The sequence below is a fragment of the Gaoshiqia sediminis genome (assembly GCF_025907915.1).
GTDB classification, from domain to species: Bacteria; Bacteroidota; Bacteroidia; order Bacteroidales; family Prolixibacteraceae; genus Gaoshiqia; species Gaoshiqia sediminis.
Genome location: NZ_JAPAAF010000001.1, coordinates 115,344 through 172,619 on the forward strand (window position 1 = coordinate 115,344; position 57,276 = coordinate 172,619).

Annotated in this window: 57 protein-coding genes and 1 tRNA gene (2 of these 58 running past the window's edge); 15 read left to right on the forward strand and 43 right to left on the reverse strand. The window is 46.2% G+C overall.

The window, feature by feature from the left end; translation table 11 throughout:
* The 6 genes from porU to N2K84_RS00480 form a co-directional block, all read left to right on the forward strand.
* A protein-coding gene (gene porU, locus N2K84_RS00455; RefSeq protein ID WP_282589785.1) for a type IX secretion system sortase PorU crosses the window boundary here: on the forward strand, positions 1-3,449 show its 3' portion. The gene continues 271 nt to the left of window position 1, outside the view; 3,449 of the gene's 3,720 nt are visible here — the last part of the coding sequence; its start codon lies beyond the left edge, outside the window; the stop codon is at positions 3,447-3,449.
* A gap of 116 nt (positions 3,450-3,565) precedes the next feature.
* Positions 3,566-4,738, forward strand: coding sequence for a type IX secretion system outer membrane channel protein PorV (porV, locus tag N2K84_RS00460; protein ID WP_282589786.1), 1,173 nt, complete (start codon positions 3,566-3,568; stop codon positions 4,736-4,738).
* Positions 4,738-5,220 (forward strand): 2-C-methyl-D-erythritol 2,4-cyclodiphosphate synthase, encoded by a 483-nt coding sequence (gene ispF, locus N2K84_RS00465; RefSeq protein WP_282589787.1) that lies wholly within the window; start codon positions 4,738-4,740, stop codon positions 5,218-5,220. Before porV ends, ispF begins: the two co-directional genes overlap by 1 nt.
* 47 nt (positions 5,221-5,267) lie before the next feature.
* Positions 5,268-5,627 carry a CoA-binding protein gene (locus N2K84_RS00470; RefSeq protein ID WP_282589788.1) on the forward strand — a complete coding sequence of 120 codons (360 nt, stop codon included), beginning with the start codon at positions 5,268-5,270 and terminating at the stop codon, positions 5,625-5,627.
* Positions 5,627-5,959 carry a thioredoxin family protein gene (locus tag N2K84_RS00475; RefSeq protein WP_282589789.1) on the forward strand — a complete coding sequence of 111 codons (333 nt, stop codon included), beginning with the start codon at positions 5,627-5,629 and terminating at the stop codon, positions 5,957-5,959. The genes N2K84_RS00470 and N2K84_RS00475 overlap by 1 nt, the downstream gene beginning before the upstream one ends.
* A 153-nt stretch (positions 5,960-6,112) precedes the next feature.
* Entirely contained in the window at positions 6,113-8,188 is a 2,076-nt protein-coding gene (locus N2K84_RS00480; protein ID WP_282589790.1) for a tetratricopeptide repeat-containing sensor histidine kinase, read from the forward strand.
* A 1-nt stretch (position 8,189) separates the two neighbouring features.
* Here the strand turns inward: N2K84_RS00480 and hutU are convergent, their stop codons facing one another.
* On the reverse strand, positions 8,190-10,190 hold the full coding sequence (hutU, locus tag N2K84_RS00485; RefSeq protein WP_282589791.1) for a urocanate hydratase: 2,001 nt from the start codon (positions 10,188-10,190) through the stop codon (positions 8,190-8,192).
* A gap of 139 nt (positions 10,191-10,329) precedes the next feature.
* Here hutU and N2K84_RS00490 point away from each other — a divergent pair, with 139 nt between their 5' ends.
* The 4 genes from N2K84_RS00490 to N2K84_RS00505 all read left to right on the forward strand — a co-directional run bounded on the left by N2K84_RS00490 (position 10,330) and on the right by N2K84_RS00505 (position 13,627).
* Positions 10,330-10,923, forward strand: a complete 594-nt coding sequence (locus N2K84_RS00490) for a LemA family protein (RefSeq protein WP_282589792.1) — start codon at positions 10,330-10,332, stop codon at positions 10,921-10,923.
* 10 nt (positions 10,924-10,933) lie between these two features.
* The gene (locus tag N2K84_RS00495; RefSeq protein WP_282589793.1) at positions 10,934-11,374 is read left to right on the forward strand and encodes a TPM domain-containing protein; all 441 of its coding nucleotides are present in this window, start codon (positions 10,934-10,936) and stop codon (positions 11,372-11,374) included.
* Positions 11,375-11,379: 5 nt separating this feature from the next.
* A complete protein-coding gene (locus N2K84_RS00500; protein ID WP_282589794.1) occupies positions 11,380-12,174 on the forward strand; it encodes a TPM domain-containing protein in 795 nt (264 codons plus the stop codon).
* Between the two features lie 244 nt (positions 12,175-12,418).
* The gene (locus N2K84_RS00505) at positions 12,419-13,627 is read left to right on the forward strand and encodes a site-specific integrase (RefSeq protein ID WP_282589795.1); all 1,209 of its coding nucleotides are present in this window, start codon (positions 12,419-12,421) and stop codon (positions 13,625-13,627) included.
* 333 nt (positions 13,628-13,960) lie between these two features.
* Here the strand turns inward: N2K84_RS00505 and N2K84_RS00510 are convergent, their stop codons facing one another.
* On the reverse strand, positions 13,961-14,929 hold the full coding sequence (locus N2K84_RS00510; RefSeq protein ID WP_282589796.1) for a nucleotidyl transferase AbiEii/AbiGii toxin family protein: 969 nt from the start codon (positions 14,927-14,929) through the stop codon (positions 13,961-13,963).
* Positions 14,914-15,639: a DUF6088 family protein gene (locus N2K84_RS00515; RefSeq protein WP_282589797.1), complete on the reverse strand. Its 726-nt coding sequence runs from the start codon at positions 15,637-15,639 to the stop codon at positions 14,914-14,916. The genes N2K84_RS00510 and N2K84_RS00515 overlap by 16 nt, the downstream gene beginning before the upstream one ends.
* Positions 15,640-15,808: 169 nt before the next feature.
* Between N2K84_RS00515 and N2K84_RS00520 the strand changes: the two genes are divergently transcribed.
* A complete protein-coding gene (locus tag N2K84_RS00520; RefSeq protein ID WP_282589798.1) occupies positions 15,809-16,210 on the forward strand; it encodes a Fic family protein in 402 nt (133 codons plus the stop codon).
* 7 nt (positions 16,211-16,217) lie between these two features.
* Here N2K84_RS00520 and N2K84_RS00525 read toward each other — a convergent pair whose 3' ends face one another.
* From N2K84_RS00525 to N2K84_RS00580, 12 genes are all read right to left on the reverse strand, one after another.
* A complete protein-coding gene (locus N2K84_RS00525) occupies positions 16,218-16,514 on the reverse strand; it encodes a hypothetical protein (RefSeq protein ID WP_282589799.1) in 297 nt (98 codons plus the stop codon).
* A gap of 5 nt (positions 16,515-16,519) precedes the next feature.
* Positions 16,520-17,257, reverse strand: coding sequence for a relaxase/mobilization nuclease domain-containing protein (locus tag N2K84_RS00530; RefSeq protein WP_282589800.1), 738 nt, complete (start codon positions 17,255-17,257; stop codon positions 16,520-16,522).
* A complete protein-coding gene (locus N2K84_RS00535) occupies positions 17,254-17,562 on the reverse strand; it encodes a plasmid mobilization protein (protein ID WP_282589801.1) in 309 nt (102 codons plus the stop codon). The genes N2K84_RS00530 and N2K84_RS00535 overlap by 4 nt, the downstream gene beginning before the upstream one ends.
* A gap of 108 nt (positions 17,563-17,670) precedes the next feature.
* The gene (locus tag N2K84_RS00540; RefSeq protein ID WP_282589802.1) at positions 17,671-18,555 is read right to left on the reverse strand and encodes a toprim domain-containing protein; all 885 of its coding nucleotides are present in this window, start codon (positions 18,553-18,555) and stop codon (positions 17,671-17,673) included.
* Between the two features lie 223 nt (positions 18,556-18,778).
* Positions 18,779-19,984, reverse strand: a complete 1,206-nt coding sequence (locus N2K84_RS00545) for a primase-helicase family protein (RefSeq protein WP_282589803.1) — start codon at positions 19,982-19,984, stop codon at positions 18,779-18,781.
* 3 nt (positions 19,985-19,987) lie between these two features.
* Positions 19,988-20,299 (reverse strand): helix-turn-helix transcriptional regulator, encoded by a 312-nt coding sequence (locus N2K84_RS00550; protein ID WP_282589804.1) that lies wholly within the window; start codon positions 20,297-20,299, stop codon positions 19,988-19,990.
* A 129-nt stretch (positions 20,300-20,428) separates the two neighbouring features.
* Positions 20,429-21,097, reverse strand: a complete 669-nt coding sequence (locus N2K84_RS00555) for a hypothetical protein (protein ID WP_282589805.1) — start codon at positions 21,095-21,097, stop codon at positions 20,429-20,431.
* Positions 21,098-21,475: 378 nt separating this feature from the next.
* Positions 21,476-21,548: transfer RNA gene (locus N2K84_RS00560), tRNA-Lys, on the reverse strand.
* 170 nt (positions 21,549-21,718) lie between these two features.
* The gene (locus tag N2K84_RS00565; RefSeq protein ID WP_282589806.1) at positions 21,719-22,495 is read right to left on the reverse strand and encodes a zinc ribbon domain-containing protein; all 777 of its coding nucleotides are present in this window, start codon (positions 22,493-22,495) and stop codon (positions 21,719-21,721) included.
* 23 nt (positions 22,496-22,518) lie between these two features.
* Entirely contained in the window at positions 22,519-23,616 is a 1,098-nt protein-coding gene (locus N2K84_RS00570; protein ID WP_282589807.1) for a Nif3-like dinuclear metal center hexameric protein, read from the reverse strand.
* A 117-nt stretch (positions 23,617-23,733) separates the two neighbouring features.
* Entirely contained in the window at positions 23,734-24,072 is a 339-nt protein-coding gene (locus tag N2K84_RS00575; protein WP_282589808.1) for a MerR family transcriptional regulator, read from the reverse strand.
* 18 nt (positions 24,073-24,090) lie between these two features.
* Complete coding sequence (locus N2K84_RS00580) at positions 24,091-25,062, reverse strand: M23 family metallopeptidase (protein ID WP_282589809.1); 972 nt, start codon at positions 25,060-25,062, stop codon at positions 24,091-24,093.
* A 177-nt stretch (positions 25,063-25,239) separates the two neighbouring features.
* Here N2K84_RS00580 and alaS point away from each other — a divergent pair, with 177 nt between their 5' ends.
* On the forward strand, positions 25,240-27,864 hold the full coding sequence (gene alaS, locus N2K84_RS00585) for an alanine--tRNA ligase (RefSeq protein ID WP_282589810.1): 2,625 nt from the start codon (positions 25,240-25,242) through the stop codon (positions 27,862-27,864).
* A 65-nt stretch (positions 27,865-27,929) separates the two neighbouring features.
* On the opposite strand, the gene N2K84_RS00590 is transcribed toward alaS, so the two are convergent.
* The 5 genes from N2K84_RS00590 to N2K84_RS00610 all read right to left on the reverse strand — a co-directional run bounded on the left by N2K84_RS00590 (position 27,930) and on the right by N2K84_RS00610 (position 32,332).
* Entirely contained in the window at positions 27,930-28,172 is a 243-nt protein-coding gene (locus N2K84_RS00590; RefSeq protein ID WP_282589811.1) for a putative signal transducing protein, read from the reverse strand.
* Between the two features lie 46 nt (positions 28,173-28,218).
* The gene (locus N2K84_RS00595) at positions 28,219-29,199 is read right to left on the reverse strand and encodes a c-type cytochrome (RefSeq protein ID WP_282589812.1); all 981 of its coding nucleotides are present in this window, start codon (positions 29,197-29,199) and stop codon (positions 28,219-28,221) included.
* A 242-nt stretch (positions 29,200-29,441) separates the two neighbouring features.
* Entirely contained in the window at positions 29,442-30,881 is a 1,440-nt protein-coding gene (locus N2K84_RS00600; protein WP_282589813.1) for an NAD(P)(+) transhydrogenase (Re/Si-specific) subunit beta, read from the reverse strand.
* Between the two features lie 9 nt (positions 30,882-30,890).
* The gene (locus N2K84_RS00605; protein WP_282589814.1) at positions 30,891-31,205 is read right to left on the reverse strand and encodes an NAD(P) transhydrogenase subunit alpha part 2; all 315 of its coding nucleotides are present in this window, start codon (positions 31,203-31,205) and stop codon (positions 30,891-30,893) included.
* A gap of 2 nt (positions 31,206-31,207) precedes the next feature.
* Entirely contained in the window at positions 31,208-32,332 is a 1,125-nt protein-coding gene (locus N2K84_RS00610) for an NAD(P) transhydrogenase subunit alpha (protein WP_282589815.1), read from the reverse strand.
* A 277-nt stretch (positions 32,333-32,609) separates the two neighbouring features.
* Between N2K84_RS00610 and N2K84_RS00615 the strand changes: the two genes are divergently transcribed.
* Complete coding sequence (locus N2K84_RS00615) at positions 32,610-33,224, forward strand: DUF4494 domain-containing protein (protein ID WP_282589816.1); 615 nt, start codon at positions 32,610-32,612, stop codon at positions 33,222-33,224.
* A gap of 191 nt (positions 33,225-33,415) precedes the next feature.
* Here N2K84_RS00615 and N2K84_RS00620 read toward each other — a convergent pair whose 3' ends face one another.
* From N2K84_RS00620 to N2K84_RS00630, 3 genes are all read right to left on the reverse strand, one after another.
* Positions 33,416-34,126 (reverse strand): hypothetical protein, encoded by a 711-nt coding sequence (locus N2K84_RS00620; protein WP_282589817.1) that lies wholly within the window; start codon positions 34,124-34,126, stop codon positions 33,416-33,418.
* A 280-nt stretch (positions 34,127-34,406) separates the two neighbouring features.
* Positions 34,407-36,212 (reverse strand): translational GTPase TypA, encoded by a 1,806-nt coding sequence (gene typA, locus N2K84_RS00625; RefSeq protein ID WP_282589818.1) that lies wholly within the window; start codon positions 36,210-36,212, stop codon positions 34,407-34,409.
* 235 nt (positions 36,213-36,447) lie between these two features.
* Entirely contained in the window at positions 36,448-37,656 is a 1,209-nt protein-coding gene (locus N2K84_RS00630; protein ID WP_282589819.1) for a hypothetical protein, read from the reverse strand.
* A gap of 328 nt (positions 37,657-37,984) precedes the next feature.
* Between N2K84_RS00630 and N2K84_RS00635 the strand changes: the two genes are divergently transcribed.
* Together N2K84_RS00635 and N2K84_RS00640 are read left to right on the forward strand one after the other, a co-directional pair.
* Entirely contained in the window at positions 37,985-39,655 is a 1,671-nt protein-coding gene (locus N2K84_RS00635) for a BCCT family transporter (RefSeq protein WP_282589820.1), read from the forward strand.
* Positions 39,656-39,666: 11 nt separating this feature from the next.
* Complete coding sequence (locus N2K84_RS00640) at positions 39,667-40,596, forward strand: universal stress protein (RefSeq protein WP_282589821.1); 930 nt, start codon at positions 39,667-39,669, stop codon at positions 40,594-40,596.
* 5 nt (positions 40,597-40,601) lie between these two features.
* Here the strand turns inward: N2K84_RS00640 and N2K84_RS00645 are convergent, their stop codons facing one another.
* The 20 genes from N2K84_RS00645 to N2K84_RS00740 all read right to left on the reverse strand — a co-directional run.
* Entirely contained in the window at positions 40,602-41,489 is an 888-nt protein-coding gene (locus N2K84_RS00645) for a diacylglycerol/lipid kinase family protein (RefSeq protein WP_282589822.1), read from the reverse strand.
* 118 nt (positions 41,490-41,607) lie between these two features.
* Positions 41,608-42,426: a carboxylesterase family protein gene (locus N2K84_RS00650; protein ID WP_282589823.1), complete on the reverse strand. Its 819-nt coding sequence runs from the start codon at positions 42,424-42,426 to the stop codon at positions 41,608-41,610.
* Positions 42,427-42,591: 165 nt separating this feature from the next.
* Positions 42,592-43,194, reverse strand: coding sequence for a bifunctional phosphoribosyl-AMP cyclohydrolase/phosphoribosyl-ATP diphosphatase HisIE (gene hisIE / locus N2K84_RS00655; RefSeq protein WP_282589824.1), 603 nt, complete (start codon positions 43,192-43,194; stop codon positions 42,592-42,594).
* Positions 43,195-43,301: 107 nt separating this feature from the next.
* A complete protein-coding gene (gene hisF, locus N2K84_RS00660) occupies positions 43,302-44,057 on the reverse strand; it encodes an imidazole glycerol phosphate synthase subunit HisF (protein WP_282589825.1) in 756 nt (251 codons plus the stop codon).
* A gap of 103 nt (positions 44,058-44,160) precedes the next feature.
* Complete coding sequence (gene hisA / locus N2K84_RS00665; RefSeq protein WP_282589826.1) at positions 44,161-44,886, reverse strand: 1-(5-phosphoribosyl)-5-[(5-phosphoribosylamino)methylideneamino]imidazole-4-carboxamide isomerase; 726 nt, start codon at positions 44,884-44,886, stop codon at positions 44,161-44,163.
* Between the two features lie 32 nt (positions 44,887-44,918).
* Positions 44,919-45,290 (reverse strand): four helix bundle protein, encoded by a 372-nt coding sequence (locus tag N2K84_RS00670; protein ID WP_282589827.1) that lies wholly within the window; start codon positions 45,288-45,290, stop codon positions 44,919-44,921.
* A 49-nt stretch (positions 45,291-45,339) separates the two neighbouring features.
* Positions 45,340-45,939, reverse strand: coding sequence for an imidazole glycerol phosphate synthase subunit HisH (gene hisH, locus N2K84_RS00675; RefSeq protein WP_282589828.1), 600 nt, complete (start codon positions 45,937-45,939; stop codon positions 45,340-45,342).
* Between the two features lie 70 nt (positions 45,940-46,009).
* A complete protein-coding gene (locus N2K84_RS00680; protein ID WP_282589829.1) occupies positions 46,010-46,363 on the reverse strand; it encodes a four helix bundle protein in 354 nt (117 codons plus the stop codon).
* Positions 46,364-46,437: 74 nt separating this feature from the next.
* Positions 46,438-46,971, reverse strand: coding sequence for a TlpA family protein disulfide reductase (locus N2K84_RS00685; protein ID WP_282589830.1), 534 nt, complete (start codon positions 46,969-46,971; stop codon positions 46,438-46,440).
* Between the two features lie 32 nt (positions 46,972-47,003).
* Entirely contained in the window at positions 47,004-47,888 is an 885-nt protein-coding gene (gene purU / locus N2K84_RS00690) for a formyltetrahydrofolate deformylase (RefSeq protein ID WP_282589831.1), read from the reverse strand.
* A gap of 122 nt (positions 47,889-48,010) precedes the next feature.
* Positions 48,011-49,162, reverse strand: a complete 1,152-nt coding sequence (gene hisB / locus N2K84_RS00695; protein ID WP_282589832.1) for a bifunctional histidinol-phosphatase/imidazoleglycerol-phosphate dehydratase HisB — start codon at positions 49,160-49,162, stop codon at positions 48,011-48,013.
* Between the two features lie 93 nt (positions 49,163-49,255).
* Positions 49,256-50,287 carry a histidinol-phosphate transaminase gene (gene hisC, locus N2K84_RS00700; RefSeq protein WP_345894123.1) on the reverse strand — a complete coding sequence of 344 codons (1,032 nt, stop codon included), beginning with the start codon at positions 50,285-50,287 and terminating at the stop codon, positions 49,256-49,258.
* A gap of 159 nt (positions 50,288-50,446) precedes the next feature.
* Positions 50,447-50,770: a four helix bundle protein gene (locus N2K84_RS00705; protein WP_282589833.1), complete on the reverse strand. Its 324-nt coding sequence runs from the start codon at positions 50,768-50,770 to the stop codon at positions 50,447-50,449.
* Between the two features lie 60 nt (positions 50,771-50,830).
* Positions 50,831-52,129: a histidinol dehydrogenase gene (gene hisD, locus N2K84_RS00710; RefSeq protein ID WP_282589834.1), complete on the reverse strand. Its 1,299-nt coding sequence runs from the start codon at positions 52,127-52,129 to the stop codon at positions 50,831-50,833.
* A gap of 74 nt (positions 52,130-52,203) precedes the next feature.
* Positions 52,204-53,064 carry an ATP phosphoribosyltransferase gene (gene hisG / locus N2K84_RS00715; RefSeq protein ID WP_282589835.1) on the reverse strand — a complete coding sequence of 287 codons (861 nt, stop codon included), beginning with the start codon at positions 53,062-53,064 and terminating at the stop codon, positions 52,204-52,206.
* Positions 53,065-53,301: 237 nt separating this feature from the next.
* On the reverse strand, positions 53,302-54,339 hold the full coding sequence (locus N2K84_RS00720) for a family 20 glycosylhydrolase (protein WP_282589836.1): 1,038 nt from the start codon (positions 54,337-54,339) through the stop codon (positions 53,302-53,304).
* Positions 54,305-54,868: a glycoside hydrolase family 20 zincin-like fold domain-containing protein gene (locus N2K84_RS00725; protein ID WP_282589837.1), complete on the reverse strand. Its 564-nt coding sequence runs from the start codon at positions 54,866-54,868 to the stop codon at positions 54,305-54,307. Before N2K84_RS00725 ends, N2K84_RS00720 begins: the two co-directional genes overlap by 35 nt.
* 118 nt (positions 54,869-54,986) lie before the next feature.
* Complete coding sequence (locus N2K84_RS00730; protein ID WP_282589838.1) at positions 54,987-55,676, reverse strand: TIGR02117 family protein; 690 nt, start codon at positions 55,674-55,676, stop codon at positions 54,987-54,989.
* Positions 55,677-55,765: 89 nt separating this feature from the next.
* On the reverse strand, positions 55,766-56,821 hold the full coding sequence (locus N2K84_RS00735; RefSeq protein ID WP_282589839.1) for an NAD(P)/FAD-dependent oxidoreductase: 1,056 nt from the start codon (positions 56,819-56,821) through the stop codon (positions 55,766-55,768).
* A 117-nt stretch (positions 56,822-56,938) separates the two neighbouring features.
* Positions 56,939-57,276, reverse strand: partial view of an endonuclease/exonuclease/phosphatase family protein gene (locus N2K84_RS00740; protein ID WP_282589840.1) — the end only. The gene runs 493 nt beyond the window's last position; the window shows 338 of its 831 coding nt (coding positions 494-831); its start codon lies off the right edge, out of view; it ends in the stop codon at positions 56,939-56,941.

Here is a 57,276-nt window from a genome sequence, read left to right on the forward strand (position 1 = left end):
AAGAGCTAAATGTTAAGATCAACTACACACTTTCCCAACATCAACCGCAAGCTTGGATTGAAGTCGTGCCCTTTATTGCTGAAAACGGTCAACTGCAAAAATTGGTATCGTTTGAGTTGGAGTATTATGAGGAACGTCAGTTAGTCGAAAAAAAACAAAAGAATTGGCAAGCGTCATCTGTATTGGCCACCGGGAAGTGGATCAAGTTGAAGGCCGTAGAGCGGGGTATTTATAAAGTCACGTACAGTCAGCTCCGGAATTGGGGGTTAGAGCCGGCGCAAGTTTGCTTGTACGGAAATGGCGGCTTTATGCTCCCAAAAATGAATGATGAAGATTTTTATGACGACCTGGTGCAGAACCCGGTTTGGCACGGAAAAGATAAAAACAACAATGATTGCCTGTTTTTCTATGCCACAGGTACAATAAGGTGGACTTTTTATAAATCGAACAACGTGTTTAAACATCAGCGAAATGAGTATGCTGATTATGCCTGCTATTACCTGAGTGATCAGGGCACACCGAGGTATGTTGACAGTTCGCCTGCCGAAACGGCTGAGTTTACGCATGAAGTCGTCAATTTCCTGGATTACAGGCTGTATGAAGAAGAAAAAGAAAATCTGATACATTCCGGAAATCGCTGGTTTGGAGATCGTTTCCAGGATGGACAAACGAGGGATTATAGTTTTGTACTCGAGAATGTGGATAATAGCCGGCCGGTGAATGTTTATATGGAAGGGGCCGGGCGCTCGGCTGGAAGTTCCTCGTTAGCTGTTTATTATGATCAGGTATTACGTGCCCAGATGAACTTTCAGTCAGTGCAAACAGGCGATCCGATTGGTCCGTACGCTTCAATTAATCAAACGCGCTTTCAGCTAGATGGTGACACGCGCGACTTGTCGCTCAACTTGCGTTATCAGGCTGCCGGCAATTCAGCGAGCGGTTGGCTCGATTATATCGAGGTGAATTTTTTCCGGGCATTGACGGTGGGCCATTCTCCGCTCTTTTTTCGGGATGCCGAACGAATTGGCCCCGGGAATGTGGCACTCTTTAAGATAAACTCGCCCGGGAATAATTTGCAGGTATGGGAGGTGACGGATTTCGTTGACCCGAAATCGGTGCCGTATGAACAGACGGGGAGTTTGGTGCAGTTCTCGGCAACTGCGGACATGCTGCGGGAGTATGTCGCGTTTTATCCGGATGGCGAAATTCCAGAGCCGGAGATCGTAGGGGAGGTGCCCAACCAAAACCTGCACCAGGACATCGTTCCGGATATGATCATCATCACCCATCCCGATTTCCTGTCAGGTGCGCATGAACTGGCCAATTTTCACCGGCAATCCGATCAGTTGCGTGTTGCGGTTGTTACCCCCGATCTTATTTATAATGAATTCTCCGGTGGCTTGCCTGATGCGGCAGGTATCCGGAATTACCTGCGCATGTGTTACGACCGTTCCAATGCCGGTAGCGGAAACCTGAAATATGTGCTTTTGCTGGGCGATGGTAGTTACGATAACCGAAATTTGCTGGGCAAGGGCTACAATTTTATCCCGACCTATCAATCGGAGAATTCATTGTTGCCAACGGCCTCTTTTGTGACGGATGATTTTTTTGTGCTGCTCGATCCGGGTGAAGGCGACTATATTGGCGCTATTGATTTGGGTATCGGCCGGATACCGGCCCGGACAATGGATGAAGTTTCGGCTGTAGTGCAGAAAATCAAAAATTACTCGTCTGTCAATTCGTTGGGTAACTGGCGGAATGTAGTCTGCTTTATTGGTGATGACGAGGATGCCAATACCCACATGGTTCAGTCCGAAAGTCTGGCTGATGCTGTCAATCTGACCAATCCTGCTTTGTTTGCCGATAAAATCTACTTTGATGCCTGGCCGGAAAAGTCAACGCCGGCCGGCGACCAGTACCCGGGCGTGAATGAAGTAATTAACAATCGGGTAAAAGAAGGGGCGCTGATCCTGAATTATATTGGCCATGCCAACGAATTGGCCCTGGCACACGAGAAGGTGCTGGGGATTAATGATATCGACCAATGGCAAAATTTCAACCGGTTGCCCGTTTTCGTAACAGCCACTTGCGAAATTAGCCGGTTTGATGGCGATGAAAATTCAGGAGGTGAGCACATTCTTTTTAACCCGTATGGCGGTGGCATTGGCTTGTTCAGCACCACCCGTGTGGTTTATTCGAACCCCAATTTCATTTTGAACAGTGAATTTTACAAGCATATTTTTAGCCGTGGCGAAGGAGGCAAAATCTTGGCGCTGGGCGAGGTGATGAAACGGACCAAAAATGGCATCAACACCGGCACCAATAAACGAAACTTTACCTTGCTGGGCGATCCGGCCCTCCGGCTGGCCCTACCCAATTACCAGGTTGTCACCAAAACCATAAACGGACACCCACCCGGTGAAATGACAGAGCCTATCGGCCCTCTTTCCAACGTAACGGTAACCGGCGAAATCATCGATCAGGCCGGAAATTTGCTCCCTGATTTTAATGGCGAAATCATCCCGGTAGTTTACGACAAGCAGGATACCGTGAAAACACTTGGAAATGGGGGCAATGATCCCTTCACGTATAAAGTCAGAAATAACATCATTTTTAAGGGGATGGCCACGGTGACCAACGGAAGGTTCAGTTTTAGTTTTGTTGTCCCCAAAGATGTTTCGTACGCTGTGTCGCCAGGGAAGATCAACTACTACGCTCATAATGGGCTAGTCGATGCCAATGGCTATTCGGACAGTTTTTTATTTGGTGGTCCGTCGGCAAATGTTGTGAATGACGTTGCCGGTCCCGACATCCGTCTTTATCTAAATGATGAGCGTTTTCGTTCGGGAGATGAGGTTGGCACCAATCCTGTTTTGTATGCGCGTTTGGAAGATGAAACCGGCATCAATACCGTGGGTACCGGCATCGGACACGACATCACCGCGGTTATTGATGGTGACGATAGCCATGTTTTGGTGCTGAACGACTATTTTTTATCAGATATGGATAGCCATACTTCGGGTTCCCTCGTATATCCATTAACCGGCTTGAGTGCCGGCGAACATACCCTAAGGCTGAAAGTGTGGGATGTACTCAATAATTCTGCTGAAGTAGAAATTACATTCCGGATTACCGATGCGCTTGAAATTGAAGAGGTTATTTGTTACCCGAACCCATTGTCCGATTTCACAAACTTTAAATTTAAGCACAACCGTCCGGATGAGACGCTGGATGCCCGGGTGGAGATCTATGATTATTCGGGAAGTATGCTGGATGTCATTCAAGAGCGGTTACGTTCAGCTGGCAACGAAAGCCTCCCGATGGTATGGCAGGTGAGTGACAGCCAGGTGCTGGTGCGGAGCGGCGCCTATTTGTACCGGATTGTGGTGGTCGCGCTCGATGGAGCTACCACCTCAAAAACCGGCAGAATGATCATTTTACGACAATAGCAGCGGGGTGAAATACTAATTCTCCATCTCGTGCGTTCTCAAAATTAGTTTTCCCGCCTTGGGAACTCGCCAACAATGGTTTATATTTGCAACTTTTTACAAATCAAATGAATAAAATGAAACAACGATTAGCGGTTATCGCAGCAATTATCGGGTTTGGCTGTTTGGCGCAACAGGCCGTTGCACAAACATCAACGTCGGGGGCAAACACAATTTCGACAGCTGTTCCCTTTTTGTCCATCGCTCCCGATTCCCGGGCAGGCGCCATGGGGGACGCCGGTGTGGCCACTTCGCCTGATATGAATTCTCAGCACTGGAACCCGGCTAAATATGCTTTTATTGAAAGTGAATTGGGTGTGGGGCTTTCTTATACCCCCTGGTTGCGTAACCTGGTGGACGATATTAACCTGGCCTATTTGTCGGGATACAAGAAACTGGATGACATGCAGACACTGAGCGCCTCCTTGCTCTATTTTTCGTTGGGTGAAATCACTTTTATGGATAATTTTGGCAACTATCAGGGCTTGCAAAATCCCAACGAATTTGCCGTTGATGTGGCTTATACCCGTTTGTTGTCCGATCAGTTTTCCGGTTCGGTGGCTTTGCGGTACATCCGTTCCGACCTTACCGGTGGCCAATTAATTAACGGTGTGGAATCGCATGCAGGAACCTCCTTTGCTGCGGATATCGCATTTTACTACCGCAACGAAATACGTGTCAACCGGAAAGAATCTGTTTTTTCAGTCGGGGTCAATATTTCCAATGTCGGGAACAAAATTTCATACACCGATGGCATGACAAAGGACTTCATCCCCACGAACTTGCGACTGGGGGTTGCCTACGAAACCGAGCTGGATCAATACAATACGCTGACTTTTGCCGTGGATTTGAACAAGTTGCTTGTGCCAACTCCTACTCCGGCTTCCATAGATGCAGATGGCGTGATTGTTGGCGGTGGCTTCAGCCAGGACAAATCAGTGGTGGGTGGTATGTTCAGCTCGTTTAGCGATGCCCCGGGCGGTTTCAAGGAAGAGCTTCAGGAAGTAAATATTTCGATGGGTCTCGAATATTGGTACAACCGCCAGTTTGCCCTTCGTGCAGGTTACTTTTACGAGCACGAAAACAAGGGCAACCGTAAATTTTTAACGGCTGGTGCCGGGTTGAAACTGAACGTGTTTACGCTCGATTTTTCGTACCTGTTGCCCACCGAGCGGAACCATCCGTTGGAGAACACATTGCGGTTTTCTCTTTCGTTCGATTTCGAAGCATTCAGTAACCAGCGTCGCTAATGGCATTTCGGGTAGGATTTGGTTACGACGTGCATAGTCTGGCCGAGGGGGAAAGCCTTTGGCTGGGCGGAATTTTGGTCCCGCACACAAAAGGGACAGTTGCCCATTCAGATGGCGATGTGTTAATCCATGCCATTTGCGATGCCCTGCTGGGAGCTGTCAAAATGCGGGACATCGGTTTTCATTTCCCGGATACCTCTTCCGATTTTAAAAATGTTGACAGCAAAATCCTGCTGGCTAAAGTGTATGATTTGATTCGGGGGAAAGGCTATTCCGTTGGGAATATTGATGCGACAATAGCAGCCCAGAAACCCAAGTTGAAAGATTTTATTCCGCTGATGGAAGAAACGCTGGCAGAAGTGCTGGGCGTTGATGCCGAGGCCGTTTCTGTGAAGGCGACAACCACCGAGCGGCTTGGTTTTGAAGGTCGGGAAGAAGGAATTTCGGCTTATGCGGTAGTTTTAATACAAAAAGAAAGCTAAAAAGGGCTTTCTTCTTTTTTTTACGATAGTTGAAAATTTTAAATAGTATGAAGAGAACTTTGGTGATTGGCGCCAGTGAGAAGCCTGAGCGCTATTCTTTTAAAGCGATCCGTGCTTTGCGTTCGCACGGGCACGATGTGGTAGCCCTGGCGCCCCGTGCTGGGAAAGTTGAAGATGTGGCCTTTGAAACCGAAGCCAAAACATTTGAGGGCATCGATACAGTAACCTTGTATGTTGGCTCGCAAAACCAGCAGCAATACATGGAGTATGTAGTGCAACTGAAACCCCGCCGGGTAATTTTCAATCCGGGTACTGAAAATGATGCTTTCGCCGAAAAACTGGATGAGGCCGGTATTCGCCCGGAGATTGCGTGTACCTTGGTTTTGCTAAGCACGGGGCAATACTGATGTTTGCCGAAATTGCCACTTTGGATGAATTTCGTGAGTTGGTGGAGCTGGAGCCGGCTGTTTTGGCCTATTTCTCAACCGGTGAATGTCAGATCTGCCAGGTTTTGAAGCCAAAAGTTGAGGGGATGATGGCGGATTGTTTTCCCAAAATACGAACCATTTATGTCGATTCGGGAGAAGCTCCGGAAGTGGCTGCCCAAAACCGGATTTTTGCTGCTCCAACCATTCTCGTGTTTTTTGAAGGGAAGGAATATTTGCGCAAAAGCCGCAGTTTTGGGATCGATGAGTTGAAAAATGAAATAAACAGGGCCTACAGCTTGTTGTTTTCCTGATTCTTTTTTGAAAAGCAAACAAATAAAAGTTATTTTAGCACGAATGTTAATATAAACCCATTGAAGCGTTTCCATTATTCATTTGTTTGTTTAATTGTCTTTCTCTTCTTTGCCGCAACCGTCAAGGCGCAGTCCCCTGCAATTGACAGCCTTGTGCAAGTGTTACCCGGACAGAAAGGAGAAGGATTGGCGCGTGTTTACCTCGAACTTTCCAAAGAATATTCCTACATCGATCCTGCCAGAACAGTTGAGTATGCGAAACTGGCCATGCCCATCATCCTCGAAAATCAAAACAAAGAACAAGAAACGTATGCCAATCTGTTGCTTGGTGCCGGCTATTTGTTTTTGGGCGACTTCGAAGCCGGTAAGAAATATACGGAAGTGGGATTGGAGCTGGCCAATGAAATCCGTCATATTGAATACACCTGCATCGGGCAGAACTCGTTGGCAGCCTATTATATGAATGTCGGGGAATATGATATGGCCGTGCAATTGTTTCATGAAACGGTGGAAAAAGCAAAGGATGCCGGATTGGAGGACCGGGCCGCTACAGCTCAGCTTAACCTTGGGTCGATCCTTACGAACAGGGGTGAACGCACCAAAGGATTACGGCATCTGTTGGAGGCATTAGCTTATTTCGAAAAGGAGGGAAACCCGCAAATAATTGCCCGCATCCTGAATAATGTTGCCGTAAATTATCATGCCTGGAAGGACTATGACAAGGCCCTGGAATTTTATGAAAGAACGCTGGTAACGTATCGTGAGTTGGGCGATTTCGTGGGGCAGGCTATTGTGATCAATAACATCGGCGAAATTTATAAAGACAAGAAGGAATATCAAAAGGCTTTATCATATTATCAATTGACCTTGCAGATTGCCCAAACCGCAGAGGTTGGTGATTATTACAGCGCTTATGGCTGGATTGGTTTGGCTGAAACATACCTGTTGCTGGGCGAATACCAACTTAGCCGGGAGAATGTAAATCTGGCCTTTGCCGTATTTGAACGCTTGAAAATGCAGGAAGGAATTGCCAATGCCAAGCTGATTCTTTCAAAAATAAATTTGGCTGAGAATAGGCTCCCGGAGGCTTTACTGGATGTGGATGAATCGTTGGCCCTATCTGTGAAAATCGGGATTATTGATTTGGAAAAGGAAGGATATTCCGTAAAATCAGCAGTTCTGGAAAAACAAAAGCGGTACAAAGAAGCTTTTGACATGCTAAAAATGTATGCCCAAAAGTCGGATACGTTGTACAACGAAGAGCGCACCAACGATTTTGCCCAATTGCGGTCGGAACTGGAGATGTCTGAAAAACAAAATGAAATTGAGCTTCTGCAAAAAAATAATCAAATCAAGGATCTGCAAATTAACCGCCAAAAAACGCAAACGCAATTTTTGTTTCTGACGGTTGGTCTGCTGGTTGTTGTCTCTCTGGTTATGTTTAGTTACATGAAGTCGCGCAAAAATGCCAGCGATTTGTTGCAGGAGAAAAACCGGCAAATTAACGAACAGCATGATGAATTGGTCCGGGTGAACGAGACAAAAGACAAGTTCATGTCGATCATTGGGCACGACCTGCGCAATCCGATTGGCGCGTTCAAGGATGTGCTGGATCAGTTGGCAGATTTCCCTGAAATGTTTTCGGATGAATTGCGGCAACAGATTATTCACGAACTTCGGGATGAAGCCGAGAGTACTTATTTTTTACTGGATAACCTGTTGTCGTGGGCCAAAAGTCAAAAGAACAGTATTGCCTATAAGCCTGAGCGGTTGGAATTAAGCACCTTGGTGAGCAACACCTTTTTGCTGAATTCCAGGCTTTCGGAAAGCAAGCAAATCCGTTTACGGTCGGATGTAAATGGAGATCATGTGGCGTATGCTGACCAGAATATGACCAGCCTTATTTTGCGCAACCTGATTTCGAATGCCATCAAGTTTACCCGCGAAGGCGGAGAGGTGGCAATCACGGCAAAGGAATCCGGCGATTGGGTGACGGTTTCGGTTGCCGACACGGGTATTGGCATTTCCAGAGAACAACAGTCGCGCTTATTCAACGAAAATAATCCGATCTCCACGTACGGCACCAACCACGAGAAAGGATCCGGCCTGGGCTTGCTCTTGTGCAAAGAGTTTGTTGATATTCACGGGGGCACCCTGGCGGTTCATTCCGAACCTGGCAAAGGAAGTACATTCACCTTCACCCTGAAAAAATACAAGGACACCATTTGAGTTAAAACAGGCCGTCAATCAGTTGACGGTCGGCGTGTACCGGGATGGTTACCTGCAAGGCTGGGTTTTCGGCCATCGCGCGTTTTATGGTTAAAGTGGCTGCGTTGTTTCCGGCCCAGTTTCTGCGTGCCAGGCCATTGTTTACGTCCCAGTTAAGCATTTGGCAAAGCCGTCGTTCAGCTTCCACGCTACCATCGATCGTCAGGCCGAACCCGCCGTTGATCGATTCGCCCCAGCCAACCCCGCCACCGTTGTGAATGGACACCCAGGTGGCCCCTCGGAACGAATCGCCGATGACGTTCTGGATGGCCATATCTGCTGTAAAGGCTGATCCGTCATAAATGTTGGAGGTTTCCCGATAAGGCGAATCTGTACCTGATACGTCGTGATGATCGCGCCCCAGGACTATTGGAGCGCTGATTTCGCCTGTTCGGATAGCCTGGTTGAACGCGGTGGCAATTTTAATCCGCCCTTCAGCATCGGCATAGAGAATGCGTGCCTGGGAGCCTACGACCAATTGATTTTTGCCGGCCTCTTCAATCCAGTGAATGTTGTCTTTTAGTTGAGTTTGGATTTCGTGTGGCGCGTGTTGACTGATTTCCATCAGGACACGGGCAGCAATCCGGTCGGTTATCTCCAGGTCTGCCGGATTACACGATGTGCAAACCCAGCGGAATGGTCCAAATCCGTAATCAAAAAACAGTGGCCCCATGATGTCCTGCACGTAGGATGGGTACCTGAATTGCTTATTTTTTGTGAAAATGTTGGCGCCGGCTCGTCCAGCTTCCAGTAGGAAAGCGTTTCCGTAATCCCAGAAATACATGCCTCTTTCGGTCATTTTATTGATGGCGGCCACCTGACGGCACAAACTTTTATAGACTTCCGCTTTAAATTCATCCGGTTTTTCGGCCATCAGTAGGTTGGCTTCGTCAAATGTTAATCCTGCCGGATAATAACCTCCCGAGAAGGGATTGTGAAGCGACGTTTGGTCAGAGCCCAGATCAATTTGAATATGTTCGGCTGCAAGCTTCTCCCACAAGTCAATCACATTGCCCTGGTACGCTATTGAAACGGCTTCTTTCTTTTGCTTCGCCCGGTCAATCCGTTGAATGAGCGTATCGAGGTCGGCATAAACTTCATCCACCCAGCCTTGTTCGTGGCGGGTTTGCACGGCTTTCGGATTTACCTCGGCAACTACTCCGATCATGCCGGCAATTTTGGCCGCTTTGGGTTGGGCGCCCGACATGCCCCCCAATCCCGATGACACAAATACTTTTCCGGCCATATTCGTTGCGCCCTTCAGCCGGGCGGCATTCATTACGGTAATGGTGGTGCCGTGTACAATTCCCTGCGGTCCGATATACATAAACGATCCGGCGGTCATTTGTCCGTATTGGGTCACGCCCAAGGCATTCATCCGTTCGTAATCGTCGCGACCCGAATAGTTTGGAATGACCATGCCGTTGGTAATTACTACGCGCGGCGCATCGGGATGGGAAGGGAATAGTCCCATCGGGTGCCCGGAGTACAACACAAGTGTTTGGTTGTCGGTCATTTCCGATAGGTATTTCATGCACAGGCGATATTGCGCCCAATTTTGGAAAACAGCTCCGTTCCCGCCATACGTAATAAGTTCGTGCGGATGTTGCGCAACGGTTTGGTCCAGGTTATTTTGAATCATTAGCATGATGCTGGCAGCCTGCTGCGATTTGGAAGGATAATCTCCGATTGGCCTTGCCTTCATTTCATGCCTCGGACGGAAGCGGTGCATATAGATGTGTCCGTGGGTTTTTAATTCTTCCAGAAATTCAGGTGCCAAAATGGCATGTTGGTCAGCCGGAAAATAGCGCAAGGCGTTTCTCAGCGCTTGTTTTTTTTCATCCAACGAAAGTATGTCTTTCCTCTTGGGCGCATGGTTGATGTGTGGTGCATAGAGCTGTGGCTCGGGCAAAACAGTCGGGATGCCTTTTTGTAGCTGGAGCTGAAATTCTTCTTTTGTCATGACCTGGAAGTTTTGGTTCGCCTTTTGAAGAAGATAGTCTAGCGACAAAATTGCGACATTCCCCGAAAAAATGGGGTATCTTTAAGGCAGTTTTGCAACATTTACAGCACGAATAAAAATCATTGAAAAAGTTAAAAACATGAAAAAAACATGGATTATTTTGGCCGTTATCGTGGTCGTGGCTTTGGTGATCTACTCATCGGTGAAAGGAACTTACAACACGATGGTTACCATGGATGAAGGAGTTTCAGCCAGCTGGGCACAAGTGGAGAATGTTTATCAGCGCCGGGCCGACCTGATTCCAAACCTGGTCAATACAGTAAAAGGATATGCATCGCACGAACGGGAAACGCTGGAAGGTGTTATTGAAGCCCGGTCAAAAGCAACTTCGGTCAATATTAACCCCGAGAATCTGACTCCGGAATCGTTGCAACAGTTTCAAGATGCGCAATCCGGCCTTACATCTGCCCTGAGCCGTTTGATGGTGGTGGTGGAGCAATACCCCGATCTGAAAGCCAACCAGAATTTTCTGGATTTGCAGGCTCAGCTGGAGGGAACCGAAAACCGCATAGCCGTTGAACGCCGTAAGTTTAATGAAAGCGCTCAATCATTCAATACCTTCATCCGCACCTTCCCCAAAAATATTTATGCCAATATTTTTGGATTTGAGAAGAAATCCTACTTCGAAGCAGAGCAGGGGGCAGAAAAAGCGCCTCAGGTAAGTTTCGACTAAAAAGAAGATCATGTCAGTACAAAGTTTTTTTTCGGAACAACAAAAGAAACAAATCACGGATGCCATTAAGGCTGCCGAGCTGAACACTTCGGGCGAGGTGCGTTTGCATGTGGAAGGCTCCTGCAAGGGCGATGTGCTGGATTGTGCGGCGTATTGGTTCGAAAAACTGAAGATGCACAAGACGGAACAACGCAACGGCGTTTTGTTTTATCTGGCGGTTAACGATCACAAATTTGCTATTCTGGGCGATGCCGGGATAAATGCAAAAGTGCCGGACGACTTTTGGGAGAACATCAAGGAGCACATGGTTGGGAGATTCAAGATGGGCCAGTTTTCAGAAGGTTTGGCTGAAGGAATATTGATGGCCGGGGAGCAGCTCAAAAAGCACTTTCCGTATCAAAAAGATGATATGAATGAACTATCGGATGAAATCTCATTCGGGGAAAAATGAAAAGAATGATCAAGCAATTTCTGTACATATTAGCCCTATTTATCGGATTTTCAGTTTCAGCTCAGGATATTCCGGAGAAGCCAAATCCACCCAGGTTGGTGAACGACTTTGCCAATGTACTCAATCCGCAGCAAGTTACTCAGCTGGAGGGGGAGTTAACTGAATTTGCACGACAAACTTCCACGCAAATTGTAGTTGTCACCGTACCCACGCTGGATGGTTACGATGTTTCCGACTATGCTTTTCGTTTAGGTGAAAAATGGGGTGTCGGGACAGGAGACCGCGACAACGGCGTGGTGGTTTTGTTTAAGCCCAAAACAGCCAATGAAAAAGGGCAGGTGTTTGTTGCAGTGGGTTACGGTTTGGAAGGAATCATCCCGGATGCCACAGCTAACCGCGATATTGTGAACAACGAAATGATTCCGCGTTTTCAAGTTGGCGATATTTTTGGCGGTTTGTATAACGGGACCAAGGTGATTATGGCCCTTGCGGCTCAGGAATATTCGGCCGGGGAATACCACGAGAAAGTAAGTGGTGGCGGAGGTGGCGCAGGCATCATTGTCGTTATATTTGCTATTATTTTTATCCTCTCCTTGTTTAGGCGAAGGCGCAGTTATTATACTGGAGGTAGTAACCTGCCACTCTGGTTGCTCATGGGCAGTATGATGAGTTCAGGCCACAATCGCGGCGGCTCTTTTGGAAATTTCTCAGGTGGTGGTGGCAGCTTTGGTGGTGGTGGCAGCTTTGGCGGCTTCGGCGGCGGTAGCTTTGGCGGCGGTGGTGCCGGTGGAAGCTGGTGATTTTAAAAATGAAAGAGTTGTAACTGATTGTTGCAACTCTTTCATTTTCCGGTCGGTCTGCAGGGATTCGAACCCTGGGCCCGCTGATTAAGAGCAAGTGTATTTTGTTTTTCATTTAACGTCATTATTTCTCATTTAACTGATTATGAGTCTTTTATGAAATTTCACTTTGTCAGTAATTCTTATTTAGCTACCTTTATTTGCTGATTTGTTGTACCTATGTTGTACCCAAACGACAATTAAAATGATTAGTATTAAGACAGTTCTGAGAAAGAAGAAATTATCTACAGGCAAATATCCTGTTTATTTAAGAATTACGAAAGACCGGAAGTCGATATTTTTCCGTACTCCTTATACTTCTTTAGAGAAAGAATGGGATGAATCGCAAGGCAAGTTCAATAAGCACTCACCTGACTATTTAAAGAAAAACAGGTTGCTCCTTAAGTTCATTGATAGGGCAACAAGTATTATCACGGATTTGGAGCAAGAAAAATCTGATTACACTTTATCCGATGTCGAAGTTGTATTACGCCTTAAAACCAACCCTGCTAATCGATCAATATTTCCATTCTGGGAAGAAATCATTTCAGAACAAAAAATGGCTGGTAGAACTGGGAATGCCCGGATTCACTCTGATACGCTTAAATCCGTTAAGAAATTTTCCAAAATAAAAGAACTAACCTTTCATCAAATCACGCCGGAGTTTTTAGAAAAATATGAATCCTGGCTACGCTCAAGAGGTGGTACAGATGGTGGAGTTGGGGTGAAAATGAGGTCAATCCGATCTGTTTTTAATACGGCGATCATAAGAGGTCGTATTAAAGGAGATATTTATCCGTTCAAAGCGTATAAAATATCAAAGCTTAAGGGCAAGGGAATCAAGAAAGCGTTGAGACTGGAAGATATCCAAAAAGTTGCACAACTGGACTTAAGTCAGCATCCGACTTTGATCGATATACGAAATTATTTTATCTTCAGTTTTTATACACGGGGGATGAATTTTGCAGATATGGCTACTCTCAAGTGGAGTAATATTTCAGATGGCCGGATCTATTATACCCGCTCCAAAACGAAAGGAAACTTTCAGATTAAGATACTTCCGCCTGTGCAGGAAATCCTGGATTATTACAAACCAAAACGAAATCAAACGGATTATGTTTTTCCAATACTACTGGAAAAGGATATGGCATTCTCCCACCTGGAGAATCGGAAATTCAAAACATTAAAGAGATACAACAAGCGGTTGAAAGAAATTGCGGCTTTATGCGATATCGACAAGCCTTTGTCGAGTTATGTTGCCCGTCATAGTTATGCTAACAGCTTGAAGCAAAAAGGTATCTCGACCGATATCATCAGCGAGTCAATGGGACACCAGAATATTGCGGTAACACAAGCTTATCTGAAAGAGCTGGACAACTCCCTGATTGACGACGCTATGGAAGTACTTTTGTAAACCGTTTTCGAAATGGATCATCCCGGAATTCTCAAACCTGTAAACACCGGCCTTTCATTTTCGGAAGATTTTCAAAAGGAAAAGGAATAAAAAATGAATGGGAAAATTGGGGGTGTTGATGCGGGGTTGCAAAAAGTTTTAACAGGAGCCTGCGCAGGTTAAGTCTTTTTGAAATTGGCCTGTGAAAAGGGAAAATCAACTCTTCCAATTTAGGAATGAATGGCTTTATGCCGGAAGCTTTTGAAAACCCGGAGAGCCTGTCTTTCGAAAATGGAAGCATCTTTGTGACAAGGTTTGAGGAGAATTTCCTTTGACAACCCGTACAATTATGTATCATTCAAACGCTTTTATGATCTTCCCAAAGTTTTGTGAAATCTCTCTTTCATCTGGTATTTCTGTAAATGCCAATAAAGACAACTCTTTTGTATACTGGGACTTTAAGATTTCCCAAATTTTATCAAAGTTGTTAAATATTGGGGACTCATTCATTTTCCTGGTATTCCATCCTTTAGGTTCGTCAAAAGCTCCTTGGTCATGGGTCAAAACGGTTTTGAAATCATGCATGAATTGCGATGATTCAAAATATCTGTAGCAATCTTTGTCATTCAATAAAAAGTATAGATCATAGAAATGGCGGATCTTTCCGGATAATTCTTCCAAATAATTTTCGGCAAAAGAGAAACGGATTAATGAAACCAGTTTTTCAATGAAAGTTTGATTGATATCTAATATGTTCACTTTGAATGGCTCAAGGCTATACTTCTTGATAAAATCTGTCTGGTTGTTTTTATGAAAGTACTCGCCAATCAGGCTTTGTATTTCCAATTTAGAATAGGGATAAGGATTTGCAAATGAATTAATTTCAACGATTAATGTATTGAGATAAGTTACCTGCTTCTTTGTCTTTTGTATTTCTGGATATTGATAAACAGATTTACGGAATCTGGAACCTTTGCTTGTTATTCCTTCAACTGTAGATTCAACAAGGTCCTGTGCAATTTCTTTTTCGACAGTTCTGATTAAGGTTTTTAATTGATTTCCCGAAGAATCAGCTAAGTCGATAACGGCAATATCCACATCTTCCGAGAATCGGTTAATCAATCTATATCCTTTTGATAAAGAAGTCCCTCCTTTGAACACAACTGAATCCACGTATCTACTTTCGGAAAGGCGTCTCAATACCAACGAGATCCAGTAGTCCTTTTCAATGAAAAAATCCCTGATGTTCAGGTTGTCAGCTGTTTCTTTTATGGCGCTTCTAAATAACTCAGGATGTTGGTGCAACATTAATGAATCCTCCATTTTTGTTTATTTGGTATGAGGTCGTTTGATGTGTTTATGTTAAAATAAGTTGTCGCCTTGAGGCTTTTATATAACATATCAGCCAGATCATTATAATTTAACTTTTCCAGCAGTGCTCCGGTTAGTGCACGGGCCTGGGAAGGATAGTTTAGTGACAAGTTGGTAAATGTCCTGACATCTTTTGGCGAAAGTTCCTTTATCAAAAACGTTAAACGTGTAAGTGACTGGTTGACTGTTGTGTCTGGAATATTTTTGATATACCGGATACAGTCCAGCAATTGCAACAAGTAAATATTATTGTTTGTAATAGTGTTCCATTGTCTGACAAATTTGATCTTATATCTTCCTCGTTGAATCTGCTTTTTGTCAAAATTTGTACCTATTTGAATTACATTTGATAGCTGTGTCGTCAATCCAAACCGATTGAAAATTCCATAACCGGTGATGTACCCAATGGGTTTTTGATTTTCGAATAAAAGGTCTTTGACAATTTCATACTCATCAGGGTTTAAATTTCCAACTATTCCCTTTTGAGGCTTATAAAAGCGACCTTTTGATAGTCGGTCAATTGTCCCTGCTTTAACAAGACGAAAAAGGGCCACTTTCAATGCACTTTCTTCATTTTGTTCAATGTTGAAGTCATCGTACCCGAACACATAGCCTTCTGGTAATTTCTCAATCTTGTTTCTAACTTTATCAACTACTTTCATATAACTAATATTCCTCATCAAAGACGACAAAAGTAACGTTTTTGCAGGTAAAAACGTTACATTTTGCGAGCTTATTTTTGAGCCATGCTTTTCATCTGCAGTAAAAAAATCCTAGGTTGTCTTTATCGAGTGCTTAATAATTAAGTATTGGTGAGCAAATGGCAAAGGCTTGGGCAGAGTACATATCCCTCTTGCAACTCTGCCAGCTAGCACAAGCAGTAATGACCAAGTTGATGACCATGATAAAATATTTGTAATTAATGAAATAAAGGACGTTGTGGCGTTGTCCGATAGTGTTAGTGACGTAGTAAATACAACTATTCATAACAAAGTCCCTGATGTTCTAGGTTTATTTTTAACTGCCCAAAAAAGAACCGAGCTTTTCGGGAAACTGGGAATAACAAACCATTCCAGTAACAGAAAAAGATACCTGGACCCGCTGTTAGACTATGCCTGGGTTGAAATGTTATATCCTGACAGAAAAGCAAGCCCAAAACAAATGTACCAAACAACAACATCAGGAAAGAGACTGTTAAAATTATTGACGGTCAGCAAGAAAAACCGGGATTAAATTAAATTTATACAATAAGCAGCCACACCACCTCCAACAATAAAAATACAATCACCATCCCAATCAAGATTAAAAACCATCTTGGCATGACGACTCTTTTCTGTAATGCGTTTTCATGATCTTTCATGATTTGCTCCAGCCTGCCGGTATTCAGGTCAACCTGTAGTTTGTTTTTTTTAAGTTCCTTGAGCTGTTTGTCAATTTCCGGGGCCACCGCTTTTATGTTTTCGGTGGTTTTATTAAGCTGTTCAATTTCACTGGTGAGAATGTCCAGTAGTTTCCGCTGTGATAAATTATCCCTCATGTTTTTCAGATTTTAATTCGGTTACGGTTTGTCCTGCTGTTTTGCCTGATCAGTTTCTGAAGGTTGGCAGCGCTCAATCCGCGGTGAACCGAGCTGGCTTTGATGGATTCTTCCCCGACCTGGAACTTCATGCCAACCACTTTGCCGTTCGAGGCTTGTTTCAGATGAGTTGTAACGCCTTCCTGCTGCATAAGCCGGGCATATTCAAAAATGTTACCCGGCTTTTGTTGCCAGATTTTTTCATGGGCCATGTCGATGGCCCGCCTCAACCTGTTTTCTTTTGCCAATTGTACTTCCCGGGCGACTGTCAGGTTCATTTCCCGGGCGATCCGTTCGGCAACACGCTGGGCTTTTTTGCCGATGTAGTTATCTTTAGTGGCCTTCCCTTCTGTATTGATCCGGTTCACATAAATATGCAGGTGCGTGTGCTGCCTGTCCTTGTGCAGGAACGAAATGCTCTGGTTGTCCGAAAGGTTCATATAACCAAGAAACGTTTCAGCGATGTTTATGAAGTCTGATTTTGTCAATCGGTTCCCGTCTTCACGCGAGGGGCTGAGGACGAACGAAAATGCATTCCGCTGGCACCGTGCATTCAGGTTCTGGAATACCCGGAATTCTTTGGCGATTTCAGTCCCGGTTTCACCAACAAGCCGGTAACGGCAGATCTCTTCTGCTTTGATCTTGTTCCTTGCATAATTGATTGCGTTGGAAATGTGCGATATGCTTTTGGCTTTCCCGATCATTGTTCAAATTTTTGAAGGTGCTGTCTGATCAGGGTGATGACTTCCTGCAGTTCATGCAGGATCATCTCGTTCTTGTAATAGTGCGGGCTTTTGATCAGGTTCGAGATCAATTTAAAGTTTCGGTGATAGGCGTGAAGGTTTTTATAAACCTCGAGTTCCTGCGGCGAAAAACGCAGGGTTACTTTTTGGTTCAGGGCGGCACGCCTGGCAAATTCACTGGTGCTCAACCCGGTCTCTCTGGCGGCCATGGCAACCGCTTTTTTTTCAATGTAGCTTACCCTGAAAGAAATGTATTGTGTTCTCATCTTATTACAAGTTTTTGTCATTAGGAAAAATCGTAGATTTTTCTCCCTTTGCGAGTTTAGGAGCAAAGCGAGATGGTCTTGTGCAACAAAGACACATCTCGAAATAGCTTACCGCAGATGTGTACAAAACCGCCTGGGACCGGTCACCAAAAGTTCGTTCATATCTTTTTTTGATGCATAAACCCCGGACAGATCCACGCTGCCCTTCACCTCTTCCAAAAGTTTTTGGGTTGCTTTTTTTCCGGCCATGTCGTTATCCAGGTACAGGCAGGTTTTGGAGTAACTTTCTGCTACCGGTTTGATCCGGTGGGCAAAAGAGAGGGAATTCAGGATCAGAAAATCAGACTTCAGCGGCAAGCCGGGATATAAGGTCAGCAGGCTGAAAAAGTCAAACATTCCTTCGGTAACCGAAAGCATGGTTTTCGATTTTGAAAACAAAGAATAGTTTTTCGGTGAGCTGGAATTTTTATAGTACGGGTTTCGGAGTTCCCAGCCGCCGGAAACATTTTGCAGGCCGATGGCAAAATAAGTCGAACCTTTCAACGAATAATACACCTGCCGGGCATATCTGGCAGCCCGGGATGGATCAACTTTCCGGCTGCGGAGATAGCTGATCAGCTCAGGGTGTTTTAAGGGAATTACGTTTTCGATTTTGATTTCATCTTTCGGTTTCAACACGGCAAAAGGATTTTGCTGTTGAAAAGAGAAAGATGGAATCATGCCATTTAAAATGTTCAGCGCCTCCCGGACACTGCAGTTGTTATTCAGCCTGATCACCAAATCGATTATATTACCACCAACCCCGGCTCCGTGATCATACCACCGGTTAAGTAGTTTCGATACTTTAAATGAAGGGTGGGTTTCGCTTCTGAGCGGGCTGAGATACCAGGCTTCTTTGTGGTTTTCCTTTGCTGGGGCGAACCCGCTTTTTCCCAGAAATTCAATAATTGATATTTTCCTGGCTGTTTCACATGCTGATTTTTCTGTTCTCATTTCTGCAAACTTTTTCAATTGGATAAATTTTCTGAAATTTTTGATGAAATGATGAGACACAGGCCGAAAGCCTTTCCCTGCAAGGGATTCAGTCCTCATCATTTTTTCATCATTTCATCATTTTGTTCCCGGTAATTTTTCGTTTTCTCATCATTTTTCATTTTGATGAGCCTTTGATGAGTTATTGATGATGAATTATCTTTCTTATTTTCAATAGCATATACTATTCTCTCATCAATTCATCAAAATTTTCAAGTAAAAAGTCCCTTTTCACGGTATAGAAGCGCCCGGTGCCGGTTTCGCGGCTGATCTCCCCTTTACCCCAGAGGATAAATTTTTCATAGGAGAGTGAGTTTTCCCTGGGCGTCAGTTGCCAGTCTTTTTTGAGGATCCTGCGGATTTGGGTCAGGTCTGTCTTCACCTTGGTCTGGTTGACAGCATACATGGCATCCAGCGGGCAAAAATCGATTTCATCCAAATCGTATTGGTCCATCACTACCAGCAGGATATTGGCCAGCTCCTTTTCAACCCGGCTGCGGTTATGTTTGATAAGGTTCAGCAGTGCTGTTGTCCTGATTTGCTGCGGGAGAAACCACATCCGGCTGCTTTCTTCGGTACTGAGCTTCCTACTGCTCAGATAAAACAGGAATGCCGGAATTTCTTTGACCAGTTTGCCTAAAAGTTGCGTATCCTCCGTCTTCAGTTTTGGAATTTTTCGTACCCAAAACCGTTCTTCCGCAGCATCGATTTTAATGAAATTGTCCTCGTTGTTGCTGCAGAGAATGAACTTTCCGAAAAATTCAATTTCGACTTTATCCCTTCCTTTGGCTTCCAGCTTGTTGTAATTGGTTGTGCTCAGGTACTTGATCCGTTCGGTCAGTTCTTCCTTGTTGAAAAGGACTTCATCGATACAGATCAGCAGTTTATTGGTCCAGTCCGAATTGAACTGGCTGCCAAAATTGTCGTTGGTCAGGTAGGTGAGGTTATTTTCAAAGATGGCTTTAAGCCATTTCAGAAAAGTACTTTTCCCAGTTGACCGTTCCCTGGACACCAGGCAAAGGATAGGCAGGATATGCACCGGTTTTTGGTAAAGTAGCTGCAGGTAATCCAGCCCCAGTTCGTACTGGCTTCCGAAAATGTGCTTCACAAAGAACAGGGAAACGGGTGTTTTTCCTTCTTGCAGCAAGTGGCTCAGCGGGGAATAGCGGTTATAGAAACCGGAATAAACCTGCCGGTAAGCCAGATGCCCGGGGATGCAGGTAAACCCGTCGTACCGGGGAATCCGCCCGATAAAGTCCTTGCCATAGTCCTGCTTGATGGTATCAATATTCCAGGGGACCAGGATTTCGTTGAAGTCACCGGCAATGGTCGGCGCATTGACTTTCTTGAAATAGCAGGTCCCGACCCGGATGTACTGCATCTTGTCCATGACCTAAAAACATTGGCCCGGTTTCCTGTTGCGGGAAAGGGAGTGGTTAAATGCTTCTTCCGTTTCCAAATCTTCCTGGGAAAACCCCATCAGCCATTCATCGATGTCTTTTTTATAGAAAAACTTCTGGCGGATGTTGGCATTATTCCCGGTTGGAATCTGGTTTTTGCTGAGCAGCTTGTAAATCTTGCTTTTCGAAAGCCCGGTGTACTGCGACAGGTCTTCAACATTAAAAACCGCTTTGTTTTGAAACAAAAGGCTTTTGATCTGTCTGAGTTCGACCAGTACCTCTTTTGAAAGAATTTCATTTTCCATGATTGATACTTTTGATGATTACTGATGTTGCCAGGTGCAACAAATTGTCATCAGCGAAGATAGGATCGCATTTAATTGATCATCAAGAAGGTATCTGGAGTTACGGGAAGATTACGGGAGAAATACCGTCTATTTTCGAAGTGTTTTCTGAAAAGGCTCCAGGTTGTTTTGGAATTCCTCTTCTTTTTCATTGACCAGTTCCGAAAAACGGGAGTTAAAACTGGCCCGGTTTACCGGTGATCCATTCAAAGTAAAGTTGGCTTCAATGAACTGAAAGAGCATTTCTTTTTGTTCTTTTTTGAAATCTTTGATCCCGCCAATAATCAGTAAATGAAGGATTCTTAGCAGCTTTTTGTAGTCGGCAGCAATCCGGTTATCGGAAATCAGTTTGAAGTCAATTTTACTTTTGGGCTGAAGGTTATTGAGCACAAGGTTCATGTTCTCACGGTCCGTTTCTGAAAAGCCCAACTCCGAAATTAAGATGCCGTTCATATTGGAGCGGGTGAAATGAAAGCAGGAATTTGGCTCATTCCCCTGCAAACGTTTTGCTTCGTGGTGAGCGCCAATCAAAAACAGCAGGATAAACAGCACCAAAACCGTGGCGGCTGAATAAATAACTACGCTTTGGACGGCAAAACCAAAACCGAAAAATACAGCCAACGCGATCACCAGGAAGAACACCAAAAGAGACACAATAACAGAGGTGTGGTTTCGGAAAATCCGGTAATAAAGCAGTCTCCTGACCCTTAGTTTCAGTAGGTACAAAATTTGGCCGGTTTTACGTATCAACGTTTCCATTTCCTGTTTCTTTGTTTTCAGCAGCGTGTTCTGACGGATTAAACTTAATAAATAAAGCAGATGCAATCAAAAGAAAATTGTACAGGGGGTGCAGTTTGGTGCAATTTGGGTTGAATTGGGTGGGAGAAAATTTGGGAATGATCGGAAATAAAAGAAAGGGTCCAAATCATATGTAAATCTTTTTAACCGATGACGGAGGAAATGGAAATTATAAAGAATATTCTACAAGCAATTAGTTTAAAATAATTTATCAGAGAAAAATGCAATCACTTTTTGTCCACTCTTGTATTCTTTTGGAACGTTCTTTTGTTGTACCTATGTTGTACCCGCTCTAAAAATAAAAAGCCTTTCATCTCTGGAAGGCTTGATTTTATTGGGTCGGTCTGCAGGGATTCGAACCCTGGGCCCGCTGATTAAGAGTCAGCTGCTCTACCAACTGAGCTACAGACCGGTTTTTGTGCTTCCAAAATTAAGGTTTTACCAATGCACGGTCAAATAAAACCCGGCTAAAATAAGGACACAAACCCAAGATATGTTGTCATAAACGAGTTTCGACGACTGGAAAAAGAAAAAGGCCATCTGTAGGAGACGACCTTTTCGATGTATTTTGTGGATTTGAATTTAATCTTCGGCGCCAACTTCCACTTCCATGATGTCCTTGTCCACCAGGATGCGGCCACAGTATTCGCAAACAATAATTTTCTTGCGGTTGGCAATGTCCATCTGGCGTTGTGGCGGGATTTTATTGAAGCAACCACCGCAGGCATCACGCTGAACCGTTACAACGGCTAAGCCATTGCGGGCGTTCTTACGGATCCGTTTGAAGGCTGTCAGCAAGCGCGATTCGATCATATCTTCGATTTTTTCGGCTTTGCTTTTCAGTTTTTCTTCTTCAATTTTCGTTTCGGCGGTAATTTCATCCAGCTCTTTTTTCTTGCGGTCGAGATCCTCTTCGCGTTCTTTCAGCTGGGTTTTCGACGAGTCGATCGCTTCTTTTTTAGTGAACAATTCAGCGGTGAATTCACGGATCCTCTTTTCGGAAAGTTCCATTTCCAATCGTTGAAATTCAATTTCCTTGTTCAGCGAATCGTATTCACGGTTGTTACGCACATTGTTTTGCTGTTCGGTATATTTGGCAATCAGGGCTTCCGATTCCTTGATGGCCGCTTTGCGGTTGGCAATCGATGTGTCCAGGTTTTTGATATCGTCTTCGTAATTGCTGATCCTGGTTTTCAAGCCGGTAATGTCGTCTTCCAGATCTTGTACTTCCAGCGGAAGCTCACCACGGAGCGTTTTAATTTTGTCAATTTCCGAAGCAACAGTCTGTAATTCGTAAAGCGCTTTTAGTTTCTCACTAATAGGCACGGTTTTGTCTTCTTCGCGATACTGTGTATTCATATTTGAATGCTGTTATTTCTGTTTCAAATCAAGTAGTTAATCGGGTTGGTATTGATGGCCGATAAACGGATGGCAAATTTAGGGAATTTTTTTGTAAGTAATTCATAAAAAACTTCTTTAGTGAATTGCTCACTCTCGAAGTGACCGATGTCTGCCAATACAATTTTTCCTTCCGCTTCGAAAAATTGATGGTACTTCAGGTCGCCGGTAATAAAAACAGTTGCCTTTGAGCCAATGGCCTGTCGGATCAGAAAACTGCCCGAGCCACCACATACAGCTACTTTTTTAACTTTTTTATGGAGTAGCGGACTGTGCCTGATTACGGACGACTGAAATTCGTTTTTTGTAAATTGAAGGAATTCCATTTCATCCATCGGCTCCGCTAATTCGCCGATCATGCCCATGCCCGCCAGCGGAGATTCATTGTCGAGCGGATGAATGTCGTATGCGACTTCTTCATACGGATGATTGGCCAGAAGCGCCTGAATGATCTTTCCCTGCAAATGTGCCGGAAAGATGGTTTCGAACCGGGTTTCTTTTTCTGTGTGAAAGTTGCCTTTCTCACCCACAAACGGCTTGCTGTTTTCGTTTCCTCGAAAACTGCCAATGCCTTCGAGCGTGTATCCGCAGGAGTCATAGTTGCCCACGTGTCCGGCACCGGCCTCAAATACTGCTTGCTGCACCTTTTCAGCCTGATCGGTTGGGATGTATGTGACCAATTTTTTTAGTTGACCTTTTATGGGTGACAGAATCTTGCAATTGATCAGGCCCAGCTTTTCGCAGATTTTGCTGTTCACTCCGCCCATTACGCTGTCGAGGTTGGTATGGGCTGCATAAATCGCTACGTCGTTTTTGATAGCTTTGATGAGGCAGCGTTCCAGCTCGGTTTTGCCGTTGAGTTTTTTTATTCCACCAAAAATTAACGGATGGTGGGCGATAATCAGCTTGAACCCACCGGCAATTGCTTCATCAACAACAGCCTCGGTTACATCGAGTGTAATCAGTGCGCTGTCCGCTTCGTCGGTTGGCGCTCCTACCAGTAAGCCGGCATTGTCATACGATTCCTGATATGCCAGAGGCGCTATCGATTCGATAAAGGAGGTAATTTCGCTTATTTGCATGATTTCGTTCCGGGTTTCAGGTTCCAATGATCAAAAAATGATCATCATGACAATGATTGACTAAATAATCAATAATCATTCACCAATCATTGATAACGAATGACTAATCACTAATAATCAGTCGATTTCATTTTTTATGTCAATCAATTGTTGGCGGATTCTTTTCAGACGGTCAACCAATTCGTGGTTTTCAATCGTATCGTCTTTGTTATCTTTCAACTTTTGCTTGACTCCTTTCAGTGTCATTCCGCGTTCCTTCACCAAATGGTAAATCAACTTAATGTGTTCAATGTCATCCTGGGTAAACAGCCGGTTGCCTTTTTTGTTTTTTTGCGGCTTCAGTACATCAAATTCTTTCTCCCAAAAACGAATGTGCGACGTGTTTACCTGAAACATATCGGCCACTTCGCCAATGGTGTAAAATACCTTTTCTATTGTAGGTTTCTTGTAAGGCACAAGCTTCGGATTGGGTGGTTAGTCGTAAGACTGGCCCATGTTGGAAGACAAGGCGATCATTGTATCGTATTCCTGCGGGCTAAGATCTTTGAAGTAATAGTATTGCGGGTTAACAGCTTTCCCGTTTTTGTGAACTTCGTAATGCAGGTGAGGGCCCGACGAGGTCCCGGCGTTTCCTACATAGCCAATTACGCTGCCCCTTTTAACTGCTTGTCCAACTTTTACGTTGAATTCGTTCATGTGGCCGTAAAGCGTTTCGTAACCAAAGCCGTGGTCAATAACGACCCAGCGCCCGTAACCGGTTCGCGAGGTTTGTACATCTTTTACGATGCCGTCACCTGTTGCATAAATTTCGGTGCCGATAGGTGCTGTAAAATCCATTCCGTAATGAAAACGGCGGATTTTGTATATCGGGTGAATACGGAATCCCCAACCTGAGGCAGTACGTTTCAGATCTTTGTTTGAAACCGGCATAATGGCCGGTATACTGGCCAGCATTTTTTCCTTGTCGAGGGCCAGGTTCAGCACATCATCATATGACTTGGACTGGATGTACGCTTGTTTGGAAATTATGTCCAGTTTGCGGGCGGTTTTGATGACCAACTCCGAGTTGTCGAGGCTTTCGAGTTGCGCGTATTTGTTGATACCTCCAAAGCCAGCTTTGCGGATGGAGTTCGGAATCGGGTCTGCCTCAAAAATGACCCGGTACAGATTGTCATCGCGTTGTTGCAGGTCGGCCAATACTTTTTCAACGTTCTCCAGGTTTTTGAACATCAATTCGTATTGGGTCAGCAGTCGTTGATTTTCGCGCTTCAGGCTCCGGGTTTTCGGCGTTTCGTAAAACTGAAGAAAAACCACTGTTATGATGATGCTCATCATTAAGCTGGCGGAAAAAAGAAGCAGCAGGCGGGGAAGTTTAGCTTTAAAGTTGTGTTCAACCTTGGTGTAGCTTAGGGTTTCGGGGTTGAATTTGTACTTTGCTTTTGCCATAAAAAACCAATTTCTTTTTTTCAGATGTAACAAATTTAAGTAATTAATCTAACTTTGCAAGTCTTAAAATCAGACTGGTTAGCACTGTTTGCAAAAGTAATTTAATTATCCGGTTAACTAGTCTGCATCAACAGCATGTAAACGCTTTTTAACAAATTTTAAAACTTATCAGGAACGATGGAGATGAATTCCAAAGCGATTCGGAAAGCCTTTCTGGATTTTTTTATTTCTAAGCAACATACAATTGTAGATTCTGCCCCGATGGTGGTGAAAAACGACCCGACACTGATGTTTACCAACGCGGGAATGAACCAGTTTAAAGATATCTTTCTGGGAAACCAGCCAGCTAAGTCAGTTCGGATTGCCGATACGCAAAAATGTCTGCGTGTGTCGGGTAAACACAACGATTTGGAAGAAGTGGGACATGATACCTATCACCACACCATGTTCGAAATGCTGGGCAATTGGTCGTTTGGCGACTATTTCAAACAGGAGGCTATTGATTGGGCCTGGGAATTCCTGCACGACCAGATGGGGATTCCGGCAGAACGCATGTATGCCACGGTTTTTGAAGGAAGTAAAGATGATAACCTGGCCTTGGATGAAGAAGCCAAATCGCTATGGTTGAAACATCTTCCTGCCGAACGCGTTTTGCACGGGAATAAAAAAGATAATTTCTGGGAAATGGGAGATACCGGTCCCTGTGGCCCTTGCTCCGAAATTCATGTGGACCTGCGTGATGATGCCGACCGGGCAAAAATACCCGGTAGCCAGCTTGTAAATAAGGACAATCCACTGGTTATTGAAATCTGGAACCTTGTTTTCATTCAGTTTAACCGAAAAGCTGATGGAAGTTTGGAAGAACTTCCGGCCAAACATGTGGATACCGGCATGGGCTTCGAGCGCCTTTGCATGGTGTTGCAAGGGAAGAAATCAAATTATGATACGGACGTTTTTCAAACGATAATTGCAGAAATCGCCCGGTTGAGCGGTAAAAAATACGGCGAAAACGAAAAAGAAAGCATTGCCATGCGGGTTATTGCCGACCACCTTCGTGCCATTTCGTTTGCCATCGCTGACGGGCAATTACCTTCTAATAATAAGGCAGGCTACGTTATCCGTCGTATTTTGCGTCGGGCAGTGCGTTACGGTTACACCTTCCTGGGGTTCCGCGAGCCTTTTATGTGCAATTTGGTTGATGAACTGAAAAATAATATGGGCGACGCTTTCCCCGAGCTAAAAGCACAGCAGGTGCTGATTGAAAAGGTCATCCATGAAGAAGAGGAAAGCTTTTTACGCACCCTCGAAACCGGTATCCGATTGTTGGAAGACGAAATGACTCAGGCGAAAAGTGCTGGAGAAACGGAGGTTTCGGGTAAAAATGCATTTGAACTGTACGATACTTTTGGCTTCCCGCTTGATCTCACTGAATTGATCTTGCGTGAAAACGGCCTGACGGTAAACCGTGCTGAGTTTGACGCGGAGATGGAAAAGCAAAAAAACCGCTCGCGCAATGCTGCAGCCCAGGAAACCGGCGATTGGGTTGAACTGAAAAAGATTGATGAGGTGGAATTCCTGGGATATGCCACCTTGGAAGCGAATGTTCACATTACCCGCTACCGGAAGGTGAAACAAAAAGACAAAGAGTTTTATCAACTGGTGTTTGACCGGACTCCATTTTACGGAGAGTCGGGCGGGCAGGTCGGTGATACGGGGTTTATTGAGGCCCATGGGGTGAAAACAAGCATTCTGGATACGCTGAAGGAGAATAACCTGACAGTACATATTGCCAAGGATTTGCCTGCCGATCCGTCGGCCACTTTCCGCGCAGTGGTCAACCATCATAAACGTACACTTACGGCCAATAATCATACGGCTACCCACTTGCTTGATCAGGCATTGCGCGAGATCCTGGGAACCCATGTCGAACAGAAAGGTTCGTTGGTAAATGCCAACCACCTGCGTTTCGACTTTTCTCATTTTCAGAAGGTGAGCAAAGAAGAGCTTGAAAAAATTCAGAACCGGGTGAATGAGCTTATCCGTCAGAATTACGCACAGGAGGAAAAGAATCATATTCCTTTTGCTGAAGCACAAGCGATGGGAGCCATTGCTCTGTTTGGTGAAAAATATGATGATACGGTCCGTGTCATCAAATTTGGCGATTCGATTGAGCTTTGCGGCGGAACTCACGTGCCGGCCACCGGACAAATCGGACAGTTTATCATTACGTCAGAGAGCGCTATTTCCGCCGGTATTCGACGTATCGAAGCCATTACGGCTGATAGGGCCGAAGAGTTCATCAGCAAAAATTTGGAAGAGCTATACGAAGCACGAGTCTTATTCAATAATACCAAAGATCTGAAAAAGTCGGTAGAAGACCTGATGGCTGAAAACGCACGTTTGCAAAAACAGCTGGAAGCGTACGAAAAACAAGCTGCCGCCGGGGTGAAAGATGAATTGAAAAAGAAAGTGCAGACAGTAAACGGCATTAATGTTATTGCAGAAAAAGTAGCATTGGACTCGGCCCAGTCGGTGAAAGATTTAGCGTTTCAGCTGAAAGGGGAGATTGAAAATCTCTTCCTGGTGCTGGGCGCCGAAATTGATGGCAAACCAAGTTTGAGTATCATGATTTCGGACAGCCTGGTAAAAGAAAAAGGGTTGAATGCCGGACAAATAATACGCGAAGCGGCCAAGGAGATGAAGGGTGGCGGCGGTGGCCAGCCATTTTATGCTACAGCAGGCGGCAAGGATCTAAACGGTATTCAGGCTGCTATAGACAAAGCACGGTCGTTTGCTGATTAGTTACGGAGAGAATAATTTCGCATAGATGAAAGATTCCAACTGGCCAGTCAGTTGGAATCTTTTTTTTATCTAGACGAATTAAAAGCCGAAATAACTGATTGGGCATGTTCTTCGTCTTTACTTAAAACGAAGATTTCGACGGGTTCGTAACCTCCGCTCGCAACTTGCCACGGCGCTAAGGTTCCCATCAGTTCATTTTTGATGTGCGTCAATATTCCGTTCTCGTTCAGTAATTGGTTAACCATGACTGCATTTACCGGGTTTCCCGCATAAATAAGCACTAATTCATCTTTATTTACTTGCGACATGTAGTTAATTTTTTCCACAAGTTAAACAAAAATGCCGGGTTATTTATCATTCAGAAACCGTAAATAGGGCAACTTGCTTCTCAACGGGTGACAAGGACTTCAAATAGGCAAATATGGCTTTCAGGTCTTCGGTTTCCATTTTCCCGTAGAAAGTCCACGGCATGACTGTTTTGAAGTCGTCGGGGCCAATTTTAGGGGCCACGAAAGCCGAATCGGCGTAAGCCTTAAACCGGGCAATAAATTGATCTTCGGTCCAATTTCCGATACCTGTTTTTTCGCAAGGGGTAATGTTTGCCGACCGAACGACCGACCCATCCGGAAAGCGAAACTCAGCGCCACCGGAAAAGGGTTCGGCCACAGGTCCGTTGCTTCCCATTATGGTGTGGCAGTCGGTACACGAGGCAGCAGTGGCCATGTATCTTCCGTAATTTATCCGGTCCGACTTGGGAGGTTTGGCCTTTAGGTTAGCTGGCTTGGGCATAGTATTAATGAGCAAGTTAACCGGAAAATCGGGGCGCGATTTTTCGACCTCGTGCTCAATGGGTTTTAAGGTCCTAATATAAGCGATAACCGATTTTATATCTTCTTCATCCAACTGGCTGTAATTCGGGTAAGGCATAATCGGAAACAAGGCGTGGCCATCTTTGGATACCCCGGTGGTGATGGCCCGGAAAATTTCGCCATCGGTCCAATCCGATAGTTCTGCCGGAGTAATGTTTGGGGCAACAAATCGTCCGGGAAGGCCCATGTTCTGGTCGAATACTTCGCCACCTTTGCCCAATGTATTCGGTATCAGCGGTGCCGTCAGGCGCGAATAATCACGTTCCGAGTGGCAGTCCATGCACAGCATTACGTGTTGGGCAAGATAATGGCCCCGTTCAATCCGTTCCGGGGTCAGTTCAACTTTCAGATCGGGAGGGTTGCCAACATTGGGCAAAATTGCGGTCAGGTAAATGATAAGTGCGATAAGCATAAGGATCACAAGACCAATGAGGCCGGACAGGATTTTTCCAAATTTCTTTTTCATAGCTGATTATTTTAATGAGTAAAATTGATGCAGCAGGCTGAAAAAAGGTAGGCTGAAAATAAAATACTAATTGGTCTTTTATTTAATGTTTGAATACGGTTTCCTGATCGTTCATGTTTCAATCGGTGGCCACTGATTATGAAATGGTTTAAAACCGATATTTCCCGCGATCAGGATAATTACAAAAAGCACCCGAACGGATGCTTTTGTGCCTGCGCTGAGATAATCAGATATTGGATTTATTACAAACTTTTGATTTCGGTAACCAGTTTTTGGAGGGTGTCTTTCGCATTGCCAAAGAGCAGCCGGGTCTTTTCATTAAAAAATAGCTCGTTTTCGATGCCGGCGTAACCTTTGCCACGGCCGCGTTTCATCACAATCACATGCTTGGCTTCGTGTGCCTGGATGATCGGCATTCCGGCAATGGGGCTTCCCGGGTCGGTAATGGCTGCCGGGTTAACCACATCATTGGCGCCAATCACCACCACCACATCGGTGTTGGGCATGTCGGGGTTGATAGATTCCATCTCCACCAGTTGCTCGTACGGAACATCGGCTTCGGCCAGCAACACGTTCATGTGTCCAGGCATCCGTCCGGCTACCGGGTGAATGGCATAGCGTACGTTTACACCTTTGGTGGCCAGTAGTTCATCCAGTTCGTGGCACACGTGTTGCGCCTGTGCCACTGCCAGTCCGTAACCGGGTACGATCACCACATTGCGGGAATAGCTCATCAGGATGGCGGCATCGCTCATGGTGATTTCTTTCATCTCTCCCTGTTCTTTACCTTCTGAAGCTGTTCCACCACCAAAAGCGCCGACAATCACGTTCAGCAACGAACGGTTCATGGCTCTGCACATCAAAACGGTGAGAATGGTACCGGCAGCGCCAACCAGGATGCCGCCCAGGATCATGGCTTGGTTGTGATAAATGAACCCGGCCATGGCGGCTGCAATCCCTGTGAAACTGTTGAGCAATGAAATAACTACAGGCATGTCGGCCCCGCCAATTGGCATTACAAACATGACCCCGTAAACAAGAGAAAGCACCATTAGCAGGTAGATGGCCCAGTTTAGCTGAACGGGTATTTGCCCCGGGAACATCATAAAGGCGGCCAGGCCGAACGTGATGATCATGAGCAGGATGTTGACGTATTTCACCAGGCCAGAGCGGATGTCGCCTACCTTTCCATCCAGCTTACCGTAGGCAATCATGCTCCCGCTGAAGGCCACCGCTCCTATAATCAGTCCCAGCAAGGTTACCAACACTGAGCCCCGGTTATTCATATCGGCATTGGGAAACTCGAGCAGTGCCACCAGCATGGATGCTGCCCCGCCTGTGGCATTGTAGAGGGAAACCAGCTGCGGCATGGCCGTCATTTTTATTTTGCGTGCCACGATCCATCCAATTGCGGAACCAACTCCGATTGCTGCCAGGATAATCCACACGTTGGCCAGTGCAATGCCTGAACCTTCTTCGTTTTTGTGCAACAACAGGGTGGTGAGCATTCCCAAAAACATACCTGCGGCAGCCCATAGATTGCCGCGTCGCGCTGATTCGGGGTGGCTCAGTAACTTCAAACCAAACACAAAAAGCAGGGCGGCCAGCAGGTAGCTTAATTCCAGCAGGGTTTCACCCAGGGTGAAGGGCGCGCCATTTAATGTTCCGATTACTTGATCCATTGTGCCCTCCTATTTTTTCTTCTTTTTAAACATTTCCAACATCCGGTCGGTCACTACAAAACCGCCTACGACGTTGAGGGAAGCAAAAATGATGGCCAGTATTCCAAGGATTAATTCAGCAGAAAGTTGTGATGCATCGGCATGGCCAACCAGGATGATGCCGCCAATAATGATGACACCACTGATGGCGTTGGCGCCCGACATGAGGGGCGTGTGCAGTACCGAGGGGACATTCGAGATCACTTCGATGCCCAGGAAAACTGAGAGGGCAATGATGAAAATTGCTTCTTTGTATGTAAAGAAAAACTGAAGTATTGGTTCCATGATTATGCTGTTACGGATTTAACACGTTCGTTATAAATTTCGCCTTGATGGGTGATGCAGGTGCCCCGCACGATCTCGTTGTTGAAATCGAGGTGCAGGTTGCCTTCATCGTCAATGAGCAGTTCGAGAAAGTTGCTGACGTTGGTGCCAAACATTTTGCTGGCGTCCTTGGGCATTTGCGTCGGGTAGTTTGACTGCCCAATGATGGTGACCCCATGTTTGACCACGGTTTTGTTGTCTTCCGACAGCTCGCAGTTTCCGCCGGTTGACGAGGCCAGATCGATAATAACTGATCCTGGTTGCATGTCGGCCACAACTTCTTTCGATATCAAAAGCGGTGCTTTTCGTCCCGGGATTTGGGCGGTGCATATTACTACGTTTGCTTTTGCGGCATGTTGGTTGATAGCTTCTTGCTGGCGTTTCTTGTATTCCTCGGTTTGTTCTACGGCATAGCCACCGGCAGCATCATCTTCTTTGGCGCCTTCCACTTCCACAAACCGGGCCCCGAGGCTCATCACTTCTTCTTTCACGGCCGAACGAACATCAAAAGCTGCTACCTGCGCGCCCATGCGGCGGGCAACAGCAATGGCCTGCAATCCGGCAACGCCCGCGCCCAATACCAGCACATTGGCCGGGCGAATGGTCCCGGCGGCCGACATGAACATGGGGAAGAAACTTGGTAAATGGATGGCCGCGTCAAGCACTGCCTTGTAGCCGGCCACCGTAGCCTGCGATGATAGCACATCCATTGCCTGTGCACGGGTGGTGCGCGGAATGGTATCCATGCTGAAGCTGGTAAGCTTGAGGTCTGCAAATTTTTTTACCAGCGATATATGCCAGAGTGGTTTGTATTCACTTAGCCAGATTTGTTCAGGTTGCAACTGGTCGAGAAGGCTGACGTCGGGTTCGGCAACCTGCACCAACAGATTTGCCTGTTCCAAAACCTCGTTTCGCTGAACGACCCTGGCGCCCGCCTCGGAGTACGCACTATCGTCGGCAAAGGCTTCGGCGCCTGCCCCGGTTTCAACCAGAATGGTTGTTTTACGATCTACCAGGTGTTTCACGTTGGTTGGCAATAGTGCCACCCGGCGCTCAGGCAACGTATCTTTCAGAAGTCCAATAATCATAGGTGTACGAATTTGGTTTGTTGCATGTACGCACATTAAGTCCGATTGGTTTTTATTGACGTGGTGTGTTAGTAGAACCAGTATCAGAAAAATATAAGTGCAATAGCCAAACAGACAGGCATTACTGAATGTTTGCTTTCTGAAAAATGTGCCTGAGAATACTGAAGGGAGTTGGTTATCTTTCTGGTATTGTAAAAATGTGGAAAACTATTTTCGAAAAAATGAAGATGGCTCAAAGAAGCAAATATCTTTGCAGGTCAACTTAAAAAAACGAATTATGCAGACTTGGTTTGAAGTCAAAGTGAAATATGTGAAAGTCGATCAGGACGGCCGCGAGCGAAAAGTGGGCGAATCATACCTGGTTGACGCGGTTTCGTTTACCGATGCCGAAGCCCGGATCATTCAGCAAATGCAGCAGATGATACGCGGTGAGTTTCATATCGACAACATCAAAAAATCGAACATCATCGAAATATTTCCTGCCGAAAGCGGCGAGTTTTGGTACAAAGCCCGCATTGCCATTGTTACCATTGACGAAAAGGCCGGCAAGGAAAAAAAAGTGAACAATTATTTTTTGGTTGCTGCCGATGATTTCAAAGAGGCTTTCCAGCGTTTGGAAGATGGCCTATCGTACATTTTGGTACCTTACCACACTACGGCCATGAGCCTGAGCAATATCGTGGATGTGTTTCCATATTTTCAGGAAGAAACGCCCGAACAACTACCTCCGCACCTGAAGCGTATTGAGCCACAGCCGGAACCCATGCCGGTTTCTGCTTTTGACGAAGAAAGCCAGGAGGAAGAGGAAGATGCGGCAGAAGAAGCTTATGGTGAAACCACGGATGAAGATTTTGGTGACGATGAGGGCGCTTCCTCAGAACCGGAAGTTTAGTTTCGGTTCGGCAAAAAGAGAAATGGTCAATGGCTGGCAATAGAAATTATAAAATGCAATAAGCCGGAACATTTGTTTGTCAGAAATATGAAAGCCCTGCACGGTTGAAAAAGACCATGCAGGGCTGCATCATTTTAAGAGAAACCACAGCATCCAATGCCAGAAGTGAAATTCCGGCTCAATCAGCACGTTTACTTATTGTAAACGGTTTCCGGGAGCTCCAGGTTCAATCCGTGCAACACGCGGAAAAAGCAGAACTGGTCACGCTTCACCGCATCCAACATGTAATAGGCCGTCGCTATCCGGCAGATGTCTTTTATTTCGGTATATATTTCGCTGATTTTTTTCTTCGCCTCCTGATCCAGCTGTTTGTTGTCGTGAATCAGTTCAAAGCACCCTTCATTGGCCTTCATTTCCTGGTAATAGGTTACAATCCGGTCAATCATAGCAATCGGGATGGTTTTGCTGATCAGCTTTTCGCGGATGTCGGGCGTCAGGTTGGTGCTGAAACGCTCCATCAACCGGTACAGGCTGTTGTAATCGCCGTTTTTGGCTTCGCTGAACAGGTCGTTGTATCCCAATTCCTCAAAAGCTTTTTTTACAAATTTCGGGTCGTCCTTAAATTCAACCCGGATTAGTGCACGCAGTAGGCTGATGTCTTTCAGTGAGGTAATCAGGAGGGTGTGGGCGTGCTTGTGTTTCAGTGTTTCCTTGGTTGATTCGGCAGGGATATAACTGGCTCGTAGTTCTTTTATTCTGGATTTGAGTTGTTGTGCATATTCTTGGGTCCAATCGGTCCGGATGTGTGCCAACTCAAAAATGTTTTCGTTGAATGACTGGGCAATCCTTTGGCAAGCCATTAATGTTGTGTCCGCTGTTGAGCATGTTCTTTTGGTTTCCATATTCGGCTGTTTTTGTGGTTAGAAACTGTTTATTCTTGCAAAGGAAGTTACAATAAATCAGTATCATTAAAAATGTTGAATAGCCTATAACCCGGAATTGTGTTGTAAAATACATTGTGTTTGGGGGATTTTCCCCAGTTGAGTATTGGAAGATTGAAGAGAGCTGCTTCAAGAAAAAAGAAAGGCAATGAAAAACAGTGGTCAACTGTCGTTCATTGCCTTTTATCTTATTGGTTACTCAACGGGTTGAGTTGATTAATCCATTGATTAACAGTGAGAATTAATAAGGGATTTTTCCCCCGCGTTTGCGTTCCATTTCTTTCAGGAAGATTTTACGCATACGCAGCGATTTGGGCGTTACCTCCAGGTATTCGTCATTACCGATGTATTCAAGTGCTTCTTCTAAACTGAAAACAATGGGCGGGGCAAGCCGTACCTTGTCATCGGAGCCGGAAGCACGCATGTTGGTCAGTTTTTTGGATTGAGTGATATTCACCACCAAATCGTCGGCGCGGCTGTTTTCACCGATCACCATGCCTTCGTAAACTTCTTGTCCCGGTTCGATGAAAAAACGACCGCGATCCTGCAATTTATTCAGCGCGTAGGCAAAGGCAGTTCCCGGCTCTTTGGCAATCAACGATCCGTTGCTGCGCCCGTCAATCGCGCCTTTCATGGGTTGATATTCAATAAAGCGGTGGGTCATAACGGCTTCGCCGGCAGTGGCTGTCAGCATGTTGGTCCGCAGGCCGATAATGCCGCGCGAGGGGATCAGGAATTCCAGGTGGATGCGGTCGCCTTTGCGTTCCATATTTTGCATCTCACCTTTCCGGATAGTAACCATTTCAACCACTTTCCCGGAGAATTCATCCGGCACGTCCACATGCATTTCTTCAATCGGCTCACATTTGATGCCACCAATTTCCTTGAAAAGCACCTTTGGCTGGCCAACTTGTATTTCATAACCTTCGCGACGCATGGTCTCAATCAGGACCGACAAGTGCAGCACGCCGCGACCGTAAACGGTGAACGAGTCGGCCGTTTCTGCCTGTTCCACACGCAGCGCCAGGTTTTTTTCCAATTCTTTTTCCAAACGGTCTTTCAGGTGGCGCGAAGTCACAAATTTTCCTTCTTTTCCGAAGAAAGGCGAATCGTTGATGGTAAACACCATACTCATGGTCGGTTCGTCCACGGCAATCGGGTCGAGCGGTTCCGGGTTTTCAATATCGCAAACAGAGTCGCCGATATCGAAGCCTTCGATTCCCACCAGCGCACAAATGTCGCCGTTGTGCATCATGTCAACTTTTTGGCGGCCCAGTCCGGTAAAGGTGTGTATTTCTTTTATTTTGCTTCGTTTGATGGAGCCATCGCGCTTTGCCAGGGCAATTTGCATGCCTTCTTTCAGGTCGCCACGGTGAATGCGGCCAATAGCGATTCGGCCAACATACGATGAGTAGTCGAGCGAGGTGATCAGCATTTGTGGCGTTCCCGGGTTTTCTTTCGGGGCCGGAATGTGTTCCAAAATGGCATCCAGCAGTGGGCTGATGTTGTCGGTTTTCACGGCCAGGTCTTTGGTCATCCAGCCTTCTTTGGCCGATCCGTAAATGGTCGGGAAATCGAGTTGTTCTTCAGTCGCATCCAGGCTGAACATCAGGTCGAACACTTGCTCATGCACTTCTTCCGGGCGACAGTTTGGCTTGTCCACTTTATTGACTACCACAATCGGTTTCAGTCCGAGTGCCAGGGCTTTCGACAACACAAAACGGGTTTGCGGCATGGTGCCTTCAAAAGCATCGGCCAGCAGCAATACGCCGTCGGCCATGTTCAGTACACGCTCCACTTCGCCGCCAAAGTCGGCGTGACCCGGGGTGTCGATGATGTTTATCTTAACGTCGTTGTAAGTTACCGAAACGTTTTTGGCCAGAATGGTAATCCCGCGTTCACGCTCCAGGTCGTTGCTATCGAGAATAAGTTCTTGCTTTTTTTCGTGGTCTTTCAGGATGTTGCAATAATAAATCATTTTATCAACCAGGGTCGTTTTGCCGTGGTCAACGTGCGCGATAATCGCGATGTTCCTAATCTTCTGCATATATTCTCCAAAATTGAGGCGCAAAGATAGTTTTATTTCTTACGCCCGTGCCTGTTGTGCTGATTTATTGACAGTAACTTAACAAGCTGTTTTGGAAGAGCTTTTTGCTGAGAGATATTTTTTTGCAAACATGTTCTTGCTGAATTTCAGGAGAAGATGGCTCCTGCTTCAAAGTTCAGGATGATTTTGGTGATTCTCCCCGTAATAAATTCATTCAAAACGAATGTGATTTGCATTAAAAATAATAACCGATATTAATGTTCAGTCGTTTGTTCCAGTCGGCCTTCGGGTCTCCCATGCCCAATCCTTTCCCGAAGGTATCGGTCAGCCAGGGTTGGTTTTTGCCCATGGCGTAATCCACGTACATATAAATGTTTCCGGCGGCGATCATACAACCCGGGATGAGGTGGTGCGTGTCGGCAAAAGCATCCTGCAACTTATCAATCAGCGTGTAATCCAGATAGGCTTGCAGGCTGGTCACCGGCCCAAAATCAACAGGAATGGAATACGCCAGACCGGCCACATACATGTTGGCTTTTGCTGCCACATCGTAAGCCGATCCGTACGCGCCCATTTGCACCAGGTCGAGCTTGAGGCCCGAATTGTCCAATGCCTGGTAATTGTAGCTTACAAATTCACCTTTAAAGTTCCAGCGTCCTTCGGTGGCATCAATATGAGCAGCAAATGCGGTAGCTGCTTTCGATTTGTTGAGTGAGCTGTTATATATGCTTCCCAGTTGCGCCGAAGCGCCCACTTCAATGCCGGGTTTCAGTTGATAGGCTGCGCGGAAATTGAAATGATCCAGTTCGCGAATGTCGGCATCAACCGTTTCGATGGTTCCTGTTGAAGGCAGGTAGTGTCCGCCGCTTCCGGGAATAATGTCATACGAATAACGGCCGGGCCCGGAATTTCCGAAGGTGACATTACCACCGGCAAAGGGGCCTTCGGGTTCGGCCTGCCGGAAGTAGGCAAAGGATAGTTTGAGCTTGTCAGTAGCCTGATAGTCAAATTTTATGCCCATGTCGTAGTCATCTTCCAGCCCTACGTAATACGGTCCTTGAAACCACCAGGAGTGTGACGCAAAAGGCTGAATGCCAAAAGGGACTTGCGAAACGCCCAGCGACATGTACAGCTTATCGGAAAAACCATAGCCCATATACCCGTGATGAATAAAATGTGTGCCGAAAGTGGGGTAGAAGCGATACTCAAAGCTAAGGTCGATACCCGACTTCCGGGCGTCAATGTTTAAACGCCAGGTGTCCCAGGTCATGGCCGTATTCAGCTGGGATGGCTCACTTTCGTACCAGGTTTGAATGATATTGAAGCGTACGGCTCCGCCAATTTTCAGGTAGTCATCATCGGTGCCTTGTCCATACACACTTATATCTGGCAAAAGCATGAAGATGAACAGGAAGAAATGAGTGAATCGAAATATTGCTTTCATATCGGATTGTTTGGTTTTTGTTGATGGATTTTACTGTCGCAAAAATAAAAGGTTTGTTTTTAGTGAACAATTCTTTGTGTTGTTTAGTTAAGTCGGGTTATTGTTCATGTTATCAAATAGATGTATGCTCTGTTTGATGAGAGGGTGGTTTTTTTGTCTGAAATTGGAGCCGTAAATGGGCGGTGATGCCCGCAAAGATTTTTAACTTTGGATCACCGGTATTTTGCAAATCAAGAAAAAAAGTAGCCAGAAATAAAGCAAAATAGCGAACAAAAGGCAACTTTCGATTTGGTTCTGTAGTAATGATTTCAAACAAACGCATATACGTATGAAAGACGAAAAGGAAGACCTGGAGATCGTTGACCATCATGTTAGTACAAAAAAGTATTTTGATGTTGACGGTCCTGTGTTTTGGCCCTCGGCCATTCTTATTGTATTCTTTATTGCCATTACGCTGATTGTTGGAAAACCGATGGATCAGATATTTTCTACCATTCAGAGCGCTATTTCCGACAATGCCGGTTGGTTTTTCATTTTGGCAGTCAACTTTTTTCTTTTCTTTTGTTTTGCCATGGCTTTTACCAAATACGGCAAAATAAGAATTGGTGGCGAAGGGGCACGCCCTGAATTTTCGCGGGGATCCTGGTTTGCCATGCTGTTCAGCGCCGGGATGGGTATCGGAATTTTGTTCTGGAGTGTGGGTGAGCCAATCAGTCACTTTGTTTCGCCTCCGATAGGTGAAGGGAAAACGTTGGAGTCGGCCAAGCTGGCGATGGATCTTACTTTCTTGCACTGGGGCCTCCATGCCTGGGGCATTTATGCTTTGGTGGGCATGTCTCTGGCCTTTTTTGCGTTCAATAAAAAATTGCCCCTGACCATCAGCTCGGTTTTTTATCCTGTTTTAGGGAAAAAAATTCACGGGCCTATCGGTAAAGTCATCAATGTATTGGCTGTGGTGGCCACGCTTTTCGGGCTGGCTACTTCGCTGGGGCTGGGTGTACAGCAGGTCAGCGCCGGGCTAAATCACCTCTTTGGTTTGGCCGATACGGTAACTACTCAGGTGTTGTTGATTGCCGGAATTACGCTGGCGGCCACAGCCTCGGTGGTTGCCGGGCTGGATGCCGGTGTTCGGCGCTTAAGCGAGATAAATATTATTATTGGCGCCCTGTTTCTGCTGTTTATGATTTTGATTGGGCCAACGATGTTTATCTTCGATTCCTTTACCCAAAATATAGGCAGCTACGTTCAGCACTTCTTCTCGCAAAGCTTTTGGACCGAATCGTACCAACAAAGTAGTTGGCAAAACGGTTGGACTGTATTCTACTGGGCATGGTGGATCAGCTGGTCGCCTTTTGTGGGCATGTTTATTGCCCGCATCTCAAGGGGACGAACCCTGCAGGAATTTATTCTGGGCGTGTTGATTGTTCCTACCATTCTTACTTTTTTATGGCTTACAGCTTTTGGTGGTTCGGCCATCTTTTTGGAGATAAATGGCTTAGCTGATATTTCTACCGCTGTGAAGGAAAATGTGGCAACTTCGTTGTTTGTGTTTTTGTCAAATTTCCCTTTGAGATCCGTTAGCAGTATTGTGGGGGTCATCCTGGTTATCAGTTTTTTTGTGACTTCATCCGACTCCGGTTCGCTGGTAGTTGACAGCCTGACTGCTGGCGGGAAACTGGATGCCCCGGTTGCCCAACGCATTTTCTGGGCCGTTACTGAAGGGGCTGTTGCCGCCGTGCTTCTCATCGGTGGTGGACTTGGCGCTTTGCAAACGGCTTCTATCATTACCGGCCTTCCGTTTGCCATCATTCTGATATTGATGGTGCACAGCCTGCTGAAAGGACTAAAAGCAGAATACAGCAACATGATGGACGTGAAGGATGCTAAAAAGAAAAAATCTTACCAGGAAACGATTTCCGAATTGATCAGAACCCGGGAACTAACTCATCCAAAGGTGAGCAAAAAACCTCCGCATAATCATATAAACGAAAACAATTAATCCAGATTATCATGTACCGATTCGACCACATATTAGTTTGCCTCGATTTTACAAATATGGATGATGCGCTGATGCGTTATTCCAATTTTATCACCGAAACCCTACAGCCTAAACGTGTTTCTTTTTTGCATGTGATGCAGGAACATGGTATTCCGCGTAAAGTTTTGGCAAAATTACCCGAGCTGGATCAGCCCCTGCCCGTGTTAGTAAAAGAAGAAATCGACCGGAAATTTCAGCAGTTGGTCACTCAACGGGATGGCGTTGAATACGAAGTGCTGGTAAAGGAAGGGTACACCACTCCGACAATTCTTGAATTTACCCGTGATGAGGAAGTACGTCTGACCCTGATGGGGAAAAAAATCGGCTTTAAGGGTGAAGGGAACATTGTGCGAAAGATTGCCAGTCTGACGCCATCGTCGGTAATGCTGGTTACCGAGAAAACTGTTCCCGAGCTGAAAAAAATCCATGTGCGGATGAATTTCAACCGAAGTTCGGAGATTGCCCTGAAGACCGCTGTCAGGCTAGCTGAATACACGGGTGCCAAATTGGCTTGTCACAATGTTTTTCGTTTTCCGATCAAATATTTTGCCCAGCCCGAGTTTGTGTCGGCCGGCAAGTTTGCCGAAATTGAGCATGAATTGAAGCAGCACAATAGTAAGGAATATCAGCATCTGATTAAGCATCTGAAATTGGAGGCTCAGCATATTCCTTGTCAATATACCTTCGACAAAGAAAATGATGAAGCCCAGGAGTTATTCAACTTTGCAGTAAAAGATGATGCCGACCTAATTGTTATTGGCTCGAAAATCAAGTCCGAACTCAACGAAATCATCCTGGACCGAACATCGGAAAAACTGGTTGGTGTTGGAAAAGATATTCCGGTTCTCATTGTTAAAGACCGCAAACCGGTGTTGGGTTTTCTTGAAAACCTGTTTGGGTAAACCACTCAGAAGCGGGTTTGCCCGGTGTCTATCACATTCAAACGGCCTGGCTCAATACTGATTTTTACAGGCGATTCGACTTGGATGGGTTCGCCTTCAATTTGAAAGCTGGTGAACGGTGTTGACAGCGTGATTTCGCTGGTGCAGGAAATATAACGGACGAAGGATGATGTTTGCAGCTTTCCCGCTAAAAGTTGAAGCGCGAAAATGGGAAAGTACCAGCGCGGAAAAGCAGAAACCAGTACGAGGTCAAACCGACCGTCAGCAGGATGGGCAGCGGGGGCAATGCGGATATTGTACCCAAACTGCCCGGTATTGGCGATGTTTATCATGAAAAATTGTCCGCTGATGGTTTCATTTTCCAATTGGATAATCGCTTCTATGGGACGGTAATTGAGAACCACTTTCAGGATGCTGAGAGCGTAATTCAAGAATCCGTGTCGTTTTAGGGTTTCAAATTCAGCGGTTACGGCGCTGTCGAACCCGGTTCCCGCGATGTGCATGCACGTGCGCCCATTGATCCGGATAACATCCGTTTTGATGGTCTGGTCTCGCCGGATGGAAGTCATCAACTGGTTGATGTTCTTTTCAAAGCCAAATTCGCGGGCAAAACCATTTCCTGAGCCGGAAGGATACACCGCCAGTTTTTTATCCGTCCCGGCCAAAGATGAGGCCACTTCATTTACAGTACCGTCGCCTCCGGCAGCCACAAAAATTTCGTAATTGTCCAGTTCTTCCCGAACAACTCGGGAGGCGTGGCCCGGATGTTCGGAAAATCGGATGTCAATCTCTGCATTGTATGGTTTTAGCCGGTGATGCAGGTGACGGGCATTTCGTTTCCCTGCATTAGGGTTGACAATGAAAAGAATGCGCGGACGGGAAGGTTTTGTCATAGCTGATCGGAAAAATGCAATTTGGTTGTTTCGGGAACAAAAGCAACAAGTTTACAAAAAACCGGCTTTGCAGCCTTTCTCATTTCTTCCGATTAAAAGAAATTTATTCGTTTTGAAATCAAAACCTGCCTGATTTGGCGGGTTCTTGTTTTTTTAATCTGTCTTTTTCGAGTTCTGGTAAAATAATCTCCGCGATCTGAAATCCACGCAATGGCTGAATGCTGTCCAACTTTTCTTCGTTGAAAGGTCTGCGTGAGAACTGCTTAAACCATTCATAAAGACGGTCGTCATCGTACACGCGGTGAATGTCGTGGCCTTTGTCGGGCAGGCGACTGTACACCACCAGCGATTCGTGGTCTTTCAGTGCTTTTACCATGCGATCCGATCGGAAAACCGAAACCTGGTTATCTTTCACCCCGTGGAACACCCAAATGGGGAGGTGTACCATGTTTTCAACCCACTCGGTTTTGCCACCTCCGCATAGCGGGGCAATTGCAGCAAAGCGGTGCGGGTAGCGGTTGGCCAGCTCCCAGGTGCCAAACCCACCCAGGCTCATACCGGTGAGATAGACCCGCGAGGGGTCGATACGGTATTTCGCATTTATTTCGGCATAGATGGTGTCGAGCCAATTTTCGCTGGCCCAGTTTTTTCCCCACGGACATTGCGGTGCCACTACCAAAAAATCAAGCTTTTTCCCCCTGTCGAGGAAAAACGGCAGACCATATCGTCTGACCCGGTTCAGGTCGGTGCCCGATGCCGAGCGCCCGTGCAGGTAAAAGATGACGGGCAACAGTTCGTTTTTTAAACTGTCGTAGTTTTCAGGGACATAAGTCAGATAGTTATACCTGACCTTTTTCGCCTCGTTTGGCATTTCTGCCGCATGCTGCTGGCCTGCAAAAATCAACAAAAACAGAAATACAGCGATAATCCGTTGCATATTCGTTTCAAATTAGGGTGCGAAGATAGGGAAAAGAACCGCTTATGCCGATATCTGCGTTCTTTTTGAAGGATGGCTTCACAAGTCTTAACAAATTCTGGATGCCGCTAATCGGCTTAAAATGTCTTTTCCGGCCCGTCCCTATCATCGATTTTCCAACGCCGACTACTTGTGCCGCTTTTTCAGTTCGCCTACCAAATCTTCGATGCGGTAGCCTTTGTGGGCCAGCAATACAATCAAGTGGTAAAGCAGGTCGGCGCCTTCGTACAGGAAGTTTTCATCGTCGTTGGCCATGGCGCCGATGATGGTTTCTACGGCTTCTTCGCCTACTTTTTGTGCAATCTTACGGGTACCTTTCTGAAACAGCGAAGTGGTGTACGAACCTTCAGGCATTTCCTGTTTGCGCTGGTCGATGAAATCCTGCAAATATTCGAGGAACATCAGGTCGCTTTCTTCGTTTTCCTCGTTCCAGCACGTGTCGGCGCCGGTGTGGCAGGTTGGGCCAACGGGGTTGACTTTAATCAGGAGCGTGTCGTCGTCGCAGTCGCTCATGATTTCAACCACGTTGAGGAAATTACCACTCTCTTCGCCTTTGGTCCACAGGCGGTTTTTGGTGCGGCTGAAGAATGTCACCTTACCGGTTTCTTCGGTTTTTTTCACGGCTTCTTCGTTCATGAAACCAAGCATCAATACTTTCAACGTGGTATTGTCCTGAATAATGGCCGGAATCAGGCCGTTCAGTTTTGAAAAATCAAGCGTTTTAATCATGATTGGTATTGTATTTTTTTGAATGATATTTTACTAATTCTTCCTGCAATCGGTGATTTGTTGCCGGTTTCATCTAATTTGGTTGATTGTCAGGTGTGTAGGTTGTTTTATCGTACAACAATTCCTTTTTCTTTAAGATATGCTTTTAGGTCGGGGATGGCAATTTCCTTGAAGTGGAAGATGCTGGCTGCCAGTCCGGCATCGGCTTTACCCTTGGTGAACACCTCCACAAAGTGGTCCATGTTTCCGGCGCCGCCCGAGGCGATGATCGGGATGGTCAGATTGTCGGCCAGCCGGGCCAACTCGTTGCAGGCAAAGCCATTTTTGGTCCCGTCGTGGTTCATGGAGGTGAACAGTATTTCGCCGGCCCCGCGGTTTTCACCTTCTTTGGCCCACGAAAAAAGTTCCTTGTCGGTGGGGATCCGGCCTCCGTTTACCGTTACGGTCCAATGGCCGGTTGCGTCGCCGCGTGCATCGATGGCCAGCACCACAAACTGGCTCCCGAAGTTGAGCGCCAGCTCATCAATCAGCTTGGGGTTGCGCACGGCCGATGAGTTGATGCTGATTTTATCGGCGCCGGCGCTCAGCAGTGCATCGGCGTCTTTCAGTTCGCTGATGCCACCGCCTACTGTAAACGGGATGTTAATTTCGCGGGCAATGCGTTTTACCAATTCCACAAAGGTTTTGCGGCCTTCGTGCGTGGCAGTGATGTCGAGGAAAACCAACTCGTCTGCCCCTTGTTCGGCATACAATGCGCCCAGCTCAACGGGGTCGCCCACGTTTTTAATATTGATAAAATTTACGCCTTTAACGGTCTGACCGTCTTTGATATCCAGGCATGGTATGATTCGTTTTGCTAACATTTGGCAGTTCCAAGTTTTAAGTTCCAAGTTTCGGGTTGAAGTTCATAAGTTCCATGTCCATGAGTACATAGGTTGAATCTATTCGGACTTATGCACCCAGTACTTATGCACTGATGTACTTCTCAATTTCTTCCAAACTAATTTTATTTTCATAAATGGCTTTGCCGGTTATTACGCCGGGGACGCCCATTTCGTTCAGTTCGTGTATGTCGTTCATCGAGGCGATGCCGCCGCTGGCAATCAGTTCCAGGTTGGGGAATTGTTCCAAAATCTCTTTGTAGAGATCGATGCTGGGGCCGGTAAGCATGCCGTCGCGGGCAATATCAGTGGAAATAACTTTCCGGATGCCGCGGCTGGTATAGCTTTCAATAAAATCCAGGATGGGCAGTTCCGACACTTCCTGCCAGCCGCTTACGGCAATTTTTTTGTCTTTGGCATCTGCGCCCAGGATGATTTTGTCAGGCCCGTAAGTTTCAATCCAGCTTAGAAAAGTTTCGCGGTCTTTCACTGCTATGCTGCCACCGGTCACCATTTGGGCTCCGCTTTCGAAGGCAATGCGCAGGTCCTTGTCGCTTTTCAAACCGCCCCCAAAGTCAATCACCAAACTGGTTTTTGAAGCGATCGATTCCAGTACCTTGTAGTTGACGATGTGCTTTGCTTTGGCGCCGTCCAAATCAACCAAATGCAGACGGGTGATGCCGGCGTCTTCGAACATTTTGGCCACCTCGAGCGGGTTTTCGTTATAAACCGTTTTCTGGTTGTAATCGCCTTGCGACAAGCGAACGCACTTGGCGTCAATTAAGTCGATAGCCGGGATGATGATGATCATTTGATTTAAGATTATGGATTTAAGATTATGGATTAACGATTGATTTCTGATTGTTTCTTTTTTGATGTTTCAATGCTTTTTACAAAAATTGAGATCAACTCATTGCATTCTTTTAAAAGGAAGTTCAATAATTTCAGATCATGATGAATTTTGGCGCGATCAACAATTTTAAGACAAATGTGTGTTTCTCTCAATTCTTTCAATACAACTCTTAGTTTATGAATGAAATCTTTGCCAGATTCTGCACTTTGTGCTTCTCCATAATTTAAAGCGGGAGAGGTTCCTGACCGGGATAATTGACCAATCAGATTTTTCCCGGCAATAGTTGGTTCAATTTTATCCAAAAATAAAATAACCTGGACTGCAAAATTGATTAGTCTTTCTTCTAATTCTTTGGGCGTCATAGTTGATTTTTGAGATTCTTCTAAAATCGTTAATCAATAATCCTTGATCTTAAATCTTCAGGAAATTCTCAAGGATTTTCTGCCCAACCGGTCCGCTTTTCTCCGGGTGGAACTGGGTGGCGTAAAAGTTGTCTTTGTTCAGGGCAGCGCTAAACGGGTTGATGTAGTTGCAAACGGCAGCCGTGTGTTCGCCTACTGCGGCGTAATACGAATGCACGAAATAAACGTACTGCTCTTCGAGAGACGTATCGAAAATGCCGCTTTTCAGTTGGGCAATGCTGTTCCAGCCCATGTGGGGCACTTTAGTAACATATTCCATTCCCGGTTCAGGTTGAAAGCGCTTCACCTTTTCTTCAAAAATGCCCAGGCAGGGAGTGTCGCCCTCTTCGGAGTGGCTGCACATGAGTTGCAGTCCCAGACAGATGCCCAGAACTGGTTGTGTGAGTGACGGGATGAGCTTGTCGAGCCCCTCTTTTTTCAGAAAAGCCATGGTTGTGCTGGCTTCGCCCACTCCCGGAAATATGACTTTATCGGCTGCCCGTATCTTGTCGTGATCACCGGTGATTTCAGCTTGTACACCCAGTCGCAGCAAGGCATTGCTGACCGATTCGATGTTTCCTGCGTTGTATTTTATGATTACGATGTTCATAGTTTTTGAGTTCATGAGTGTATCAGTTCATAAGTGTATGAGTCCATAAAAACAGATGTTCCTAAATCATTTACATTTCCAGTTTCTTTTCAAGGCCTCTTAATAACGCCTCAATTTCTTTGCTTTTATTGTGCAGGAAATCAAATTGTTCCTGATCGAAATATTCAATGTTACGTGCTATTTCCAGTTGCGTTTGACATTCGTATAATGATCCGATTGCAATCCGAATGAACCGGAGAAATTCATTATTCCCTTTTCTGCCAAAACCTTCTGCAAAATTACTCGGAATTGATACCGACGACCGTCTGATTTGTGATGTTAATCCAAACATCTCTTCTTTCGGGAAGGAGTGTGTTGTTTTGTATGTCAGGGTAACAAAAGACATGGCTTTTTGCCATGCGATAAATTCACGATAAGTTTTCATAATGAATTAATTTGCTGCACTCGGCTTTCTATTGAATATGTACGAATGAACTAATGTACTTATGCACTTGAATACTATTTGAAGAGGCTTTCTTTAATCACCTCCTTCATTTCCTCGAACTCTTCTTCTTTGAAAAGACGGGTCATAAAAACGATTTCGCCGTTTTTGTCGATGATGACGTTGCGGGTCACACCTGCGCCTTTTTCAGCATAGCTGTAAAAAATATTGCCTTTTGGGTCGAGCAACATCGGGTAAGTGACTGGAATTTGCTTCGTGTATTTTTCCACCGTTTCCCGTGGTTCGTCCAGATCAACCCCGAACAGGGCAAAATCCGGGTTGTTTTTGTTTTTTTGCCAGATTTCTTTTTCGATGTGGGGCATTTCCCGGCGACACACCGAACACCAGCTGGCAGTGAATTGCAACATGACGACTTTCCCTTTCAGGTCGGACAGCCGGATGGTTTTGCCATCAAGCGATTGGGCCGAAAAATCGGGAGCCTGCTGGCCGATTTTTACGATATAACCGTAATCGGACGGAATTTCCCTGACCGGTACTTGTGCCTGTGCGGCAAAAGTTATCCAAACAAGGATGACAGAGAGAAACTTCATGATAGAATTTATTAATAACGAATAACCCATATCTAATTAAACACCACCGTGCGATTTTTATACACGAGCACTTTACGCTGCAGGTGTTTGAAAACCGCATTGGAAAGGACTATTTTTTCCAGGTCGCGGCCTTTGCGGATGAGGCTTTTCACCGTGTCCACGTGGCTGCATTGGGTGACGCCCTGCTCGATGATCGGACCGGCATCCAGGTCGCTGGTAACGTAGTGACTGGTGGCGCCAATCAGTTTTACGCCGCGCTCGTGCGCTGCATGATAGGGCTTGGCCCCGGCAAATGCCGGCAGAAACGAGTGATGGATGTTGATGACCTTGTTTGGGTAGTGCGCTACAAAGTCTTTCGACAGTATTTGCATGTACCGGGCCAGTACGATGAAATCGATTTTGTGCTGTTTCAACAATTCCAGTTCAGCTGCTTCCTGTTCCTCTTTGTTTTCGGTGGTCACCGGGAAATAGTGGAACTCGATGCCGAAGCGTTCGGCCACCGGGCGCATATCTTCGTGGTTACTCACAATAACCGGAATTTCCACATCCCATTCACCGGCTGTGTATCTTGATAAAATATCGAACAGGCAATGCGACATTTTTGATACGAAGATGGCCATGCGCGGAATATCTTCCGAAAAATACAGCCTCCAGTTCATTTCCAGTTTCGAGGCGATGAGGGTGTCGAAATACTCACCAATTTTTGCGGCCGGGATGGCAAAACCTTCCAATTCCCACTCGGCTCGCATGTAAAATACTTTTTGAGCGCGGTCAACGTACTGGTCGAGATAGATAATGTTGCCATTATTCTTGTTCAGGAACTCGGTAACCGTAGCCAAAATTCCCTGCCGGTCGGGGCAGTGGATCAGCAGTATGGCTGTATTTTTCTTTTCGCGTAAGGGCTTGATGCTTTTCATATATGTGTTGTTTTAACCACAAAGAGCACGAAGTTCAGTCACTAAGGGCACTAAGGATTATAATATGACTCGTTTTATTCCGTTATTCAACTATTTTACATTAAGATTCTTTGTGGTTAATTCTACAATGCTCCTTTCGTTGATGGCAGCTCAAAGTTAAACACATCTTTACGGATGGCCATTTTGATGGCGCGTGCCAAGGCCTTAAAGATACCTTCAATTTTGTGATGCTCGTTTTGTCCTTCAGCTTTGATGTTCAAATTTGAAAGTGAAGTGTCGGAAAACGATTTGAAAAAGTGGAAAAACATTTCGGTGGGCATGTCGCCTACTTTTTCGCGTTTGAATTCAGCATCCCAAACCAGCCAGGGGCGCCCGCCAAAGTCGATGACTGCCTGGCAGAGGCAATCGTCCATCGGCAGGCAATAGCCATAACGCTCCACTCCGCGTTTGTCGCCCAGCGCCAGCTTGAAGGCTTCACCCAGCGCCAAACCGGTATCTTCGATGGTGTGGTGCTCATCCACTTCCAGGTCGCCGTTTACCTGAATGGTGAGATCAACTCCAGCGTGGCGGGCTATCTGGTCAAGCATGTGGTCGAAAAAGCCCAGGCCGGTGTGGATGTTTCCTTTGCCTGTACCGTCCAGGTTCAGTTCAATACGGATTTGCGTTTCGCGGGTGTTCCGCTCTACGGTGGCCGTGCGTTCGGGAGCAGCTACTTTGGCGTAGATTTCGTCCCAGTCGGAGGTTAGGAGAACGCAATACGGCTCCAGACCTTTGTCTTTCAGCTGATCAGCCAGCGATCCATCATTGAGAAGAATGCCTTTGGCCCCTAGGTTTTTGGCCAGCTCGATGTCGGTGAGCCGGTCGCCGATGACGAAGCTGTTTGCCAAGTCGTAGCTGCCGTCCATGTAGCTGCCCATCAGTCCGGTACGGGGTTTGCGGGTAGGGGCATTTTCGTACGGAAAGCTTCGGTCGATCAGGATGTCATTGAAAACGACGCCTTCGTTTTCCAGCGTTTTCAGCATTTTGTTGTGGGCCGGCCAGAAGGCATCCTCTGGAAATGAACTGGTCCCCAGTCCATCCTGGTTGGTCACCATTACCAACTCATAACCGAGGTTTTTTGCTATTAAATGCATATTGCGAAAAACCTTTGGCAAAAACTCCAGTTTTTCCAACGAGTCGATTTGTTCGTCAGCGGGTTCCACAATCAGGGTGCCGTCGCGGTCTATAAATAAGGCTTTCTTCATAACTTCTTGCAAATATATTGTTACTGTCATCCTGAACTTGTTTCAGGATCTGCAACTGGATGGAGATTCCGAAACCCCGCCTGACCAGTCGGGCAGGAAGTTCGGAATGACCCTGCCCAGCCTCTAAATCAAGTCGTTCAGTTTTTCAATCAAAATCGCGTTTTCTTCGGGCGAGCCAACGGTGATGCGCAGGCTGTCTTCGCACAAAACCACTTTGGAGCGGTCGCGCACGATGATACCGTTTTCAACCAGGTACTCGTAAATACCGCGAGCGTCGTGCATTTTTACCAACAGGAAATTGGCGTCCGAAGGGAAAACTTTCACCACAAAAGGGAATTTTTCCAAACTGTTTGCCAGTTTTTGCCGCTCTTCAATCAGCAATTCCACCCATTTGTTTTTTTCTTCCTCCAGCTCCAGCAATTCTAATGCTTTTTGCTGGGTGAGGATGTTGATGTTATACGGGTATTTGATTTTGTTGAGAATACGGATGATTTCCGGCGATGCAAAGGCCATTCCCAGTCGGATCCCGGCCATTCCCCAGGCTTTCGAGAAGGTTTGCAGGATGATCAGGTTTTCGTGTTGCCCGAGTTCAGGCAGCAGGCTTGCGCCGGGTGCGAAGTCGATGTAGGCTTCGTCAACTACCACCAGCCCGTCGAACCCGTAGATCAGTTTCAGTATTTCGGCTTTGTCGAGCAGATTGGCCGTCGGGTTGTTGGGCGAGCAAACAAAAACCAGTTTGGTGCGCTCATCTGCACGGGCCAGCAACTCTTCGGCAACAAAGCTGTAATCTTCCTTCAGTTTTACTTTGCGGATTTCAATGTTGTTGATGTCAGCAGCTACCTGGTACATGCCGTAGGTGGGATCGATGGTCACCATATTATCTTGTCCGGGTTCACAGAAGGCGCGGAACAGTAGGTCGATGGGTTCATCGCTGCCGTTTCCCAAAAATATCTGATCGACGTTGCAGTTTTTCAGTCCGGCAATTTTTTCTTTCAGTTCGCGCTGCAACGGATCGGGGTAACGGTTATACGGCTGGTTGAAGGGGTTTTCGTTGGCGTCGAGAAAAACCATTGCCTCACCCGAAAACTCATCTCTGGCAGAGGAATAGGGTCTCAGGTTTCTGATATTGTCGCGTAAGAGTTTGTCTAAGTTCATAATTCAGCATTTTAACACGATTGTACTTGACTGACGTAGAAAACAATCGAAAACAATGGAAAAAGGGAAACAGTTGTTGGTGTGACACTTTGCCACGGACGTCTATGTTTTATTGTTGTTTTCTTTCAATATCCGTCGATCAAGTGATTGGATATAATTTCATAATTTGACATTTAAGTCTGTAATTTTTTTGTTAAGCGAGTTGAAAATTTCAATATCAATGAGTTTTCTATTGCTCGATTTATTGAGCCATGTTGTTGTTTCGTAAAGTGAGCCTCTGGCAATCATACAAAACCTCTTGTTTTCTTTCACTGATAATCTTCCGTAACCTTCTGAAATATTTGCACTAATGGAGTCTGCAGCATCAGTCCATTGTTTCCCAATTCCATTTTTTTCAAAGAAAGGCCATTGGATGACTATGTTCCAAATTTCATCGCTTACTTGCATCGATAACAGATATATTTCAAGATCTTCCAGTTTCATAGTCTTTGTCACGAATTGTGTGCGTTATTTTCAACGGTTTTCAATGTTTCCCACCGTATTCTATTGTTTCCCACTGTCTTCAATCGACTTTAACCTTAACGTCACTGCGTTTTTGTGCGCATCGAGTTCTTCGGCAGCTGCCATGATTTCGATAGCCGGGCCAAGGTTTAGCAAGCCGTCGCGACTGATTTCCTGGAACGTGATTTTCTTCATGAAGCTGTCGAGGTTGACCCCGCTGAACGAACGTGCCCAGCCGTGGGTTGGCAGCGTGTGGTTTGTCCCGGAGGCATAGTCGCCCGCGCTTTCGGGGGTGTAGTTTCCCAAGAATACCGAACCGGCATTGATAATTTTTTCGGCCACTTCAGCATAATTCTTCATCGAGATGATCAGGTGCTCCGGCGCATATTCGTTGATCAGCCGGATCATGTCTGCTTGGGAGTCCAAGACGATGGCGACGCTGTTTTCGAGGGCACGGCGGGCAATCGCGGCTCGACTAAGTTGGCTGAGTTGTTCTTCAAGCGCCTGTTCAACTTCAATCACCAATTTCCGGGAATTCGTGACCAAAACCACCTGGCTGTCCGGGCCGTGCTCGGCTTGCGACAGCAGATCGGAAGCAATGAAGGCAGGTACGGCGCTTTCGTCAGCCATTACGGCTACCTCGGAGGGGCCGGCAGGCATGTCAATGGCCACATGGCTGAGGCTAACCAGTTGTTTGGCTGCCATCACGTACTGGTTTCCGGGCCCGAATATTTTGTCCACCTTCGGTACCGGCCCGATGCCGTAAGCCATAGCGCCGATTGCCTGAACGCCTCCGGCTTTGAAAATTTTGGTGACTCCAACCAGTTGCGCGGCATACAAAATGGCCGGATGGATTTTCCCGCTTTTGTCGGGCGGGGTGCAGAGCACAATCTCCCGGCAACCAGCAATTCGTGCCGGGATGGCCAGCATCAGCACGGTTGAAAACAAGGGTGCTGAACCTCCCGGAATGTACAAGCCTACTTTTTCGATGGCAACCGGTTTTTGCCAGCAAACCACGCCCGGCGTTGTTTCCGTTTTCCGGATTTCGGGGTGCTGGATGCTGTGAAATGTACGGATGTTGTCAGCCGCCTGCTGAATGGCTTCTTTTAACCGGATGTCAATTTGTGCAGCAGCTTCGTCAATTTCATGGCTGCTCACCAGCAACTCCGGAACCATCACACCGTCAAATTGTTCGGTGTATCGGCGTATCGCTTCCATTCCGTTAGCCTGTATATCATTCAAAATGTCCCCAACCTTCCGGTTCAGTTCCTGCAGGTTGAACTGCGGACGCTCCAGTACCTTCGGCCAGCTGCTTTCTTCCGGGTTGATGTATGTTTTCATGTTCGTTCTTTTATTTGTTTGGAAGGTCTAACGGCTCACTGTTCATGGCCGTCAATTTTCGCCAATCGCTGCAATTAAAAAATCATTTTCTCGATCGGGACGACCAGAATGCCTTGCGCTCCGGCGGCTTTCAGTTTGCCAATGATTTCCCAAAAATCATTCTCTGCAATGACCGAATGCAGTGAGCTCCAGCCCGATTCGGCCAAGGGGGTTACGGTCGGACTTTTCATGCCGGGAAGTATGGCTGAGATTTCTTCAATCTTATCATTGGGAGCGTTCAGCAGAATGTATTTTTTCCCTTCGGCGCGTTGCACTGATTCCATGCGGAAGATGAGTTCTTCCAGGACGGCTTTTTTTGCTTCGCTCAGGTTTGGGTTGGCAATCAACACCGCTTCCGAAGCCGTGACCACTTCCACTTCTTTCAGCCGGTTGCTCACCAGCGTGGACCCGGAGCTGACAATGTCGAAAATAGCATCGGCCAGACCAATTCCGGGAGCAATTTCCACTGAACCGGTAATGACGTGAATATCAGCTTTTATGTTGTGTTTGTCCAGGAAATCCTGCAGGATGACAGGGTAGGAGGTAGCAATTTTTTTCCCGTTGAACCACTCCACACCGGCATATTCTTCCGACTTTGGGATGGCCAGTGAAAGGCGGCATTTGCTGAAGCCCAGTCGTTTGGCAATGACCACGTTTTCTTTTTTCTCCAGCATTTCGTTTTCGCCCACAATGCCGATGTCGGCCACACCGTCGGCCACGGTTTGCGGAATGTCATCGTCGCGCAGGAAAAGCGCATCCATGGGGAAGTTTTTGGCCGATGCCAGCAAAACCCGGCTGCTTCCCAACGAAAATTTAATACCAGCTTCTTTGATCAACTCCATCGAGTCTTCGTATAAACGACCTTTGTTTTGGATTGCAATCTTCAATTGTGTCATATTTGTGATAAATAAAAAAAGGCCTACCTCTCGGTAAGCCTTCTTTGGGTTAATATTTTCAGAACAAAACAAAAGAATTACGGCCTACCGGTATATAGGATGTTGCAATGATGGCCGTAATGTCCGAATTTGTTAAACATGTCATTTCTTTTTCGAGCTGCAAGTATAGCGATAAAATAAAAGTGAAGCAAACTATTTTCTGTTAATTTATAATTAAGTGGCGGCTTTTTGTTGATTTTATTCTGAAATCCACGGAACCAATTTCGATGGGTAATAATTGATTCCGAGGGCATCATATCGTTTGCCGTGTTGGGCCAGTCGGTTTTTGTATTCGTCCCAGTTTCGCGCGGCGGCAGGCGACCAGCCAATTTCGGCGTATCCTGGCAGGCGCGGAAGAACCATGAATTCCAGTTCGGACCGGTTGGTGACGGTTTCGGTCCATAGGGGGGCTTCGATGCCCAGGATGTGTTCGCGGCCAATACCTTCTTCCAAGGCTGCCGGGTCCCAGTTGTAGCCGGTGTCCACTTCTATATAACCGGCCCAATGCAAGCCAAGCGGGGTGATGGAGTCGTACTGCATGTCGAGATAAGCTTTCTTAGCCGGCGACATAATCAGCTTCACTTGTTGTGCGATGGCATTCTTGGCATTTTCGGCACTGGCCCAATATTGAGCCACCGAGCGGCTGTCGAGTTTGGCCAGGGTAATTTCGTCCCAGCCAATCATGGTTTTGTTGTGCGAAAGAACAATTTCCTGAACGCGTTCGATAAACGGAATGTAGTCTTCTTTTTTTGTGACGTGCGACTCATCGCCGCCAATGTGGATGTACGGGCCGGGAGTTAGCCGGGCCAGTTCGCGAACCACGTCGTCAACAAACTGGTAAGTAATTTTCTTGCCGGTACACAGTGTGCTGAAACCCACATCGGTGCCGGTGTACAGATCGCGGGCTTTGCCATCGCAATTCAATTCGGCATACGAAGCCAAAGCAGCATTGGTGTGCCCGGGCATGTCAATTTCGGGGATGATGGTGATGAACCGTTCAGCTGCGTAATTCACGATGCCGGTATATTCTTCCTGAGTGTAAAATCCACCTTCGCCACCGCCAACTTCGGTGCTGCCTCCAATGGCCGTCAGGTTGGGCCACGATTTAATTTCTATTCGCCAGCCTTGGTCGTCGGACAAGTGCAGGTGCAACGTGTTCATTTTGTAGGCAGCCATCAGGTCGATGTAATGTTTTACGTCGTCAACGCTGAAAAAGTGGCGCGCTACATCGAGCATTGTCCCGCGGTAGGAATATTCGGGATAATCGCGAATGGTACCCCCCGGCGATTCGCAGTGATTTGGACTGACCGGACGAAGCGGCTGGTGTCGCGGGCAAAAGCTGGCGGATTGTCTGCGTGCCCCTGAAAAGTCCTTGCGGAGAGTTGGCCGTCAAGGTCATCTTTTTTTTGTTGATGGTGAGCTGGTAGCCTTCTTCTCCCAGTTCGCTGTCAGCCGCCAGTGTCAGGTAAATGCCTTTTGCCGGTGTATCAGTAGTTGGCTCAACCCGGATGTTGAAGCCGGTGGCCTGGGTGACGTTTTCAGCCAAATATCGGCCAACCTGTGCAATGGGTTCGGAGCCCTCAGGAGCGTAAAGCACCGTTTTGTCCGATAGTTCGAAGGCCGATCCATCGGCAGTTACCGAAACGGGTTGGGGAATAATAGCCACCTTGGTCAGGTCGGTGGGTTCGGAAGTTGAACAGGAAAACAGGCCAACAATTGCCAGGGCCATGAGCAGGACGTTGTAATCAATATGCTTTTTCTTCATGATTTGGTTGGTTTAAAATAGAATCACAAGGTATAAAATTCGGACTGATTTTTCTATGAGCTTTTTAGCATTCATGTTCAGTTCAATAAACCAATTTTGGGTGAAAACGGATGTCTGATCATTTGCATGATTCCCGGTATTGGTAAAGCGTTCCCCGGTCAAACGGCGTCCATAGCGATGCACGCAGCCCGGCTTTTTTCAGGCAGCTATTGGTCCAGGTGTTGCAGGTGAAAAACAGGTTGTACGACCCGTTTGCCTCATAAAACGAGTCGAATTCGCTATATTGAAAGCCTTTAATCCGAAGGGGGCTTCCCTGAATATCCCGGCTGAAACTGTTTTCAATATAAGAAACAATGTCTTTGTATTGTGCCGAAGTGACCACGACTTTTTTGCATCGGTCATTCTCCTGCAAATTGCTGTAATAATTCAGATGAATGGCTGCGGGGCTTTGGCAGAACAAAGCCTTGAGCGAAGTGGAAATCGTTAAGTCGGCCCATTCGGGCGTATTGAAATAAAAACCTTTATCGCCCCAACCAAAGCTGATCCATCGGACCCGGTTTGCAATGCGGCTGTCTATCCAAATGTCGGTGCCCCAGTCCTTCAGTTCGTGTTGCACAGGAAGCACAATGGCCAGGTGAATGCCGTTTGATAAGAGGTAAATTTCAGTCCCCTCAACTGGCTTTTCGTGTTGGTTGACCGGGATGACAGACAGCACAACAGCTATCAGCAAATACGTTGCTGTTAGTGACAGCAAGGAAAGGATGGACCATTTTAGGAGGTTGTAAAGTATGCGAAGCGTTTTTTTCATCCAATGATTTCTCCAACGTTTAACGTGTTGATTACCTGTCACGCATCCGGTCAAACGCAAGGTATTCGGATTTTGTTCCACCGCCGCGTTTAAGGTTCTGCGCCAAAATACCGTGCCACGTCAACTTCGGGGTGAAGTTGGCCGGTATTGCCGGTGAGATAGTCCGAAAACTGACGGGCGAAGTACGGGCCAAGCAGGCAGCCTTTTGAACCCAACCCGTTAAAGATTGCTACTGCCGGATCGCCGGGGTGCATGCCAATCACCGGGCGGCGGTCGTGTGTGGTTGGGCGTATTCCGGCCCGGTGGCCGCTGATTCGGTAGTCTGCTGTATATATATGTTCCAGCTTGGAAGTCAGTTCGTTTTTACCGTTTTCTGTGGGGATTTCATCCAGCTGGTCCCAGTTGTAGGTGGCGCCCAACCGAAAACGGTTTTCGCCGGCAGGCATAAAAAAGCAGGCCTTGTTTAAGATGCTGTCCGCTTGGTAATTGTTGACCGTCAGATCAAGAACTTCGCCTTTGGTGTGCCTGAATTTGATGTTGCCGAAGAACGGGTTTTGTGAAGCCCTGTGCCCTTCACAAAAGATGATTTTCCGGGCTTCGAAATCCTTATACCGGATGCCGTCCCGATGTACTTCCAGTTTCGAAAAATCGAAAATTTCCGGTTGCAATAAGTTACCCTGCAGAAGATGCTTTTTGAAAGAATCCAGCAAGCCAGGCAGATCAACCCGTCCGCTTTTTTCAACCCAACCACAGCCATACGGCAGGTTCAGGAACGGCCGGGGCGTAAAATCGGGTTCAACGGTCACATACGGTTCGAGTTGATTTTCAACCGATTTTTTTCTCCAGAAGTCAGCCTCACCTTGCCCAAATACTTTGCATATTTTCATCGGGAAGAAGAAACGACGCCCCAGCAGGTTTTCCAATTCAGCATAGGTTTCCGTCATGTGCGGGTAAAGCTCATCCACCAGCCAGCTTTTGTTGAGGCGGCGAAATACTACCGGATTGATCAATCCTGCCGCCACGCTGGAGGCTTTCTGAAAAACGGGCGCATCGATAAAATGCACTCGTTGTCCTGTTTTCATCAATTCAAAACCCAACAAGGTTCCGGCAAGGCCCTGTCCGGTAATCAGGTAATCCAATTCCATAACCAGAGTGACATCGAACGTCTTGTTTTGTTCATGCCCTTATTCAGAAAAATGACGAAAAAAACAACCTTTCTCCCGTTGCAGGAAAAAGGTTGTTTCTGTTTTTCAGGAAGTTGCTTAAAAGGAAAGTTCGGTAAACACCGGAAGATGGTCTGACGGATAACGCTGATTGTTGGAATCTGATAAAACCGCGTACTTTTTCACGATCACTTTTCGGTTTACAAAAATGTAATCAATGCGATTCTCAAGCGGACTGTTGAAATCAAACCCGTTGAATGTTCCATCCGGGCCGTAGGGGGGTGTTTGCGCTTCTTTTTTACTGTCGTTTAAACGCCGTTCGATCACTTTGATCGGGTCGTCATCGGGGGTGGCGTTAAAATCGCCAGTCAGGATGACCGGCAGTTTGTCGTTGTTCAGGTCCTGTATTTTTTTCAGGATCAGTTTGGCTGCTTCTT

Bases quoted from the DNA above. Each gene is read 5' to 3' on its own strand.
- N2K84_RS00570 (WP_282589807.1), bottom strand. From the start codon at position 23,616: ATGCAAATAAGCGAAATTACCTCCTTTATCGAATCGATAGCGCCTCTG.
- N2K84_RS00550 (WP_282589804.1), bottom strand. From the start codon at position 20,299: ATGGAAAATGAAATTCTTTCAAAAGAGGTACTGGTCGAACTCAGACAG.
- N2K84_RS00605 (WP_282589814.1), bottom strand. From the start codon at position 31,205: ATGGAACCAATACTTCAGTTTTTCTTTACATACAAAGAAGCAATTTTC.
- N2K84_RS00470 (WP_282589788.1), top strand. From the start codon at position 5,268: ATGAAGAGAACTTTGGTGATTGGCGCCAGTGAGAAGCCTGAGCGCTAT.
- N2K84_RS00650 (WP_282589823.1), bottom strand. From the start codon at position 42,426: ATGCAACGGATTATCGCTGTATTTCTGTTTTTGTTGATTTTTGCAGGC.
- N2K84_RS00530 (WP_282589800.1), bottom strand. From the start codon at position 17,257: ATGATCGGGAAAGCCAAAAGCATATCGCACATTTCCAACGCAATCAAT.
- N2K84_RS00685 (WP_282589830.1), bottom strand. From the start codon at position 46,971: ATGAAGTTTCTCTCTGTCATCCTTGTTTGGATAACTTTTGCCGCACAG.
- N2K84_RS00515 (WP_282589797.1), bottom strand. From the start codon at position 15,639: ATGAAAGTAGTTGATAAAGTTAGAAACAAGATTGAGAAATTACCAGAA.
- N2K84_RS00635 (WP_282589820.1), top strand. From the start codon at position 37,985: ATGAAAGACGAAAAGGAAGACCTGGAGATCGTTGACCATCATGTTAGT.
- hisH (WP_282589828.1), bottom strand. From the start codon at position 45,939: ATGAACATCGTAATCATAAAATACAACGCAGGAAACATCGAATCGGTC.
- N2K84_RS00735 (WP_282589839.1), bottom strand. From the start codon at position 56,821: ATGGAATTGGATTACCTGATTACCGGACAGGGCCTTGCCGGAACCTTG.
- N2K84_RS00610 (WP_282589815.1), bottom strand. From the start codon at position 32,332: ATGATTATTGGACTTCTGAAAGATACGTTGCCTGAGCGCCGGGTGGCA.
- N2K84_RS00525 (WP_282589799.1), bottom strand. From the start codon at position 16,514: ATGAGGGATAATTTATCACAGCGGAAACTACTGGACATTCTCACCAGT.
- N2K84_RS00535 (WP_282589801.1), bottom strand. From the start codon at position 17,562: ATGAGAACACAATACATTTCTTTCAGGGTAAGCTACATTGAAAAAAAA.
- alaS (WP_282589810.1), top strand. From the start codon at position 25,240: ATGGAGATGAATTCCAAAGCGATTCGGAAAGCCTTTCTGGATTTTTTT.
- purU (WP_282589831.1), bottom strand. From the start codon at position 47,888: ATGAAAAGCATCAAGCCCTTACGCGAAAAGAAAAATACAGCCATACTG.
- N2K84_RS00645 (WP_282589822.1), bottom strand. From the start codon at position 41,489: ATGACAAAACCTTCCCGTCCGCGCATTCTTTTCATTGTCAACCCTAAT.
- N2K84_RS00725 (WP_282589837.1), bottom strand. From the start codon at position 54,868: ATGAAGAAAAAGCATATTGATTACAACGTCCTGCTCATGGCCCTGGCA.
- N2K84_RS00510 (WP_282589796.1), bottom strand. From the start codon at position 14,929: ATGGAGGATTCATTAATGTTGCACCAACATCCTGAGTTATTTAGAAGC.
- porV (WP_282589786.1), top strand. From the start codon at position 3,566: ATGAAACAACGATTAGCGGTTATCGCAGCAATTATCGGGTTTGGCTGT.
- N2K84_RS00540 (WP_282589802.1), bottom strand. From the start codon at position 18,555: ATGAGAACAGAAAAATCAGCATGTGAAACAGCCAGGAAAATATCAATT.
- N2K84_RS00680 (WP_282589829.1), bottom strand. From the start codon at position 46,363: ATGAAAACTTATCGTGAATTTATCGCATGGCAAAAAGCCATGTCTTTT.
- N2K84_RS00490 (WP_282589792.1), top strand. From the start codon at position 10,330: ATGAAAAAAACATGGATTATTTTGGCCGTTATCGTGGTCGTGGCTTTG.
- N2K84_RS00720 (WP_282589836.1), bottom strand. From the start codon at position 54,339: ATGCTCGATGTAGCGCGCCACTTTTTCAGCGTTGACGACGTAAAACAT.
- N2K84_RS00545 (WP_282589803.1), bottom strand. From the start codon at position 19,984: ATGGACAAGATGCAGTACATCCGGGTCGGGACCTGCTATTTCAAGAAA.
- N2K84_RS00500 (WP_282589794.1), top strand. From the start codon at position 11,380: ATGATCAAGCAATTTCTGTACATATTAGCCCTATTTATCGGATTTTCA.
- hutU (WP_282589791.1), bottom strand. From the start codon at position 10,190: ATGACAAAAGAAGAATTTCAGCTCCAGCTACAAAAAGGCATCCCGACT.
- N2K84_RS00580 (WP_282589809.1), bottom strand. From the start codon at position 25,062: ATGGCAAAAGCAAAGTACAAATTCAACCCCGAAACCCTAAGCTACACC.
- N2K84_RS00475 (WP_282589789.1), top strand. From the start codon at position 5,627: ATGTTTGCCGAAATTGCCACTTTGGATGAATTTCGTGAGTTGGTGGAG.
- N2K84_RS00640 (WP_282589821.1), top strand. From the start codon at position 39,667: ATGTACCGATTCGACCACATATTAGTTTGCCTCGATTTTACAAATATG.
- N2K84_RS00590 (WP_282589811.1), bottom strand. From the start codon at position 28,172: ATGTCGCAAGTAAATAAAGATGAATTAGTGCTTATTTATGCGGGAAAC.
- hisF (WP_282589825.1), bottom strand. From the start codon at position 44,057: ATGTTAGCAAAACGAATCATACCATGCCTGGATATCAAAGACGGTCAG.
- hisC (WP_345894123.1), bottom strand. From the start codon at position 50,287: ATGAACTTAGACAAACTCTTACGCGACAATATCAGAAACCTGAGACCC.
- ispF (WP_282589787.1), top strand. From the start codon at position 4,738: ATGGCATTTCGGGTAGGATTTGGTTACGACGTGCATAGTCTGGCCGAG.
- N2K84_RS00495 (WP_282589793.1), top strand. From the start codon at position 10,934: ATGTCAGTACAAAGTTTTTTTTCGGAACAACAAAAGAAACAAATCACG.
- hisG (WP_282589835.1), bottom strand. From the start codon at position 53,064: ATGACACAATTGAAGATTGCAATCCAAAACAAAGGTCGTTTATACGAA.
- hisIE (WP_282589824.1), bottom strand. From the start codon at position 43,194: ATGATTAAAACGCTTGATTTTTCAAAACTGAACGGCCTGATTCCGGCC.
- hisB (WP_282589832.1), bottom strand. From the start codon at position 49,162: ATGACAGTAACAATATATTTGCAAGAAGTTATGAAGAAAGCCTTATTT.
- N2K84_RS00595 (WP_282589812.1), bottom strand. From the start codon at position 29,199: ATGAAAAAGAAATTTGGAAAAATCCTGTCCGGCCTCATTGGTCTTGTG.
- N2K84_RS00630 (WP_282589819.1), bottom strand. From the start codon at position 37,656: ATGAAAGCAATATTTCGATTCACTCATTTCTTCCTGTTCATCTTCATG.
- N2K84_RS00505 (WP_282589795.1), top strand. From the start codon at position 12,419: ATGATTAGTATTAAGACAGTTCTGAGAAAGAAGAAATTATCTACAGGC.
- N2K84_RS00620 (WP_282589817.1), bottom strand. From the start codon at position 34,126: ATGGAAACCAAAAGAACATGCTCAACAGCGGACACAACATTAATGGCT.
- hisA (WP_282589826.1), bottom strand. From the start codon at position 44,886: ATGATCATCATCATCCCGGCTATCGACTTAATTGACGCCAAGTGCGTT.
- N2K84_RS00705 (WP_282589833.1), bottom strand. From the start codon at position 50,770: ATGAAACTGGAAGATCTTGAAATATATCTGTTATCGATGCAAGTAAGC.
- N2K84_RS00555 (WP_282589805.1), bottom strand. From the start codon at position 21,097: ATGGAAACGTTGATACGTAAAACCGGCCAAATTTTGTACCTACTGAAA.
- N2K84_RS00615 (WP_282589816.1), top strand. From the start codon at position 32,610: ATGCAGACTTGGTTTGAAGTCAAAGTGAAATATGTGAAAGTCGATCAG.
- N2K84_RS00730 (WP_282589838.1), bottom strand. From the start codon at position 55,676: ATGAAAAAAACGCTTCGCATACTTTACAACCTCCTAAAATGGTCCATC.
- typA (WP_282589818.1), bottom strand. From the start codon at position 36,212: ATGCAGAAGATTAGGAACATCGCGATTATCGCGCACGTTGACCACGGC.
- N2K84_RS00670 (WP_282589827.1), bottom strand. From the start codon at position 45,290: ATGACGCCCAAAGAATTAGAAGAAAGACTAATCAATTTTGCAGTCCAG.
- N2K84_RS00565 (WP_282589806.1), bottom strand. From the start codon at position 22,495: ATGAATACACAGTATCGCGAAGAAGACAAAACCGTGCCTATTAGTGAG.
- N2K84_RS00600 (WP_282589813.1), bottom strand. From the start codon at position 30,881: ATGGATCAAGTAATCGGAACATTAAATGGCGCGCCCTTCACCCTGGGT.
- hisD (WP_282589834.1), bottom strand. From the start codon at position 52,129: ATGAAAACATACATCAACCCGGAAGAAAGCAGCTGGCCGAAGGTACTG.